General features: G+C 62.0%; 49 protein-coding genes and 2 pseudogenes (1 of these 51 running past the window's edge). 10 read left to right on the top strand and 41 right to left on the bottom strand.

Translation table 11 applies throughout. From position 1 onward, the window contains the following. Positions 1-611, bottom strand: partial view of an amino acid permease gene (locus SB822_RS36990; RefSeq protein ID WP_410856906.1) — the 5' end (the start) only. Its footprint begins 832 nt before the window's first position; the window shows 611 of its 1,443 coding nt (coding positions 1-611); it begins with the start codon at positions 609-611; its stop codon lies off the left edge, out of view. 249 nt (positions 612-860) lie between these two features. Here SB822_RS36990 and SB822_RS36985 point away from each other — a divergent pair, with 249 nt between their 5' ends. Beyond that, the gene (locus tag SB822_RS36985) at positions 861-2,303 is read left to right on the top strand and encodes a PLP-dependent aminotransferase family protein (RefSeq protein WP_410856905.1); all 1,443 of its coding nucleotides are present in this window, start codon (positions 861-863) and stop codon (positions 2,301-2,303) included. A 14-nt stretch (positions 2,304-2,317) separates the two neighbouring features. Here the strand turns inward: SB822_RS36985 and SB822_RS36980 are convergent, their stop codons facing one another. The 10 genes from SB822_RS36980 to SB822_RS36935 form a co-directional block, all read right to left on the bottom strand. Continuing rightward, a complete protein-coding gene (locus tag SB822_RS36980) occupies positions 2,318-3,244 on the bottom strand; it encodes a glycosyltransferase family 2 protein (protein WP_410856927.1) in 927 nt (308 codons plus the stop codon). A gap of 414 nt (positions 3,245-3,658) precedes the next feature. After that, on the bottom strand, positions 3,659-4,729 hold the full coding sequence (locus SB822_RS36975) for an MBL fold metallo-hydrolase (RefSeq protein ID WP_035537009.1): 1,071 nt from the start codon (positions 4,727-4,729) through the stop codon (positions 3,659-3,661). Positions 4,730-4,836: 107 nt separating this feature from the next. Next, positions 4,837-5,490: a peroxiredoxin gene (locus tag SB822_RS36970; RefSeq protein ID WP_410856904.1), complete on the bottom strand. Its 654-nt coding sequence runs from the start codon at positions 5,488-5,490 to the stop codon at positions 4,837-4,839. Positions 5,491-5,863: 373 nt separating this feature from the next. Continuing rightward, positions 5,864-6,910 (bottom strand): extracellular solute-binding protein, encoded by a 1,047-nt coding sequence (locus SB822_RS36965; RefSeq protein ID WP_410856903.1) that lies wholly within the window; start codon positions 6,908-6,910, stop codon positions 5,864-5,866. Positions 6,911-6,930: 20 nt separating this feature from the next. Then, positions 6,931-8,058, bottom strand: a complete 1,128-nt coding sequence (locus SB822_RS36960) for an NAD(P)/FAD-dependent oxidoreductase (RefSeq protein ID WP_410856902.1) — start codon at positions 8,056-8,058, stop codon at positions 6,931-6,933. Then, complete coding sequence (locus tag SB822_RS36955; RefSeq protein ID WP_410856901.1) at positions 8,051-9,484, bottom strand: FAD-dependent oxidoreductase; 1,434 nt, start codon at positions 9,482-9,484, stop codon at positions 8,051-8,053. The genes SB822_RS36960 and SB822_RS36955 overlap by 8 nt, the downstream gene beginning before the upstream one ends. Next, positions 9,481-9,777: a (2Fe-2S)-binding protein gene (locus tag SB822_RS36950; RefSeq protein WP_410856900.1), complete on the bottom strand. Its 297-nt coding sequence runs from the start codon at positions 9,775-9,777 to the stop codon at positions 9,481-9,483. Before SB822_RS36950 ends, SB822_RS36955 begins: the two co-directional genes overlap by 4 nt. A 23-nt stretch (positions 9,778-9,800) precedes the next feature. Beyond that, the gene (locus SB822_RS36945; RefSeq protein WP_410856899.1) at positions 9,801-10,595 is read right to left on the bottom strand and encodes an ABC transporter permease; all 795 of its coding nucleotides are present in this window, start codon (positions 10,593-10,595) and stop codon (positions 9,801-9,803) included. A gap of 24 nt (positions 10,596-10,619) precedes the next feature. Continuing rightward, entirely contained in the window at positions 10,620-11,525 is a 906-nt protein-coding gene (locus tag SB822_RS36940) for an ABC transporter permease (protein WP_007744230.1), read from the bottom strand. Beyond that, positions 11,518-12,609 carry an ABC transporter ATP-binding protein gene (locus SB822_RS36935; protein ID WP_410856898.1) on the bottom strand — a complete coding sequence of 364 codons (1,092 nt, stop codon included), beginning with the start codon at positions 12,607-12,609 and terminating at the stop codon, positions 11,518-11,520. The genes SB822_RS36940 and SB822_RS36935 overlap by 8 nt, the downstream gene beginning before the upstream one ends. Before the next feature lie 301 nt (positions 12,610-12,910). On the opposite strand from SB822_RS36935, the gene SB822_RS36930 reads away from it, so the two are divergent. After that, a complete protein-coding gene (locus SB822_RS36930; RefSeq protein WP_009770877.1) occupies positions 12,911-13,756 on the top strand; it encodes an IclR family transcriptional regulator in 846 nt (281 codons plus the stop codon). Positions 13,757-13,764: 8 nt separating this feature from the next. On the opposite strand, the gene SB822_RS36925 is transcribed toward SB822_RS36930, so the two are convergent. Then, positions 13,765-14,490 carry a hypothetical protein gene (locus tag SB822_RS36925; protein ID WP_086914481.1) on the bottom strand — a complete coding sequence of 242 codons (726 nt, stop codon included), beginning with the start codon at positions 14,488-14,490 and terminating at the stop codon, positions 13,765-13,767. Between the two features lie 115 nt (positions 14,491-14,605). Beyond that, positions 14,606-15,054: pseudogene (locus SB822_RS36920) on the bottom strand (Ohr family peroxiredoxin). Positions 15,055-15,354: 300 nt separating this feature from the next. Between SB822_RS36920 and SB822_RS36915 the strand changes: the two are divergent. After that, the gene (locus SB822_RS36915) at positions 15,355-17,094 is read left to right on the top strand and encodes an FAD-dependent oxidoreductase (RefSeq protein ID WP_410856897.1); all 1,740 of its coding nucleotides are present in this window, start codon (positions 15,355-15,357) and stop codon (positions 17,092-17,094) included. Positions 17,095-17,115: 21 nt separating this feature from the next. On the opposite strand, the gene SB822_RS36910 is transcribed toward SB822_RS36915, so the two are convergent. After that, complete coding sequence (locus SB822_RS36910; protein ID WP_410856896.1) at positions 17,116-18,834, bottom strand: pyrrolo-quinoline quinone; 1,719 nt, start codon at positions 18,832-18,834, stop codon at positions 17,116-17,118. A 187-nt stretch (positions 18,835-19,021) separates the two neighbouring features. On the opposite strand from SB822_RS36910, the gene SB822_RS36905 reads away from it, so the two are divergent. Further along, positions 19,022-20,128 (top strand): alpha/beta hydrolase, encoded by a 1,107-nt coding sequence (locus tag SB822_RS36905; protein WP_410856895.1) that lies wholly within the window; start codon positions 19,022-19,024, stop codon positions 20,126-20,128. A 59-nt stretch (positions 20,129-20,187) separates the two neighbouring features. Here the strand turns inward: SB822_RS36905 and SB822_RS36900 are convergent, their stop codons facing one another. From SB822_RS36900 to SB822_RS36875, 6 genes are all read right to left on the bottom strand, one after another. Beyond that, positions 20,188-20,943 carry an SDR family oxidoreductase gene (locus SB822_RS36900; RefSeq protein ID WP_035537005.1) on the bottom strand — a complete coding sequence of 252 codons (756 nt, stop codon included), beginning with the start codon at positions 20,941-20,943 and terminating at the stop codon, positions 20,188-20,190. Positions 20,944-21,150: 207 nt separating this feature from the next. Beyond that, entirely contained in the window at positions 21,151-22,152 is a 1,002-nt protein-coding gene (locus SB822_RS36895) for a LysR family transcriptional regulator (RefSeq protein ID WP_410856894.1), read from the bottom strand. Positions 22,153-22,262: 110 nt separating this feature from the next. Beyond that, on the bottom strand, positions 22,263-22,670 hold the full coding sequence (locus tag SB822_RS36890) for a cupin domain-containing protein (RefSeq protein WP_009770869.1): 408 nt from the start codon (positions 22,668-22,670) through the stop codon (positions 22,263-22,265). A 63-nt stretch (positions 22,671-22,733) separates the two neighbouring features. Then, positions 22,734-23,213, bottom strand: coding sequence for a carboxymuconolactone decarboxylase family protein (locus tag SB822_RS36885; protein ID WP_007733616.1), 480 nt, complete (start codon positions 23,211-23,213; stop codon positions 22,734-22,736). 197 nt (positions 23,214-23,410) lie between these two features. Next, positions 23,411-24,292, bottom strand: a complete 882-nt coding sequence (locus tag SB822_RS36880) for an RNA polymerase sigma-70 factor (RefSeq protein ID WP_114223081.1) — start codon at positions 24,290-24,292, stop codon at positions 23,411-23,413. Positions 24,293-24,433: 141 nt separating this feature from the next. Continuing rightward, positions 24,434-24,922, bottom strand: coding sequence for a DinB family protein (locus SB822_RS36875; protein ID WP_114223080.1), 489 nt, complete (start codon positions 24,920-24,922; stop codon positions 24,434-24,436). Between the two features lie 172 nt (positions 24,923-25,094). Here SB822_RS36875 and SB822_RS36870 point away from each other — a divergent pair, with 172 nt between their 5' ends. Together SB822_RS36870 and SB822_RS36865 are read left to right on the top strand one after the other, a co-directional pair. Continuing rightward, on the top strand, positions 25,095-25,661 hold the full coding sequence (locus tag SB822_RS36870; protein ID WP_410856893.1) for a TetR/AcrR family transcriptional regulator: 567 nt from the start codon (positions 25,095-25,097) through the stop codon (positions 25,659-25,661). A gap of 211 nt (positions 25,662-25,872) precedes the next feature. Then, positions 25,873-27,045, top strand: a complete 1,173-nt coding sequence (locus SB822_RS36865; RefSeq protein ID WP_410856892.1) for a porin — start codon at positions 25,873-25,875, stop codon at positions 27,043-27,045. 24 nt (positions 27,046-27,069) lie between these two features. Here the strand turns inward: SB822_RS36865 and SB822_RS36860 are convergent, their stop codons facing one another. The 8 genes from SB822_RS36860 to SB822_RS36825 form a co-directional block, all read right to left on the bottom strand. Beyond that, positions 27,070-28,230 (bottom strand): porin, encoded by a 1,161-nt coding sequence (locus tag SB822_RS36860; RefSeq protein WP_007733621.1) that lies wholly within the window; start codon positions 28,228-28,230, stop codon positions 27,070-27,072. Positions 28,231-28,538: 308 nt separating this feature from the next. After that, positions 28,539-28,943 carry a response regulator gene (locus tag SB822_RS36855; protein ID WP_086914487.1) on the bottom strand — a complete coding sequence of 135 codons (405 nt, stop codon included), beginning with the start codon at positions 28,941-28,943 and terminating at the stop codon, positions 28,539-28,541. Positions 28,944-29,103: 160 nt separating this feature from the next. Further along, positions 29,104-30,132: an aldo/keto reductase gene (locus SB822_RS36850; RefSeq protein WP_007733625.1), complete on the bottom strand. Its 1,029-nt coding sequence runs from the start codon at positions 30,130-30,132 to the stop codon at positions 29,104-29,106. Between the two features lie 265 nt (positions 30,133-30,397). Continuing rightward, a complete protein-coding gene (locus SB822_RS36845; RefSeq protein WP_007733626.1) occupies positions 30,398-31,315 on the bottom strand; it encodes a sterol desaturase family protein in 918 nt (305 codons plus the stop codon). Positions 31,316-31,605: 290 nt separating this feature from the next. Beyond that, positions 31,606-32,622, bottom strand: a complete 1,017-nt coding sequence (locus SB822_RS36840; protein ID WP_007733628.1) for a VTT domain-containing protein — start codon at positions 32,620-32,622, stop codon at positions 31,606-31,608. Positions 32,623-32,862: 240 nt separating this feature from the next. Next, positions 32,863-33,174, bottom strand: a complete 312-nt coding sequence (locus SB822_RS36835) for a hypothetical protein (protein WP_114223076.1) — start codon at positions 33,172-33,174, stop codon at positions 32,863-32,865. 1 nt (position 33,175) lies between these two features. After that, complete coding sequence (locus SB822_RS36830) at positions 33,176-34,534, bottom strand: acyclic terpene utilization AtuA family protein (protein ID WP_410856891.1); 1,359 nt, start codon at positions 34,532-34,534, stop codon at positions 33,176-33,178. A 24-nt stretch (positions 34,535-34,558) separates the two neighbouring features. Next, entirely contained in the window at positions 34,559-35,863 is a 1,305-nt protein-coding gene (locus SB822_RS36825) for a CitMHS family transporter (protein ID WP_410856890.1), read from the bottom strand. Between the two features lie 100 nt (positions 35,864-35,963). Here SB822_RS36825 and SB822_RS36820 point away from each other — a divergent pair, with 100 nt between their 5' ends. After that, on the top strand, positions 35,964-36,851 hold the full coding sequence (locus SB822_RS36820; protein ID WP_079492197.1) for a LysR family transcriptional regulator: 888 nt from the start codon (positions 35,964-35,966) through the stop codon (positions 36,849-36,851). 215 nt (positions 36,852-37,066) lie between these two features. Continuing rightward, on the top strand, positions 37,067-37,987 hold the full coding sequence (locus tag SB822_RS36815) for a response regulator (RefSeq protein WP_410856889.1): 921 nt from the start codon (positions 37,067-37,069) through the stop codon (positions 37,985-37,987). A gap of 73 nt (positions 37,988-38,060) precedes the next feature. On the opposite strand, the gene SB822_RS36810 is transcribed toward SB822_RS36815, so the two are convergent. The 6 genes from SB822_RS36810 to SB822_RS36785 form a co-directional block, all read right to left on the bottom strand. Further along, the gene (locus tag SB822_RS36810) at positions 38,061-39,698 is read right to left on the bottom strand and encodes a gamma-glutamyltransferase family protein (protein ID WP_410856888.1); all 1,638 of its coding nucleotides are present in this window, start codon (positions 39,696-39,698) and stop codon (positions 38,061-38,063) included. Between the two features lie 81 nt (positions 39,699-39,779). Then, a complete protein-coding gene (locus SB822_RS36805) occupies positions 39,780-40,658 on the bottom strand; it encodes an ABC transporter permease (RefSeq protein WP_410856887.1) in 879 nt (292 codons plus the stop codon). Further along, positions 40,658-41,602 (bottom strand): ABC transporter permease, encoded by a 945-nt coding sequence (locus tag SB822_RS36800; protein ID WP_009770856.1) that lies wholly within the window; start codon positions 41,600-41,602, stop codon positions 40,658-40,660. Before SB822_RS36800 ends, SB822_RS36805 begins: the two co-directional genes overlap by 1 nt. 5 nt (positions 41,603-41,607) lie before the next feature. After that, positions 41,608-43,104 (bottom strand): ABC transporter substrate-binding protein, encoded by a 1,497-nt coding sequence (locus tag SB822_RS36795; RefSeq protein WP_007733728.1) that lies wholly within the window; start codon positions 43,102-43,104, stop codon positions 41,608-41,610. 44 nt (positions 43,105-43,148) lie between these two features. Continuing rightward, positions 43,149-44,252, bottom strand: a complete 1,104-nt coding sequence (locus tag SB822_RS36790; protein ID WP_410856886.1) for an ABC transporter ATP-binding protein — start codon at positions 44,250-44,252, stop codon at positions 43,149-43,151. Then, complete coding sequence (locus SB822_RS36785) at positions 44,249-45,271, bottom strand: ABC transporter ATP-binding protein (protein WP_410856885.1); 1,023 nt, start codon at positions 45,269-45,271, stop codon at positions 44,249-44,251. The genes SB822_RS36790 and SB822_RS36785 overlap by 4 nt, the downstream gene beginning before the upstream one ends. Positions 45,272-45,433: 162 nt before the next feature. On the opposite strand from SB822_RS36785, the gene SB822_RS36780 reads away from it, so the two are divergent. Beyond that, entirely contained in the window at positions 45,434-46,315 is an 882-nt protein-coding gene (locus SB822_RS36780; RefSeq protein WP_007733723.1) for a LysR family transcriptional regulator, read from the top strand. Positions 46,316-46,338: 23 nt separating this feature from the next. Here SB822_RS36780 and SB822_RS36775 read toward each other — a convergent pair whose 3' ends face one another. From SB822_RS36775 to SB822_RS36745, 7 genes and pseudogenes are all read right to left on the bottom strand, one after another. Next, complete coding sequence (locus SB822_RS36775) at positions 46,339-47,292, bottom strand: diguanylate cyclase domain-containing protein (protein ID WP_410856884.1); 954 nt, start codon at positions 47,290-47,292, stop codon at positions 46,339-46,341. Continuing rightward, positions 47,286-51,305, bottom strand: coding sequence for a response regulator (locus tag SB822_RS36770; RefSeq protein WP_410856883.1), 4,020 nt, complete (start codon positions 51,303-51,305; stop codon positions 47,286-47,288). The genes SB822_RS36775 and SB822_RS36770 overlap by 7 nt, the downstream gene beginning before the upstream one ends. A 259-nt stretch (positions 51,306-51,564) precedes the next feature. Continuing rightward, the gene (locus SB822_RS36765) at positions 51,565-52,272 is read right to left on the bottom strand and encodes a hypothetical protein (RefSeq protein ID WP_410856928.1); all 708 of its coding nucleotides are present in this window, start codon (positions 52,270-52,272) and stop codon (positions 51,565-51,567) included. 147 nt (positions 52,273-52,419) lie between these two features. Beyond that, positions 52,420-52,863: pseudogene (locus SB822_RS36760) on the bottom strand (TniQ family protein); the annotation flags it as partial. 226 nt (positions 52,864-53,089) lie between these two features. Beyond that, entirely contained in the window at positions 53,090-54,196 is a 1,107-nt protein-coding gene (locus SB822_RS36755; RefSeq protein ID WP_410856882.1) for an AAA family ATPase, read from the bottom strand. After that, complete coding sequence (locus SB822_RS36750; protein ID WP_410856881.1) at positions 54,174-56,354, bottom strand: hypothetical protein; 2,181 nt, start codon at positions 56,352-56,354, stop codon at positions 54,174-54,176. The genes SB822_RS36755 and SB822_RS36750 overlap by 23 nt, the downstream gene beginning before the upstream one ends. Next, positions 56,338-56,901 carry a hypothetical protein gene (locus SB822_RS36745; RefSeq protein ID WP_410856880.1) on the bottom strand — a complete coding sequence of 188 codons (564 nt, stop codon included), beginning with the start codon at positions 56,899-56,901 and terminating at the stop codon, positions 56,338-56,340. Before SB822_RS36745 ends, SB822_RS36750 begins: the two co-directional genes overlap by 17 nt. Positions 56,902-57,047: 146 nt before the next feature. Here SB822_RS36745 and SB822_RS36740 point away from each other — a divergent pair, with 146 nt between their 5' ends. Next, the gene (locus SB822_RS36740) at positions 57,048-57,248 is read left to right on the top strand and encodes a hypothetical protein (RefSeq protein ID WP_410856879.1); all 201 of its coding nucleotides are present in this window, start codon (positions 57,048-57,050) and stop codon (positions 57,246-57,248) included. The last annotated feature ends 423 nt before the right edge of the window (positions 57,249-57,671 follow it).

Below are 57,671 nucleotides of genomic sequence, written 5' to 3'. Positions count from 1 at the left end.
AACGGCAAAAAGCCCTTCGCCGCCGTCAGATTGCTCCACGCACTGTGCGTATGGCCCAGGCCGAACACCCACGATGCGCCGATCGCGATGAACACGATGATGGCCGCGACCTTGATCGACGCGAACCAGAACTCGAATTCGCCGTACGACTTCACCGACATCAGGTTGATGAAGGTCATCAACGACAGCAGCACCAGCCCGATCATCCACACGGGCGCGGGTATCCAGCGCTGCAGGATCGCCGCACCCGCCACGGCTTCCACGGCGACGACGATCACCCAGAAGTACCAGTAGAGCCAGCCGCTCGTGAAGCCCGCCCAGTCGCCGAGACCAATGCGCGCGTATTCGGTGAACGACCCGACGCCCGGCACGGCGAGCGCCATCTCGCCGAGCATGCGCATCACGAACAACACGACGATGCCCGCCACCAGATACGACAGGCACGCAGCCGGCCCAACCGTGTTGAGCGTCGCGCTGCTGCCCACGAAAAGTCCCGCGCCGATGATGCCGCCGAGCGAAATCATCGTGACGTGCCGCTGACGCAATGCGACGCCAAGACGGGGCGTTGCGCTCTCTTGCGTGTCGCGGGCGTTTGTCCTGCTCTCTGCCATGCGAAATCTCCTTCCAGCTCGATCCTGCGATTCAAAGACCACACAAAACCTGACTCAAATGATCACACAACAGATTTTTGTGTGCAATTAAAAACGTCATTGTGTGGTCCAGGACTTTCCCTGGCGTTGACGGGCGTACTCCTTGCCAGGCTTGAAAACAGTGGCAGAGGTGCATATCTGGTATAAAATCCGGCGAACTGGCACAAACAGGCAGACAAAGCCTGTTTTGTATGGAGACAGGGCGAGACAATGGCTTCCAGCAGAGACAAGGCAGCACGCAACAACGGCGCCGCAACCGAGGTGGACCAGACAAACGGCGATCCGGTCCAGACAAAACGCGCGACCTATATCGAGGTATCGGCGTCGATCGAGGACGAGATTCGCGGCGGGGTCTATCCGCCCGGCAGCCGTCTGCCGCCGCAGCGTCAGCTAGCCACCGAGCTCGGCATCAATGTGTCGACGGTGTCGCGCGCTTATAAGGAATTGCAGCTGCGCGGTCTCGTGATCGGCAGCAAGCGGCGCGGCTCGCTCGTGACGGGCGGCGCGATGCCGCGCGTCGAAACGGCGAGCGCGCCCAATGCCGCACCGGGCGGCGCGATCGATCTGACCGTCAACCGGCCGGCGACGGGCGAGTTCCTGTCGTGCCTCGCGACGACGCTCGCCGATCTGCCGCGCGATCCGCGCTATCCATCGCTACAGGAATATCAGCCGCCGCAAGGCCCCGACTGGGCGCGCGCGGCGGGCGCGAAGTGGATGGCCGGGCCCGGCTTCACGCCGTCGCAGGAGCATCTCGTCGTCACGAGCGGCGCGCAGCATGGGCTCTATGCCGTGCTCAACAGCCTGATCGGCACGGACGGTGTGATCATCGCCGACCGGCTCACGTACTACGGCCTGAAGGCGCTCGCGCCCGTGTTCCAGTTCGAGATCGTCAGCGTGCCGAGCGACCGCGACGGGCTGATCACGGATGAAGTCGAACGCATTTGCAGCCGCGTGCCCGTCAAGGCGATTTTTACGGTGCCGAATCTGCAGAACCCGACGGTGACGACGATGAGCCTGGAGCGGCGCGTGGCGCTCGTCGATATCGCGCGGCGCTACGGCGTGGCGATCATCGAAGACGACGTGTATGGTCCGCTCGTCTCGCAGCGTCTTCCTACGCTCGCAAGTCTGTGCCCGGAGCTGACGTTTCACATCGCCTCGACGTCGAAGATCCTCGCGCCGGGGCTGCGCCTCGGTTATCTGCTGAGTCCGCCCGAGCGTTCCGCGCTCGCCGCCGAAGCGGTGCGCACCACGGCGTGGATGCCCGCGCCGATGTCGATGCTGATTGCGACGATCTGGATCGAAGACGGCACCGCGCGACGCATCATGGATGCGCAACTCGCCGAGATTCGCGTGCGTCACGATCTTGCGCGGCAGATTCTGCCGCAAGAGTGGCTGGAGTCCGACACCGCGTGCATGTTCGTGTGGCTCAAGCTGCCGCCGCCGTGGCGCGCCGACGATTTCGCCGCGAATGCGAAAGCGCGCGGCGTGGTCGTGATGCCATCGTCGGCCTTTGCGGTCGATCGTGCCGAGGTCGAGCACGGCGTGCGGATCAATCTCGCGTGCGCGTCTTCGCGCGAGCAACTGGTGAGCGCGCTGCAAACGCTCGCGCAAGCATTGCGCGATCGCCCGCGTGCGTTGTTCGGCACGATCTGATTGCGCGCCTGGCGCTACAGTTTCGCGGCCTGCTCTGGATCGCCCGATCCCGACACGATGGCGATCAGGCCGAGCAGATTGCCGATCAGGCGTCCCTGACGGTCGAGATGCGGCTCGGGTCTCAATGACTTGAGCGCGTTCATCACAAGCGCCCTGGCGATATAACGCGCCACTTCACTGCGCGACATCTCGCCCTTGCGCCGCAAATAGTTCGGGTTCACGACTTGCGAATAGCCGAACCGCTTCCCCGACACGCGTCCCGATGCCATGCCGAGATGCACGCCGCTCATTTGCGCGCATCGCACGATGGGACCACGGCTCGACAGGCGATACGAAAAGTCCTTGTCTTCGAGCCAGCCATACAGCACGAGCCGTTCGTCGAAGCGCAAGCCGCTCATTGCGCTCATGCGACACGCCATGTTGCAGCCATAGAGAGAAATGCAAGGCGTCAGCGCATGCGGCGCACTCGCCGTTCTTTCCGCATCGGTCACGATGCGGCGGGCGTTATCCCACGTCAGCGGACAGCCTTTCGAACCATCCTGCACTGTTTTTCCCGACACGCCGAGCACGGCCGGATTGGACTCGAACATCCGCACGCATTGTTCGATCCAGTCCCGGCATGGCGCGTAATCGTCGTCGAAGAAGACGACGATGTCGATATCGTCCGGGAGCGCATCGAGCGCGCGATTCCTTTGCGCGGGCAAACCGGCTGATCCGAATACACGCATCACGGGAAATGGCGTCGGGTACTTTTCACCGACGTCGGCTTCATTCGTAGCGGAAAGAATGACGACACAAGGCAACATCGTTTGACGTGCGAGATGTGCAAGCGCGTTGGGTATGGCATCGGGACGCCCTTTCGTCGCGATGACGACCGCGACACGTGACGCATGCACCTCGTTCATCTCGTCGACAGTGCGTCGTTCGATCACGCCCTCCATCATTCCTCCCTGTCGTCGCAACCTTCATGGAACCGCTCGATTAACGCTAGCACGTATGATCAGCGGCAACGGCGCATGGCGAGATCACGCGAGAGGATTGTCTGAAATCTATGAGGTGTTGTCCAAGGGCGGGATCAAATGGCAATGTGCCTGACAACAACATTGATAAGCATAGCGAACCATTTAAATCTACTGATAAGTGCATTCACGTTCGCCAGTTTCTACCGGCTTGAACGATATAAAAAGTACCCCTTACACATTCGCAGAATGTGCATCTTTACAGCGTGCATTCAGTGGGAAGAAGCTACCTGACGATAGTAAGAGACGCAGCGCATCCGCGCATTTCTTTCCGCGTAGCGCACTGTGTTGAAGGGATGTGTCAGACGAAAGAGAGAAATACTTCTGAAATGGCGCCTACAGACTGCCGTTCTCGACGACCCGGCCTTCAGCGCGCCAGCGCAACATGCCGCCCGCGAGATTCGCGACATCCTCGAACCCTGCCTGGCGAAGCATCACGGTCGCCTGCGCCGAACGGCCGCCCGCGCGACAGACGGTGACAATAGGACGTTCCTTGCCGAGTTCCGCCGTGCGTTTCGCCAGGCTGCCGAGCGAAATCAGCTTCGCTTCGGGAATGCGTCCAAGCGGGCCTTCGAATTCGTCGGGCTCACGCACGTCGACGATCTGCACCGATTGCAGATGTTCTTCGAGCCATTGCGGATGAATTTCCCAAATCCCCGCGAACGTGTAGGTCAGCGGCGCCCATTCGGGTTGCGGCTTTAGCGACGGATCGCTGGCCGCGACGCCGCATTTCATGTTCGCGGGAACGGCAACATCGATTTGCCGCGGATGCGCAAGGCCGAGATTCGTCATATAGCCCGCGAAATCGTCTTCGCAAAGCTCGCCGCCCAGCCGTGGATTAAACCGCCGCTCTTCGGCCACGCTCGTCACCGTGAGGCCGCGATAATCATGTGCCGGATACAGCAGGCAGCTTTCGGGCAACGAGAAAAGCTGCTCGTGCACCGCGCGAAACAGCGCATGCGGATTGCCGTTCTGAAAGTCCGTGCGACCTGTGCCGCGAATCAGCAGACAATCGCCCGTGAAGGCCATCGATTCGTCGTCGAGCACGAGACTGATGCAGCCATTCGTATGACCAGGCGTCGCGCGCACACGCAGTTGCCGTGCGCCGAACGCAATCGAATCGCCGTGGCTGACATAGCGGTCCGCGCCCTCCGCGCCGCTCGCCGCCGATATCGCAATCTGGCTGCCTGTGCGCTTGCTCAGCAGCCACGCGCCCGTCACATGATCCGCATGGACGTGCGTGTCGATCGTATAGAGCAGGCGCAGACCAAGTTCGTCGAGCAGCGCGGCATCGCGGCGCGTCTGCTCGAACACGGGGTCGATCAGCACGGCTTCGCGTGTGTCGCCGTCAGCGAGCAGATAGGTGTAGGTAGACGATTGCTGGTCGAACAGTTGTCGGAAGATCAGCACGCTCACGGTCTCTCAACGTGTGTCGGAAAACGTCTTTGATGCGAATAGAAATCACGCCGGCGCGCGCTTCACATCCGCGCGCGCCGGACCATCGCTTCAAGGTCTCACTTAGGTTGCTGCACGTAACGCAGATACGGCTTCAAGGTCTTGAAGCCCTGCGGATACTTCGCTTTGGCAGCTTCATCGGAAACGGATGTCGGAATGATCACGTCCTCGCCCGGTTTCCAGTTCACGGGCGTGGCAACCGTGTGCTTCGCGTTCAGTTGCAGCGAGTCCAGCAAACGCAGCACTTCGTCGAAATTCCGGCCCGTACTCATCGGATAAACGAGCATTGCCTTCACCTTCTTGTCCGGCCCGATCAGGAACACCGAACGCACCGTCGCGTTGTCGACGGCCGTGCGCGGGCCGCCGCTCGCTTCCGGGTGAATCATGTCGTAGAGCTTCGCGACGTTCAGATCGGCGTCGCCGATCATCGGATAATTGATCGCGTTGCCCTGCGTCTCCTCGATGTCCTTCACCCATTTCTGGTGATCGCTTACAGGGTCGATGCTCAGTCCGATGATCTTCGTATTGCGCTTGTCGAACTCCGGCTTGAGTCCCGCCATGTAGCCCAGTTCCGTCGTGCAGACGGGTGTGAAGTCCTTCGGATGCGAGAACAGGATTGCCCAGCTATCGCCGATCCATTCGTGAAAACGAATCGTGCCTTCCGTGGTTTCCGCCGTGAAATCGGGCGCTACTTCTCCTAGTCGAATCGCCATCTTCTTTCTCCGTGGTAACAGGTTCCAACCGGTGCGTCGGATGCCGCCACTGTCGTTGTGACGACGGCCGGCGGGTTATCGGGAATCAGCATAGAGAGCTTCTGACGTTAGCCGCCGGCCATGATGCCGTACGACCTGGCGGGAGCGCAAATAGTTCGCGGCGGCTCCCGATCGGCACCGACGCGAGACGAGCGTGAATGCGCAGCAGGTAACTTTTATAGCGTAGAACAAATTACACGTTTCGTGTGCAGTTTGTCAGCGCGCCGGATTTTTTCGTGCCTGTCTGTACGCCGCGGCACAGACAGAAGGGGCGCGCGAAGTCATAACGCACGGCGGCGAGCGGCACGGCCCGCTCGCCGCACGCATCAGACCATTACTGCTCGACCTGCCGGTTCCAGCGCTGATCCCATTGCGCGCGGTGCGCATTGATCGAATCCCAATCGACGACCGTCACCTTCTTCACCAGATCGTCCAGATTGCCGAGGCTCTTCTGCATCGCGGGCGTCATCGTCGCGTGCTCGTTGGTCGGAATCTGCTTGCCCGCTGCCGCCGCCTTCGATTGCGCCGGCGCGGACAACAGGAACTGCGCGAGCTTTTGCGCAAGCTGCGGATCGGCGTTGTTCTTCACGACGCACAGATCGACGAGCAGCAGCACCGCGCCTTCTTTCGGATTCGCGTAGCCGACGGGAATGCCCTTGTCCTGCAGATCGCCGACAGCCGTCGGCGTCAGCGGGAAGAGACCCGCCTCACCCGTCTGCACCATCTCCGAGAGCTTCGCCGAATTGGGAATGTACTCGACGACATTCGGCCCAACCGTGCTCGACCATTTGCTGAAACCGGGCTCGACGTTCTGATCGTTGCCGCCCATCAAGCGGTTGATCGCGAGAAAGCCGTGCAGGCCGAACGTGCTGCTCGACGCGGACTGAAACACCACTTTGCCCTTGTACTTCGGATTGGCGAAATCCATCCACGATGTTGGCGGCGCCCAACCCTTCTCCGCGAACAGTTTCGTGTTGTAGCCGATACCCGTCATGCCGAGCTGCACGCCCGCGCCGATGTCATCCTTCATGCGCGCGAACGGATACAGCTCTTTCAGCACGGGCGCATCGTCGAGCTTCTGGCACACACCCATGCTGACGGCACGCGCCATCACGCCGTCATCGAGAAACGCGACGTGAATCTGCGGGCTGTTGCGATTGGCGAGCAGCTTCGCCAGCACATCGGACGAAGTGCCCGGCACCACGACCACCTTCACGTTGTTCGCCTTCTCGAAGTCGGGCAGCACCTGGCTCGTGTACGCCTTCTCCATCGGGCCACCGTTCATGCCGATGTATATCGTTTTGGTTTGCGACCAGGCGGGCGCAGTCGCCCCGATCGCGCACACGGCGGCCAGCGCCGCGACCGTGCTTGACAGCTTCATTGTGGGTCTCCTTGACAGGATTAAAGAACAGCGGGGATCGCGCTTCGGTTGAAGCGGCCGATCGCAAACGCATCGAGCGGCGTCGAGGTCTCGCCGTCGATCACGAGGTCGGCCAGCACTTCGCCGACACCGGGCGCAAGCAGAAAGCCGCCGCCCGAAAAACCGAATGCATGCAGCAGGCGCGGCACTTTCTGGCTCGCGCCGATCACGGGATTGCTGTCGGGCGTCTCGCCTTCGACACCGCTCCACGTACGGATCAGCAACGCGTCGCGCAATGCCGGCAGCAGCGCGCACGCGTCGCGCATCACGGCGCGCGTGGTTTGCGTCGATGGTTGTGCGTATTCGCCGTCGCCATGCCCGCGCCCGCCGCCGATCACGCAGTTGCCGCGTTCGACCTGGCGCGCGTACACGCCGCCGCCAACGACGCCGAGGTTGTGCGTCACGAAGCGCGGCAGCGGCTCGGTCACCCACATGTTTGGATAGATCGGCTTCATCGGCACGGCTTCGTTGAAAAAGCCCGCGACCGTGTTCGCCCATGCGCCCGCAGTGTTGATCAGCCAGTCGGCCGTGATGCGCTCGTCGCCCGCGCGAATCTGGAAGCGCGTGCCGTCGTGCGTGATATCGGTGAGCGCGGTTTGCTCGCGCACTATGGCGCCCGCCTGTTGCGCCGCGCGCGCGAAAGCGGGCGACACGAGGCGCGGATTCGCGTGACCGTCGCTCATGCACAGCGAGCCGCCCAGCGCGGCCTCGCCGAGCCACGGATAGCGCTTGCGGAACGCCGCGCCTGCCAGCAGCTCGGTTTCGAGCCCGTGTTCGCGCGCCATCGCGGCCCACGTTTCGAGCACGGCAAAATCGCTTTCGCGCCGCGCCAGACGCAGATGCCCCGACACGACGAGTTCTCCGTCGATGCCGATCAGTTCGGGCAAGCGGTCCCAGACACGCCGTGCGCGCATCGCAAGCGGCATCTGTTCGGCGGGGCGTCCCTGGCATCGCACGCCGCCGTAGTTGACGCCGCTGGCCTGCGCGCCGCAATAGCGCCGCTCGAACAGGCCCACGCGCACACCGCGCCGCGCGAGCGCCAGCGCCGCCGACGAGCCGACCAGCCCGCCGCCCGCGATCACGACCTGATAGTGGACGGCGTCACTCATCGCGTGCCTCCTCGGGAATCGCGGCGACGTCGTCGTCGAACAGCATCGGCGAAATGGGAATGGGCTTGATGGGCGCCTGACTGCGCAACCGCCCGACGCTTTCCACCGGATGCCCCGTTTCCTCGCTCAGCAACGCAATGGCCGCTTCGCCGCACATGCGCCCCTGGCAGCGGCCCATGCCGACACGCGTCAACGCCTTGAGCCGGTTGATCTCGCTTGCCTCGCCGCCGCGAATGCAGCGCCGCAACGTGCCCGCATCGACTTCTTCGCAGCGGCAGACGGTCATGTCGTCGGGCCATTGCTTCGCTGGTTGCGAGGGTGGAGCAAAGGCCGCTTCGATACCTGCGCGAAACACGGCAATGCGTTGCAAGCGGCGCTCTAGGGTCGCGGCATCGAGGCCATCCGTCTGCGCAGGATGCGCAATGCCGAGATCGTCGAGCAGCGCGAGCGCCGCACGTCGGCCCGCGAGTTCAGCCGCATCCGCGCCCGCGATGCCCGCGCCATCGCCCGCGAGGTAGATGCCCGGCACCGAACTGCGCCCTGCCGCGTCGCGCTCGGGCAACCAGCAGCCGTTCAATGGATCGAAGCGAAAGCGGCATCCGGCGAGATCGGCCAGTTGCGTTTCCGGGCGCAAGCCGAAGCCGAGGCCGACTGCATCGCAGGCAATCGTTTCGATGCGCTCGTTCTCGTGCGAGGCTTTGAAGCGAATGCCCGCCACACCCTCGTCGCCGTCGATGCCAACCAGCGTCACGCCACGCTCCACTCTGACGCCACGAGCCTTGAGCCACGCCACGTAATAGACGCCCTTGGCGAATGTCGACGGCTGACTGATGAGCTTCGGCACCGCCGCGACCTGGTTCGACCACGCGCTCGTGTCGAGCACAGCTTCGATCCGCGCGCCTGCCTTCACGTATTGATACGCAACGAGGTACAGCAACGGACCCGTGCCCGCCAGCACGACACGCCGCCCAATCGCGCTTCCCTGCGCCTTCAGCGCAACCTGCGCGCCGCCTAGCGTATAGACGCCCGGCAACGTCCAGCCCGGCACGGGCAGCACGCGATCCGTCGCGCCGCTTGCGACGATCAACTGCGTGAACGCCACGCTCACCTCGCGGCCATTGCGGATCGTGTCCAGCCTGCGGCCTTCGCACGACCATACGAGCGTTTCCGGCCGATAGTCGATATGCGGCAGAAGCGCGCGCATCGTCTCGTGCACGGCATCGGCCTTCTTCGACTCGAAGCCATAGAGCGTCGCCTTGCTGCGAGTGAAGCCCGCATCGGCAGGCGGCTGACGATAAATCTGTCCGCCCCAGCGCGCGTTCTCATCGAGCACGATGGGCCGGATGCCGGCCGCCACCAGCGTCTGCGCCGCGCGAATCCCCGCAGGCCCCGCGCCGACGATCACTACCTGTTGCCCGCTACTCATCGCGCACCCTTCGTCACGATCCGCATGCCTTCTTTCACCAGCGTCGAACACGCGCGAATCCGCGCGCCGCCTTCGCAGCGCACCCAGCAGTCCTGGCACGCGCCGATCATGCAAAAGCCCGCGCGCGGCTCGCCGCTGAATTCGCTGTAACGCACGTGGCGCTGCTGCATCAGGATTGCCGTCAGCACGGTATCGCCCGTCAGCGCGCCGACTTCGACGCCATCGAGAAAGAACGACACCGGCGCGCGTCCGGCTTCGGCCACGCGCAGCAACTGGCTGTTGGAACGGGACATGTGAGCGGGAGAGAAAGAAGCCATCAGTGCTGGCCAATCAGAATCCGGTTGAGACCGTAGACACGGTCGAGCAGCAGCATCGCGCCCGCCGTGATGAAGATGACGAGCGCGGAAACGGAAGCCATCATCGGATCGATCGATTCGGTGGCGTACATGTACATCCGTACCGGCAACGTGACCGTCTGCGGCGACGTGACGAAGATCGACATCGTCAGTTCGTCGAAGCTGTTGATGAACGCGAGCAGCCAGCCGCCCGTGATGCCGGGCACGATCATCGGCAGCGTGATGCGGCGGAACGTGGTCCATGCATCGGCGCCGAGCGACGACGCCGCGTGCTCGATGCTGCGGTCCAGCCCGCTCACCGACGCAAGCACGAGGCGCATCACGAACGGTGTGATCACGACCATGTGCGCAAGAATCAGCCACGCGAAAGAACCCGTCACGCCGATCAGCGCGAAGAAGCGCAGCATCGCAATGCCGAGCACGAGGCCGGGAGTCACCAGCGGCGACAGCAGCAACGCATTAAGAAAATTGCGCCCCGGAAAGCGCGCGCGGCCAATCGCCAGGCCCGCCGGCAATGCCACGACGAGCGACAGCGTCGCCGACGCGAAGGCCAGTTTCAGGCTGTTGAAGAAGGCCGTGATGAAGTCGGGATAGTCGAGAATCGCGCGGAACCAGCGCAACGAGAAACCGTGCGTGGGCAGCGTCAAGGTTTCGTCGGGCGTGAAGGCGACCAGCACGACGATCGCCAGTGGCGCGAGCACGAAAAGGATCACAATGGTGTGGAACGCGAGGGCAATGGGGCCGTTCTTGCGCATGATGTTTCGCCTGTCGGGTTCGCGTCAGCCCATGCTGCGCGTGTAGCGCCGCTCGAGCACGCGGTAGTAGGTGAGCATCACCACCAGGTTCGCGACCAGCAGCAGCACCGCGATCGTCGCGCCGAGCGGCCAGTTCATCGAGCTCAGAAACTGGTCGTAGACGGCCGTTGCCGCGACCTTCAGACGACGTCCGCCGAGCAGGCCGGGAATCGCGAATGCGCTCGCCGAGAGGCCGAACACCATCAGGCTGCCGGACAGAATGCCGGGCACGAGTTGCGGCAACACGATGCGGCGCAGCGTCGTCGCGGGCGAGGCCATTAGTGACAATGCGGCGTTCTCCGTCTGCGGATCGAGCCGTTGCAACGCCGTCCACACGGGAATCACCATGAACGGCAGCATCACGTGTACGAGCGCGATGACGATGGCGAAGGTCGTGTATTCGAGCTTGTACGGTCCGAGGCCGAACAGCGCGAACGCCTGATTCACGAGTCCATTCGTGTTGAGCAGCATGCTCCAGCCGAATGCGCGCACCACCACCGACACCAGCAGCGGCGCGAGAATCACCAGCAGGAAGAGCGAGCGCCACGGGTCGCGCATGCGCGACAACACATACGCTTCGGGCGTGCCGATCGCGACGCACAGTACGGTCGTCAGCAAGGCAATGCCGAAGGTGCGCAGAAAGATCGTGTGGAAATACGATGAGCCGAGCACTTCGACGTAGTTGTGAAAGTCGAATGCCGCGATCGGGCCGCTGGCAGGATCGAAGCGGTAGAACGTCAGCGCGAGCGTCATCGCGAGCGGCACGAGCACGAGTGTCGCGAACAGAATCATCGCGGGCGCGCTCATCAGCCAGAGCGGCACGAAGGCGCGCCACGGCGCGCGCGCCGCGCTTCGGTTCGCGCTTTGCGTGGCGGGCAATGTGCTATCCATGCGCACGCTCCTGGCCGATCAGGCGCAGCGAATCGCTATGCCAGTCGATGCCGACTTTCGCGCCTTCCGAAAACGGCTCGTTGCCTTCGTTCTGGCAGCACACGAGCATTTCGCCGACGCGGCTGTCGAGCCGATAAAGCCATTGGCTGCCGAGAAAGAACCGGCTCGTCACATTGCCCGCAAGACGCCCCTGGTCGGGTGCGCAGAGGCGCAGTTTTTCCGGGCGAATGCATAGCGTGACGGCATCGCCGACGTCGATTGCCTGACCTTGCGCGGCGAGCTGCGTCATGCTGCCCGTCTCCGCGAGATCGTGGCCGAGGTCGATACCGATCGCGTCGCCGTCGCGCGATACGACCTTGCCCGCCAGCATGTTCGCTTTGCCGATGAACTGCGACACGAACAGATTCTCGGGCCGCTCGTACGCGCGATACGGCGTGTCGATCTGTGTGATGCGCCCCGCTTCCATCACGACCACGCGGTCGCTGATCGACAGCGCTTCGGATTGATCGTGCGTGACCATGATCGTCGTCGTGCCGATTTTGCGTTGAATCGAGCGCAGTTCGAACTGCATGTCCTCGCGCAGCTTCGCATCGAGGTTCGACATCGGTTCGTCGAGCAGCAGCACGGGCGGCGCGATCACGATCGCGCGCGCAATGGCGACACGCTGCCTTTGACCGCCCGAGAGTTCGCGCGGAAAGCGATGCGCGAGCGCATCGAGCCGCACCAGCGCCAAGGCTTCACGCACGCGGTCGGCGCGCTCGGCTTTATCGATGCCGCGCATTTCCAGCCCGAAACTGACGTTCTGCGCGACGCTCATATGCGGGAACAGCGCGTAGCTTTGAAAGACGATGCCTAGGCCGCGCCGGCTCGGCTTCATGTGCGTGATGTCGCGGCCGTCGAGCGTGATGCGGCCGCGCGTCGTTTCGATGAAGCCCGCGATCATCTGCAGCGTGGTCGTCTTGCCGCAACCCGACGGGCCGAGCAGCGACACGAATTCGCCCTTTTCCACCGCGAGGTTGATGCCCGTCACGGCATGGAGATCGCCGAACGTCTTCGAAACGTCAGTCAACGTGAGGAACGACATGGTCTGGCCTTTCGGTGCGCGGCACCGGCTGAATCGACTGGTGTCTGTTGAGCCGACTCTAGCTAGCCAAATTCCAGAGCGTCAATGTCAAATTCCAATGAATGATATAAAGATCATGTTTCTTCCATTGAATGGAATATTTGAACGATTTCGTATACATTCTATTCCGCTGCGTGTCGTCAGTGAAAATACTGAATTGCGTGCCCACCTGTGCTTGCACGGGGTTTGGAGACGACAGTTTGTTTTTCAGTAAGAACATCGGCTAGTATTCCGTTCAATGGAATCCGAATCGAGATCGCCAATGAATTCTTCGAAAGAAGCCGACGCTCCCGGCACCGGCATGTTGCAGCGGGCCTTCGCGGTGATCCGCGCGCTAGGAGAAATTCAACCGGAAGGCGGCCGCGTCACGCGCATCGCGAAAGCCGTCGGCCTGACGCAGGCCACCGTGCATCGCATCCTGCATGCGCTGATTGCCGAAGGGGTCGTCGAGCAGGATCAGAGTACGAAGCTTTATCGGCTGAGCGTCGACTTTTTTGCGCTGGCCTCGCAGGCCGGCAATCCGAGCGGCATGCGCGAGCTGTGCCGCCCTGCCTTGCTGCGACTGTGCGCGAGTCTCGGCGACACGATTTTTCTGCTAGTCAAAAGCAGCTTCGATGCCGTATGCCTCGATATGTGCGAAGGCCCGTTTCCGATCCGCTCGTTCACGGGCGATATCGGCGGCCGCGTCGCGCTGGGTGTCGGGCAAGGCAGCCTCGCGATTCTCGCGTTTCTGCCCGAAGCCGAGCGCGAAGAGATCATTCGCTTCAACGTGCCGCGGCTGCGCAGCTATGGCGTGCTCGACGAAGTCTATTTGCGCACGGAAATCGAGCGCGTCCGGCAACTCGGTTACGCGGGGCGCAATAGCGGCGTGCTGGAAGGCATGGCGGGCGTGGCCGTGCCGATCATCGACCGAACGGGCTGCGCGGTGGCGGCGTTGAGCGTCGGCACGCTGTCGGCGCGACTGGGCGAGGACCGTTTGCCGATGGTCGTCGAACTCCTCAAGCGGCAAGCCGATCTGATCGGCCCGCAGGTGAATCCGTTCGATGTCGCAATGCGCCGTCCGATGCACGGCCTTACACGCGCGATGACGACGGAACCGATCGCGTGATGCGCGACTTACATACCGCGCGATAAAGGCGCGGACGCTTTCGCAAGCGGCTGCGCCGCACCCGCTTGAGACATCAGCGAAATAGCGGCTGAATCGGGCATGCCGTTGGCGTCGATGGCGCCTGCTTTCGCGAGCGCTTCGAGATCGCTGTCGACGCCTGCCTGCCCAACCGCGAACGGCGTCGTCAAAAACGCGGGCGCAGTTAGCGTGACGGCATAGTGCCGCTGCAGGTTCGTGACCACCGCCGATTGCGCATTCTGCACGGTAGTCTGGTTCGCAAGCGCCTGCTGGAACTGCGCGCTGCTGGCGAAATTTGCAATCAGACTGGACTCGCTCGTACCGAGTTGCGCGGCGAGGTAGACGAGCATCAGTTCGGTTTCGGGTGTCGTGTTGAACGTGCCGCCAGCGAAGGCCAGCGAATGCAGCGTCGTGCTGCCGGAAGTCACGGTAATCACGCACGGCAACGTCGCATTGAATGCAAGGCTGTAGCGGCCGCCGCCATCCGATAGCGTGGCTCCCGAACCTTGCGTGCAGGCCACGTTGACGTTCGCGCTCGCAAGCGCCTTGCCGGTGGCCGCCGTGCCCGCAAGTGCGAGGTTCTGCGTCGGGTTTACGCCCGTGCAACCGTCGAAGCCGACACACACACTGCCGCCGCACGCCGCAAGCGTGGCGAGTGACGCAGCACACATGGCAGCCACCGTTGGGCGAACGAAGCGGGCGATGCACAGGTTCATGGCCGTCTGCCGTCGAGGAAAGGGCGCAGATTTTTATTCTAGCGCGCCCTTTCCGGCCTGACGTTCCTTATCGGCTCGTCACGCACGCAGACGCATGCGCAACCAGACGCGGTGCTTAGATCACATTAATCGCGACATCGATATTGCCGCGCGTGGCCTTCGAGTACGGACACAGCTCATCCGCGGCGTGCACGACCGCCTCGGCGACGTCGCGCGCCACGCCCGGCATGCTCACGTTGATCCGCGCACCGAGGAAGTACGCGTTGCCCGTCATGCCGAGATCGATTTCGATATCGAGCGCGAGGTCGGACGGGAGCGCGACTTTCTTCGCCTTGGCCGCCAGCCCGATCGCGGTGATCAGACAGGCCGACCACGCGCCCGCGAACAGTTGCTCCGCGGTCGGATGCGGATCGGCGGCCTCGAACACATGCTGCGGATGCGCGTCGTTGCCGGGGCCGACAGCCTGAGGTCGAGCCGTTCTTCGTGGCCGCGCGAAGCGCCAGCGTGCGTGCTTGCCGTCGTGTGCGTCTTGCCCGTGAACAGGACTTTTTCAATTTTGGTCATCGTGAATCCTTGGTCGAAAGTGGATATCGGTTGATATAACTTATGCGATTCAATCGCATGCGATGCATATTGATCGAAGTGCCCTGCGATGTCAATCGCATACGATTTAATCGCTCACACACTTTCGATAGTGACTGGCGAAGCGATGCGGCGGGGTCAAATGAAACAGGTGGAAACGAAACCGCAAAACCGGCCCATCGCACGCAAGAATCGAACGATGGAAGTATGCTTGGCTTACGGGTGGCCAACACTTGCACAACGCCCACGCACCATCCCGTCATGCGCCGGAGGAAGTCCGCGATGAGCAACGAGTCAACGCCGTCAGACGCAGCGCCCGCCCGTGAGCCAGCCACGGACGCGAACCTCTTCGACGGCGATCTCCTCGAAGACCCGAGCGTGCGCGATCATCCGCGGCACCAGCAGATGTTTCCCGTCCTCTCGGAAGCGGAAATCGAACGGATACGGCGCTTCGGCGCGCGGTCACGCTACACGACGGGCGCCCTGCTCTATCGCGCGGGCAGCCTTTGTCCCGGTGTGTTCGTGCTGCTGTCGGGCAAGGTGCGGATAGTCGGGCGCGACGGTCTCGGCCACGAGCGGGTTATTCATACCTACACGCAACGCGGCGAGTTCACGTCGGATGTCACGCAGCTCTCCAACAAGCCAGCCGTCGTCGACGCGCATGTGGTCGAAGATGTCGAAGCGATCCTGCTGCGGCCCGACGAACTGAGCGCGATGATGATCAGCGAAGCCGACCTCGGCGAGAAGATCATGCGCGCGCTGATCCTGCGGCGCGTTCTGGTAATCGAGCGCGGACAGGGCGTCGTGCTGGTCGGGCCATCCAGCAGCGGGCGGCTCGCCACGCTGCAGAACTTCCTGCGCCGCAACGTGTTCCCCAATATGACGCTCGACGCCGACAAGGACGCCGAAGCGATCGCGCTACTAGAACGGCTGACGCCGCAACCCGACGACTTTCCGCTCGTCCTCTGCCCGAACGGCACGGTGCTGCGCAATCCCGACGAAGGACAGCTCGCGTCGTGTCTCGGGCTGATTCCCGAATTCGATCCGGCGCATGTGTACGACGTCGCCATTGTCGGCGCGGGTCCGGCGGGACTGGCGACAGCCGTGTATGCGGCCTCGGAAGGGTTGTCGGTGGCCGCGCTCGATTGCCGCGCGCCCGGTGGCCAGGCGGGCACCAGTTCGCGCATCGAAAACTATCTGGGCTTTCCGACGGGCATCACGGGCCAGGCGCTCGCCGGCCGCGCGTTCGTGCAGGCGCAGAAGTTCGGCGCGCACATCGGCATTCCGTGCGAGGTCCGGGCCCTGTATTGCGACAAGCAGCCGCCCGTCGTCGAACTCACCGACGCCCGGCGCATTACCGCGCGCACCGTCGTGATCGCGAGCGGCGCGGAGTATCGGCGCCCGGATGTCGAGGGGCTGGAGCGCTTCGAAGGCTCCGGCGTCTACTACTGGGCCACGCCGATCGAGGCGCGTCTGTGCCGCAAGGAGCCCGTGCTGCTGATCGGCGGCGGTAATTCGGCGGGACAGGCGGTCGTGTTTCTCGCGTCGCACGTCGAGCATGTGCATATGTTCATACGCGGCGCGAGCCTCGAACACAGCATGTCGCACTATCTGATCGAACGCATTCTGGCGCTGCCGAACGTGACGCTCCACACGCGCATTGAACTGACCGCGCTGCAAGGCGACGCGCGGCTCGAACGCGTGCACTATCGGGGCGCGGGCGGCATCCAAGGCAGCATGCCGACGCATCATCTGTTCGTCTTTATCGGCGCCGAGCCGAACACCGGCTGGCTCAAGACATGCGGCGTGTCGCTCGACGACAAAGACTTCGTTTTGACGGGGCCCGACATTCCCGACGCCGGGCTGCAATCGATGTCGTTGCAGACCAGCGTGCCCGGCGTCTTCGCGATCGGCGACGTGCGCTCGGGGTCGACCAAGCGGGTTGCATCCGCAGTGGGCGAAGGCGCGGCCGTGGTCGCGCAGATCCATCGTCTGCTGGCCGAGGCGCGGGCCGCGTGTTAACAGGCGCGCCACACGGCCGCGCTACTTCAACAATCCGAACACCGCGACGCCATTCGTCGTGCCGACGTACACGCGCCCATGCGCGACCATCGGCGTGATGTATTTGTTGCCCGCGCCGAACGTATCGCGCGAACCGGACTGATTGCTGTTGTACAGCTCCTGCGCAAGATTCGCGGCATTGAACGCATGCAGCGCCGCCACCGATCCATTCTCCGCCGCCCACACGATCGCGTTCTGCGCGCCGTTCGCCGAGATGCTCGGCGTCGTGCCGGGATACGGGAACTTGAACGCGCTTTGCGACGCGGGCGTGGTGGCGAGACGCGCGCCGCTGACCGGGAACGCCTTGAGGTTGTCGCCGACCGCGCCGTAGTACACGACGTTGCCGTAGAACGCCGCCGTCGTGAACACGCCGCCTATCAGTTGACCGTCGATCTCCTGCCAGATCGCGTTGCTGGAGCTATTGAATTTTCCCAGGCTGTCGCGATCGACGACGTAGATCTTCGAGTCCTTGCCCGAGCCGAGCGCGAGATGCCGCGTGACGCCGCTCGCATCGACGAGATCGGGCAACACGATCGCGCCGCCCGAGCCGAGGTCGGCGTCGCGCGCGGATTGCGACACGGTATCGAAGGTGGCGAAATAATCCGCGACGCCGAGATTCGGCGCGGCCCCGAGTTTGACGAACGCATTGCCGAAATTGCCATTCGATGGAAAACCTTGCGCGTTCAACGTGGTGTCGAACGTGCCGTTTGCATCGAGCAGATAGAGCGACGTCCCGTCCGACGCCATCCCGCCGCCGCCCATCCATACCGCGCCACCGCTGCCGTTCGGCGTCAGGTTCAGCGCGCCCGACTGCGCGAGCGTGTCGGCGTTGTAGGCCATCACCCAGCCGGCGTAGACGCCCTGGTCGCAGTGCGAGGTCCACGCCAGATAGACGTTGCCGTTGACCAGCGTCAGCGCCTGCCGCTCCGCGTATTGCTGCGGGTCGAAGACGGTCACACCGTTGCTGCTGTTCGCGCCGCTGCCCGGATAGCTGCCGGCTATTTCCGTGGGGCCGCCGAGCGCTTCGGCGCCTGTGGCGAGATCGATCGCATGCAGGCGCTGGTGAATCGTTCCGCCACCGTCCTTGCTCATCGCCACCGCGTACATCACGCCGTTCGTCCCGCGTCCGCGATCGATGACGGGCGTCGCCGTAATGCCGATCTCAGGGGAAATCTGCGCGCAGTTGCGGGGATCGCTGGTCGTTTCGCCCGCGCCGAGCAGCGAACGCTGCCATAGCTGGGCGTTGCTGTCGGCGTCGAACGCATACACGCTCGCGTGTTCGGTCACGACGTACACAACGTTGTGCGCCGCACCGTTCACCGACACGTTGCTGGCATACAGCGGTTGCGCGTCGACTTTACCGTCGACGGACAGAAAGCCCACCTTGCCGAAGCTCGTGGCGTTGACGTTCGCAGGCGTGAGCGTGGTTTCGGCGAGGTATTGCCCTGTGCGGGCCAGATCGTTGTGGTAGGTGAGCACATCAGTTGCTGCTGCCGCCATGCCGCCCGAACTGCCTGAGCCACCCGACCCGCCCGAACCGCTTGGACTGCCCGAGCCCGAGCCGCCGCTCCCGCCGTTCGTGCTCGCGTTGTTCGACGAGCCGCCCCCGCTGCACGATACGCAAATCGCCGTGACGAGGCACAGGATCGCGATATGCCGCACGCGGCTCAGATTGGAGAACGAACGGTGCCAGCGGTTCATGGGCATCTCCCAGGCGGTCGGGCGACCGCGAAGATTGTCGGCCTTGCAGCGGCGAAAGTCGCATGTCGGCGGATTTCCGGCATCACCACTGAGCAATTCGCATACCGCGACGCGCTCGATTCATGCGACGGAATACGCCGCGTCGCGCGTTAAATACGCACGTACGTCACATCACGAGGCATTCGATATGTTTTCAGAACCGGCACGCCGCTCGTTGCTCGCCGCAGCATGGATCGCTTTGGCATTGACGGCCTCAAACTGCGCGCAGGCCGCCGCAAACACCGCATCGTCGCGACAGAATGCGCCCGTCGCGCATGTCGCCGATCAGACCATGCGTGTCGTTACGCCCGACGGCGACGGCACTTTGCCACTCTACGCCGATCGCAACATCGACGCGGCAGAACCCCACGTCACACGCGTATTCATCATCGTTCACGGCACGCTGCGCAACGCCGACAAGTACTTCGCCACCGGGCAGCAAGTACTCGCCGCTGCCGGTGCGGATGCAACACGAAGCATGATCGTCGCGCCGCAGTTTCTGACGACGCGCGATCTGCGCGCGTCCCAGATGCCTGACAGCACGCTCGCGTGGTCCGAAGCCGGATGGAAAGAAGGCGCGCCCGCGCGCCGCCCCGCGCCGGTGAGTTCCTTCGCGGCGCTCGATGCGCTGCTCGAACACTTCGACGACCGGCAGCGCTATCCCGCGTTATCTTCTGTGACGGTGATCGGGCATTCGGCGGGTGCGCAGGTGGTGCAGCGTTATGCCGTGGCCGGACGTGCCGAGGAAGCGCTGGCGCGCGACGGAATCCGCGTGCGGTACGTGGTCGCGAATCCGTCGAGCTATCTGTACTTCGACGATGAACGTCCCGTGTCGCGCGGTGTTTTCCAGCATGTCGATACGCAGGCGTGTCCACGCGCTGTCGAGTGGAAGTACGGCATGGTCGACCCGCCTCCTTATGTTGCCTCGCAGGACGCGGCGCAAATCGAGGCCCGCTACGCGAAGCGCGATGTCGTGTATCTGCTTGGAATGGATGACGTGGACCCGCGCACGCACTTTATCGACCGCTCCTGCGCGGCGATGGCACAGGGTCCGTTCCGGCTCGCGCGTGGGCTTGCTTACTTCGATTACCTGCAAAGCCGGTATCCCGTCGGGCTGAATCAGCGTGTGGTCGAAGTGCCCGGCGCGGGACACGACGCGCGACGCATGCTGACATCGGACTGCGGGATGGCGGTGCTGTTCGACGGGCGGATGCCGTCGTCATGTCCTGGCGAGAGTGACATGCCGTCGCGGTGACGCAACTCGTGCTCCTCGTGCTCCGATTGGATCACGGCATGCGTCACCGTAAAAACCGCTTATCGCGCGGCTTGCGATTGCGAGAACCACGCGTCGAAGTTCAACGCGCCGAGACGCGGATTCGCGCCGGGTACGAGCGTGTCGTCGTTCAGCTCCGCGCCGAAGTAGCGTGCGCCCGTGTCCGCGACAACCTTGCGCGAATCGTGCGTCGCGTCCAGGAAGCGTTGCACCATGTCAGCAAGCCGCACGCGATCCGGGCCCGCGATCTCGACGATGCCGTTACGCGGCGCTTCGACGGCATAGTCCGCGACGGCCGCTCCGACGTCATCCGATGCGATCGGCTGGAAGTACGCGGGCGACAGGCGGATGGTCTGTCCGTCGCCACCCGACTGCGCGATGCCGCCGAGAAACTCGAAGAACTGCGTCGAGTGAATGATCGTATAAGGCACGCCCGATTCGCGGATCAACTTCTCCTGCGCGATCTTGCCGCGGAAATAGCCGCTTTGCGCAAGCCGGTCCGTACCGACGACCGAGAGTGCCACGTGATGCTGCACACCCGCCGCCTTTTCCGCAGCGAACAGGTTCTTGCCTGCCGTCGTGAAGAATTCGAGCACGGCTGCATCGTCGAATGAAGGCGAGTTGGCGAGATCCACCACGACATTCGCGCCTGCCAATGCTTCGCTAAGCCCCTCGCCCGTGATCGTGTTGACGCCCGATGCAGGTGAAGCGGCAATGACCTCATGACCACGCCCGCGCAGATTCTTGACCACTTTGCTGCCGATCAGTCCCGTGCCGCCTATCACAACGATCTTCATGATTTTCTCCAAGGTCTTGCGCGGCGCACTCGCCGCTTCCGGGCTTTCGAAGCCGGCAGAACGCGTCATTGCCGGTTGCTTGCCGGACTCGCCGTGATGCGCGGCGTCCGTACAGGAAGCATCGTAGGTGTGTGCGCTTCGATGCAGTAGACCTTTGAAGGTATCCATCGTGTTGCCCTGCGGACACCAATCGACAGGTCGCCGCGTTCAGTCGACCGTTGACATCGCATCCATCGTGGTCAGGCAATGCAGGTCGAGCGCTCGCGTGTGCTCCGTCATGTAATCGACAAACACGCGGATGCGCGCCGGAAGATGCTTGCGGCTCAGATAGCAGATGTAGTGGCCGCTATCGTCGGGTGCGTACTGGGTCAGACAGGTAACGAGACGCCCGTCGCCGAGCAGATCGCACACCTGATAACCGGGCAGTTGCGCGATGCCCTGTCCATCCAGCACGGACTGAAGAATCAGATCCGGGTCGTTGAACGTATGCGGCGCATGCAACTGGCGGCGCATCGGCAGGCCGTCGACCTTGAACTCCCATTCCCTCACGCGCCCCGATGCCGTACGCAGGTTGATGCAGCGATGGTCGGCCAGTTCGTCGACATGGCGCGGCAAGCCGTGAGCGGCCGCATACGCGGGCGACGCGCAGACGATCATCTGCATGGGTATCAGTTGACGCGCGACGATCTCGCTGTCTTCCATGCGTCCGTCGCGAAACGACACGTCGATGCGATCGGCCGTGAAGTCGGCGGGACGGTCGTTGAGCAGCAGCTCCAGCGAGATATCCGGGTACTGCGCGTGAAAACCGCGCAACAATGGCGCGACGATCCTGCGCCCGAAGCCCGGCGTCGAGTAGATGCGCAACCGCCCGCGCGGCGGCCCGCTGCGCAGCTCGCGCATCTCTTCGAGCGCCTGAACGATGCGTTCGACGCCCGCCTGACAGTTCTCGAAGAAGAGTTCGCCTTCGCGCGTCAGCGACGTGCTGCGGGTCGTGCGCAGAAAGAGGCGCGTATCCAGCTGGGCCTCCAGCTTCTGCACGTTCCGGCTGACGGACGAGCGGCCGATGCCGAGGCGATCGCCCGCTCTGGCGAAACTGCCTTCGTTGGCAACGGCAAGAAAGGAAACGACGCCGGCGAAACTCGTTGCAAACGTGCTTGCAATCGGATCGTCGGCGCCCGTAACGGAGCGGCGCGGTGCGTAGTCTGACATGGAAGCGCGAAGAGTGGAGGTCCTTATCCAACTAGACGTTTCAGTGCTTCCGTTTGTGACATCGTCCGCCGATTTTCTTTTGCGGCCACGCGTGAGGCCGCTGCCGCGCGTTACTTCTCCGGCACCAGAACGGGTGCGCCCTTGTCCTTCAGCAGCAGCACGAGGAACTTCGCCGGCTTCGTCTGGCTCGCGTTGTGGCCCACCGTGTGGACATCGTTCGGGCCTTCATAGAAGGACTGGCCCGGCGTCAGCGTGACTTCCTTGCCGCCTCTGACCTGCATCACGATCGATCCTTCCAGCACGTAGATGAACCCGTGCGCATGATGCCGATGCACCGGGTCCACGGCGCCAGGCGGATATTCGACCACGATCATCAACGCTTCCTTGCCGGGATAGTCGTCGAGCGGCTTTGTCATGACGGGTGTCACGATGGCCGCCGGCGGCTCGGCGTGGGCCTGGTGGGTCAACGCGCCCGCCATGACGAGCAGGGCTGCGATAGTTCTCTTCGAGCGAAACATGATGCGCTCCTCACATGGACGCGGCCCGCACAGGCCGAGGTTGAACAAGAACGGCGCCCCGGCTCAGGCGAGGTTCGCCTTGTCGAGGCCGAATGCCTTGTCGGACGATCCCGGCACGAACTTGAACGCCACGTTCGCGCGGTTCCAGGCGTTGATGGCCATGACTTCGAACGTCAGGTCCGACAGTTCCTTTTCCGAAAACTGGCCACGCACGCGCTCGTAGATATCGTCGGGCACGCCGTGCTCGGGCAAGGTGGTCAGCACTTCCGTCCACGCGAGCGCGGCACGTTCGCGCGGCGAGAACAGCGTCGACTCGCGCCAGATCGCCACATGGTGGACGCGCAGCGCGCGCTCGCCGTGAATGGTCGCTTCCTTCACGTGCATGTCGAGGCAAAAGCCGCAACCGTTGATCTGCGATGCGCGGATGTTGACGAGATCGCGGATCGGTTCTTCGATCGCGCAGTCTTTCAGCAGGTTGCTGAACTCGATGAACTTCTTCGATAGCTCGGGCGATTGGTGAAAGTAGTTGATACGCTGAGTCATGACTTCTCCTGGCGACGATGACGGACGCATCCGTGCGGGACGGATGCTGTTCGCGGTGGTGAACCGCACGTCGCCATGGTAGGTTCGTGACGCGCGCCGCGGTAGACCTGCGGACGGGCTCACGGTGTTGCCCATCCGGCACCAATCCCGCCATCAGGCGCTGGCGGGCGGAGTCATTGCAGCGACGCGCAGCGCGCTCAGGGTTCGCCGTATGCGGCGGCGATGCGCGCCAGCTTGTCGGGATTGCGTTGAACGTGAATGCTGACGATGCGCTCGCCGTCCGTTTCGAAAGACATCGCCGATTCGAGCTTGCCTTCGATATAGCGCAACAGCGCGCTCTGACCGTTGAGCGTCACGAGCTTGACATGAACCTCGCCCGGAAAACGCCGCAATGCCGCGTAGAAAAGCTGTGCGATGCGCCGGCCGCCCACCATCGGCTTCGGGAAGCTCGTCACCTTGCCGCCGCCGTCGCCGATCAGGGTGGCCTCTTCGGCGAGGAATGCGTTGATGGCGTGGAAGTCCGCGCTCGCGAGCGCCTGCGCAAAGCTCTGCAACAACTGGCGATGCTTCTCGCGCGGCACTGCATAGCGCGGGCGCTCGTCGCGCAGTTGCGCCTTCGCGCGGCTCACCAGCTGACGGCATGCGGACTCCGTCTTGCCGATTGCATCGGCAACCTCGTCATAGTCCGCGTCGAAGACCTCGCGCAGCAGGAACGCGGCGCGCGCTTCGGGCGTGAGCCGTTCGAGCAGCATCAGGAACGCGACGGAAACGTCGTCGGCGCGCTCGGTCATCTCCTCCGGCGTCGCGGGCGAGTCGCTGATCTCAGGCTCGGGCAACCAGATGCCCGTGTAGTGCTCGCGCTGGATCTTCGCGGCACGCAGACGGTCGATGGACATCCGCGTCGTGACGGAGACGAGCCACGCTTCGGTGTTGTCGATGCTCGCGTGGTCGGCTGCATGCCAGCGCAGCCAGACGTCCTGCACGATGTCCTCGGCTTCGGCGACAGAACTGAGCATCCGGTAGGCGATTTTCTGCAGGCGCGGGCGAATCTGGTTGAAGGCGTGGGCGTCGGCGTCCATAGAGTGTGTGTCCTGCCCCTTCGCGGCAAGCGGAAGGGGCGAGGCGTGACAGAGCAGAGATGGCAAAGCTGGAGTTTGCCACGGATGCGCAACGAGGATGGTAGATGGGGCACGGTTGATATGAAGAATCGGGCAGACAACTCAAGCCGCCGCGTCTTCCAGGAAGTCCGTGATCGCATCGCGGCTCGGCGTGAGGCCTCTCAGTTGAAGAAGCGCGCCCGCGTTGCCGCGATGATAGGTGCCATGCAGGCAGACATGCAGAACGATCTCGCCTCGCCGCATGCGCGCGGGCTTTCCGCTGGTGAAGACGAAATCGACAGGCTGTTCGAAGTCGTGCTCCGTCATCGCGTCCACGTATGACGCGTACCAGTCGTCGGCTTCTCTGATGCCGTCTACAAGCGCGCTGAGTTCCGGCATGTTTGCCGATCGCGGCGCCTGAAACGCGTGCGGCACGCCCTGCAGATGATGCTGAAAAATCCTGTCGACCGCATGGATATGGTCGAGGATGCGAAGCATGATCGAGGCGTCTTCTTGGCTTAACTTATCGAAATCGCGGCTCACGACATCGCAGAGTCCGCGATCGGCCCATCGTTTGATTGCAACGAGTTGCGAGTATGACTGACACGCCATGTGACTTCTCCTTTTTCGCGTTGATCCTGGTTGGTTTCGACATTGCGATTCGAATCACAAGATGCATAATACGAGCGACTGCTCGTATTACCTACTCGCATTTGGAGCGCAGAAAATGGCGCGAAAACCACTCACAAAACCAAGAAAGCACGCGTCTCAGCAGCGATCGCGCGTGACGGTTGATGCCTTGATCGAAGCAACCGCTCGCATTCTCGTGAAGGACGGCTTCGACAAGGCCAGCACCAACCGCATCGCCGAAAAGGCGGGAGTGAGCGTCGGCTCGCTGTATCAGTACTTTCCCAGCAAAGAGGCGCTTGTCGCGGCTGTCGTGCAGCGTCACGGCGAGGAACTCATGCAGGTTGTCCGTGAGACGCTGGCTGAAGTCGCCGCGCTACCGATGGAACAGGCAGTGCGCAAGCTCGTGCTCGCCGCGATCGAGGCACACCGTATCGATCCGGAATTGCACCGCGTACTCGCCGAGCAGATTCCGCGCACGGGCGGAACGGAGGAATCGGCGCTATTAGGTGGAGAAACGTATGCACTGTTCAGAGGCTATCTCGATGCTCATCGCGACGAGTTCCGCACAATGGACCTTGGGCTTGCGACGTTCGTGTGCGTGACGTCGATCGAGGCACTAACGCATACGGCCGTCGTGCATCATGCGGATCGTCTCACTGACGAAGCGTTTGGCGCGCTCGTCGACGAGACTACGCGGCTTGTTGTTCGATATCTTCAATAGGTGATCCAGGCCTATCCCGCATTTATCATTTCCGCCGCAGATACGTTTTCTTTAACTGCCGTTGCTTTAGAAAATGCACGGCACGCATTGAAGTGCCAGTCCGCTCTGCCTTACGACAAATTTTTTGCCATCCGTTATATTCCCGTCGACATATCGAACAGAGATCGATCGAGCGATCAATCGCTGAACTCTTTTAATGACTGGAATTGGGATGTTAAAAAGAACTGTTGCCACTGTGGCATTGAGCCTGGTCGGTTCCGTCGCGCACGCGCAAAGCAGCGTGACGCTCTATGGATTGATCGATACGGGCATCACCTATGCGAACCACGTTGCCACGTCTACCGGACACGGCTCTCTCGTCCGATATGCCGACGGCGTCGCGCAAGGCAGCCGCTGGGGCATTCGCGGAAAGGAAGATCTCGGCGGCGGCCTCTCGGCCATCTTCACACTCGAAGGCGGTTTCAATTCCGGCGATGGCACGATCTCGCAAGGCGGCGCGCTATTCGGACGACAAGCCTGGGTCGGATTGAACAAGAACGGCGTTGGCTCGCTGACGTTCGGCCGGCAGTACTCGCTGTCCAGAGACTACATCCACAACTACGCGATGGGCCACGAAACGCCGGCCGGCAACTACGCTTATCACATCAACGATCTGGATCAACTGACCTCGAGCCGCATCAACAACTCGGTCAAGTTCAGCAGCGCGAACTTTAATGGCCTGACGTTCGGCGTGCTCTATGGCTTTTCGAATCAGGCTGGCGCGTTCTCAGGTTCACCCACCACGACCACGGGCACCACGACGACTCAAGGTTCGTCGAGAACATTTAGCGCCGGCGTCAACTACACGCCGGGTCCGTTCGCGATCGGCGCGGCGTACACCGATATCCGCTTTCCCGGCAGCGCGACACCGGCATTCACAGCCAACATCGCGAACATCAATACGGGGCCGCTGCGCGATCTGCGCACCTTCGGCATCGGCAGCAGCTATCTGATTGGGCGCGGCAAGGTATGGGGCAACTGGACGCATACGCAACTCACGCAGATCGCGTCACAAGAATCGACAGTGAACAACTATGAAGTGGGCGGAAAGTATGCGTTCACGAACGCAGTCAGCGGCGGGCTCGGTTACACGTTCTCCGACCTGAGCGGCGAGTTCAGCGGCAAATGGCATCAGCTGAACAGCTTCGTCGACTATGCACTGTCGAAACGAACCGATGTCTATGCACTTGCCATCTATCAGAAGGCATCGGGCAGCAACGTCGTCAACGGCCACGAGGTGCCCGTTCAGGCGGAGATCGGTGCGAGTTCGAGCTTTATCGGCAATTCGGGAACGGGCGCCAATTCGCAGCTTGCCGTGCGCGTTGGCTTGCGGCATCTGTTCTGACGCCCGCTCACTACGTCACACGGATCAGAACGCGTGACGCAGGCCAACCGTCACGGCAACCTGCGTATCCGTCGACGACGGCGACAGCGTGTTGATCATCGCGTGCGAGAGCACCGAACCCGTCGGTGCGCCATGCACGCTCTGATAGACGCCTTCAAGGTAGAAGTCGGTACGCTTACTGAGCGCGTAGTCCGTTTGCAGCATCGCCGTATTCCATCCCGGCGACGAGCCGTTGTACGCGCCGTGCGTGTACGTGTATGCGCCCGACACGCTCAACGCCGGTGTCAGCGCGTATTTCGCGTTCACCTCGTAGTTATCGAGTCGCAACGAACCGGCCAGCGTTCCCGCCGACGAATCGTTCGCACCGAGATAGGTGCCCGTGCCGAACGAGAACACGCCCGCCGCGTTGTCGATCTGCGAATGACTCCACACGAGACCGACCGTCGCCGGGCCAAACGTGTAATTGCCGCCAACCGACCAGATGCGTTGCCGTTCCGCGATGAAGTTCGCGCTCGTATCCGACGAGGTGGTCGCGCCGCTGCCGTTGCCCGCATTGTTGAACTGCAGGTATCCCGCGGCGAGATTCACGGGACCCATCGCATACGACACGCCGAAGCCATACGAGCGGTTGTTCGCGAAGTCGCCTGCCTTGTTGCTGAAGCTATACATCGTTTCGAGCGTGACGCCGCTCCACGTCGGGCTGGTGTACTTGACCGAGTTGTTGATGACGACGGAGTTCGCAGCGAGGTTGTCGTTCTCGAACGGATGCGCGGCCATGCTGCCGCCCCACGTGTTGAACTCGGCTGTCAGCGGACCGACGAGGTCGTTCATCGCGTCGAACTGCCGGCCGAACGTCAAGGTGCCGTACGGATCGCTTTGCAGGCCGACCCACGCCTGCGAACCGAAGGCACTACCCGAAAATGCCTGCGCGCCATTGTTCAGCAAGAAACCCTGCTCGAGCTTGAACACGGCATGCAAGCCGCCGCCGAGATCTTCCGAGCCCTTGAGCCCAAAGACCGTATTCTGCGTCGAGCTGCTCACCATCTGCCAATTGCTGTGGCCCTGCTGGTTATTGGTGTACACCAGGCCGGTGTCGATAAGACCATAGAGCGTCACGCTGCTTTGCGCATGCGCGGAAGCGGTAAAAACACCGAGTGTTGCGAGGGCGAGTAAAGATTTCTTCATGTTGGTTTGGCTCCGTGATGTAGCTGTGAAGAGTTTTTGGCGCGCGATCATAAAAGAACGGACGATGGTTTGGCAACCTCGCACGCGCCAGACTCAGCAGCGTCTTCATCATAGGAGTGTCAAAAATATCCGGCGCTGAACGACGCAGTCGTGCAACGCAAAAGCAACGCATGCCAATGCCGGATTACTTTCAGACAGATAAAAGTGCTTTTGTGATTGGCTGACAAGAAGAGCACAGACGCGTGCTCAAAGGCGAAAAAAGCGTATTGCAAGGCAACCACGCATTGCACGTGATTAGCACAGACTGGCTATCCGTTCTTCGGCGCGGTAGAAATGTTTCGTCTGCGCCGTCCATCGGCGGCACGTTCGAGCAACAGCCGGTCCATTGCCGACAGCAGATCCGTAGGGTCGAGCGGCTTGCGTAAAAAGCCGTCGTAATAGACGAACGCGGGCGGGCTCGGCTCGCCCGATACGAGAATGAACACGATCTCCGCCAGGTTCTGCTCGTGGCGCACGTGATGGCACAGCACGCTGCCCGACATCACCGGCATTCGCCAGTCCGCGACGACGACATCCACATCGCGCTCGCGCAGCATATCCAGCGCGGTGCGCCCATCTTCGGCGAGACAGGTCGCATAGCCATGCGCTTCGCACACGCCCTGCCATGCGTCTAGCGTTTCAACGTCATCATCTACAAGCAGCACTGTTGGCATATCTGGCCTCGCTCATGACCATTCGATGCACTGCGCTCGCGTCCGCTTCGTGACGTTCGAGCGCGCCTGGATACATTGCTGTCGAAGGAAACCGAAAGCCGGCGCCGCGTTCCGTTTCGAACCCGATGATGCACCGGCCCTACGATGCAATCCGCTTGACTTAAACGGGGAACGGATTGCGTTCCGCGAATCCTTCCTGATGCCAGTACGGGTACGCCGGCCGAACCTTGCTCGCTTCATCGAGCTTCGCGACCTGCTCTTGCGTGAGATTCCAGCCCACCGCACCGAGGTTCTGACGCAATTGCTCCTCGTTGCGCGCGCCGATCAGTACCGTCGAAACAGTGGGTCGTTGCAGCAGCCAGTTCAACGCGATCTGCGGAATCGTCTTGCCCGTTTCTTCGGCGATCGCATCCAGTGCATCCACAACGCGATACAGGTATTCCTCGGGCACGGGCGGGCCCATGTCGGCTGTCTTGTGCAAGCGGCTCTGGTCCGGCAGCGGCTGGCCTCGACGGATCTTGCCCGTCAGACGGCCCCAGCCCAGCGGACTCCATACGACCGCGCCCACGCCCTGGTCGATGCCGAGCGGCATCAGTTCCCATTCGTAGTCGCGTCCGATCAGCGAGTAATAGGTCTGGTTCGCCACGTATCGCGGATAACCATAACGGTCCGCGACATCGAGCGACTTCTGCAGATGCCACCCTGAAAAATTCGACACGCCCGTGTAGCGGATCTTGCCCGCGCGCACGAGATCGTTCAACGTGGAGAGCGTTTCTTCCACGGGCGTCTTCGCGTCGAAGCCATGCAACTGGAATAGATCGATATAGTCGGTTTGCAGACGCTTGAGCGCCGCATCGACTGCCTGGATCAGGTGGAAACGCGACGAGCCCACGGCATTCGGATCGTTTTCATCGAAGCGAAACGTGGCCTTCGTCGAGATGATGGTCTTGTCGCGACGCCCTTTCAATGCCTCGCCGAGAATCGATTCCGATGAACCGTTCGAATAGATGTCGGCGGTGTCGAACATCGTGACGCCAGCGTCGAGACAGACATCGATAAGCTTGCGTGCTTCGGCGACATCCGTCGCGCCCCACGCCTGAAAGAATTCGCCTTTGCCGCCGAATGTGCCCGTGCCGAAGCTGAGTACGGGCACCTTGAATCCAGACGCGCCCAGGTGACGATATTCCATGTTGGCCTCATTGATGAATCGGTTGAATGATGCGAACCGCTCGCAAGCTTCGATGCGAGCGCAATGATCAGGTCCATAGACTACCCCATCGGCCCGTCGCGTGCAGGCGTGTTGGCCGACGTCATTCAATTGAAAGAAGAAGCACGCGAATATCCGGAATGAATACTCGCATGCGAATGAGATGAGCAAGCGGAGCGCCTGACCAGAATCACAAAAAGCAAACGGGGCGCGCATCTCACTGCGCGCCCCGCTTCTCACCACTGCCTCAACCGTTGACGGTCTCGACCTCGCTACGCACCGGCTTACTCTTGCTGCGCAATTCTTCCGTCGTTTCGCCGCCGCCATCGGGCAGCCAGCCCGGCGGCTGGATCACGTGATTGATCGCGATCCACACGCTCTTCGCCGTCACGACATCGCGAATCAGCGTGGCCCAATGCTCGAACTCGACGACGAACGGATTGCGTGACGTGGTCGGCGTGACGAGACCGTAGCGGCAGGGTTCTTCGGCGCGTTCTTCGACGTAGGTGCCGAACAGACGGTCGAAGATGATCAGCACGCCGCCGTAGTTCGCATCGAGGTACTCGACGTTCGACGCGTGATGCACACGGTGCGCGGACGGCGTATTGAACACGTATTCGAGCCAGCCGAGCTTCGGCACCCACGTCGTATGCAGCCAGAACTGGTACAGCAGGTTCATGTAGAGCGTCAGCAGCACGACTTCGGGGCGCACGCCGAGGAACACGAGCGGCGTGAAGAACATGGCCGAGCCCGTCAGCTTGCCTGTCACGCCGAGCCGATAGGCAGTGGAAAGCGTCAGCTGGTTCGGCGAGTGATGCACGGCATGCGTCGCCCAGAAGAAGCGCATACGATGCGATGCGCGGTGATACCAGTAGTAGCAGAACTCCTGCCCGATGAAGAGCGCGAACACCATCAGCGCGCTATTGATCGACACAGTGAAGAGGCGATGGTCCCACGCGAGCGCGAAAACCGGCGTTGCGAGCGAGAGCGGCAACAACGCGAGCAGCTTGCGTCCGACCAGGTCGAACAGCGAAATCCAGACTTCGTACCACGCGAACGGAGTCGCGGTGCTGCGGTTTTTTCTGCTGAGCACGACTGCTTCGATCAACGACACGAATACGATGACGGCCGAAGCGTAAAGAGGGAGTTTTCCGAAGTGTTCCATGACGATGCCATAACGGTTGTGGCGGGAGGTATCGTCTGCGGTGGGTCTTGGATCAGTCAGTGCATCGCATCCGATATGCGAACTGTAGTGATGGCCGTCGTTACAGGCTATGCGGAAGTTATTTCACCCTATGTCACGGCGCCCGGCACCTTGTGGGACGGGGCTTTCGGGGGTTTTTTCGAGGCGCGGAAAATGGCCACGGAAGGTCAAAAATTGCAGCGACCGCGGTATTGCGAACGGTCGTGCTACTCAAAGGCAAATCGCTGCAATCACAACGATTCGCCGAAGCCTCAGCCCGCCATCGTCGCGCGAACCGTGTATTCGCCTTCCGGCACGGCGACCGCGAGCCGTTCCAGCGACGTGTAGAAATCGGCGGGCAGCGGTTCGACGGGATAGCCGCGTTTCTCCCACGCATCCAGGCCGCCCTTCAACGCGTGCGCGTGCCGAATGCCCTTGCGATGCAGCTGCTCGATGATGCGCCGCGCCGTCGCCTCGCTCGGACAGACGCAATACACGACGATGGGATGCGCGAGCAGCACGGCGTCCAGCTTGTCCGGCGAGTCGAGATCGAGCGGATAGGCGCCCGCGATCCGGTAAGCCTCTTTTTCGCGCACGCTGCGCGGTCTTGCATCGAAGACCAGCGGCGGCGCGTCCGAGCGCATCATCGTGTCGAGCTGGTCGGGGCTGATACGCCGCTTCGCGAGCAAGCGCCGGAATTGCACGCGCCGAACCCAGCGATACAGCAGCACCGTCACGCAGATCGCGGCGAACGCGTCGAAGATCGTGCCGCCGTTTTGCCGCACCAGCAGCATCGTCTGCACGATCTGGTCATGCAGCGCCGCGCCGCCGAGCAGATACGCGCCCGTCCACAGCGACGCGCCGACTGCATCCCAGAACAGAAACACGCTGGTCGCAATCGCCGTCGTACCGAGCAGCGGCGCGGAAATCAGGCCGAGGCCGGGCAGGAACTTGGCAAGCGTGAGAATCGGCGCGCCGTGCCGCTCGAAGACGCCGCGCGCCGTCCGCAGCGTCGTATCGAGCGACAGCGAAAAGCGCACCAACCCGTTCAGCAGCCGCCGGCCGCGCACGCGTCCGACGAAGAACCACATCGAATCGGCGAGCAGCGTCGCGCCGACGGCCGCGCAAAACACGCCCGCGTACGACACCTGCCCCATCGCCGCCATGGTCCCGGCGAGCATCAGCATCGGCGCGGCCGGCACGGGCACGCCGAGTTGCGTGACCAGCACGCTGAGAAACACGGCCCACGGGCCGAGCGAAGCGGGGATAGCGGTGGGGAAATGCCACACGACAGCGGTCCTTTAAAGCATGGTGCGGGCGGCGTTCTCGTTGAATGGCGCCCGTCGAAACGGCGTTGCGCGTCGCAGATGCTGAAGGCGGAAACGAACCCGGCCAGCAAGCGACGCCCGGCGATTCTAGACGGGATTGCGCGAGGACGTGTTCCTGCCGTACAACGCGCCGCCTGTCCTTCCATGCAAAAAGTAACGGATTTCACGGTCAATTCCGTGAAACCGCTTGCCGATCCCGTGTCAGTCCGGGTCGGGCACCGTCATGCCGAGCAGCGCGGAACTGACCGACTTGCCGTGCGCATCGAGCGCAAGCGAGCGCGTGACGCCGCCGCCGAGCGCATCGCGCAGCACGAAATTGAACGCCGCGAGGCGCGGCAATTCATGGCGAGTCACTTCGCCGTGCACGAAATCGCCGAGCCACGCCTTCACCTGCGCGGCGCTCAGATGGGCGCGCAAATGCTCGTAGTGACGCGGGTCGTGACAGATCACCGACACGTTCAGGGTATTGCCCTTGTCGCCCGTGCGCGAGTGCGCGAGTTCGCGTAGTTGCATGTCAAGCCTCCACGAAAGCGAATGCCGGCTTCACATCGTCGCGCGGCAGCAGAACGGATTGCACTGCGAGCACCTCGCGTGTCGATTTCGTGACACCGCCGCCGCCCGCCGGTCCGTTCGTATAAAGCGTTTCGACTTCGTTGCCGATGCGCAGCGCTTCCTCAGCCGTCGCCGTGCGTCCGGCGACGCGCACGCGCACTTCGTACGGCTCGCCGCGCTCGTCGGCGGCTGTCTCGCCGTAGAGAGAATCGACGCCGATCAGATCGAAGCGCAGTTCGCTCGCGGCCACGCCCGTCAGCGCCAGCCGTTCGCGCACGATGTCGAGCGCGAGCCGCGCGCGCGCGACGGCGCCCGGCCCGCCGTACGAAATCTGCCCTTCGCCGATATAGCCGTCCGCATAAGCAACCGACACCTTCAGCGTGTCCGTGCGCGCCGTGCCCTTGCCGCCCGTCACGCGCACCCGGTCCGCCGCTTCTTCCGCGACTTCGACTTGCGTGAAATCGGCGACCACATCCGGTTGCAGATAGCGGGCCGGGTCATGAATCTCGTAGATCAGCTGCTCCTTGCAGGTCGCCGCGCTGACGCGGCCGCCCGCGTGCGGCACTTTCGTAATGGTGACCGCCCCGTCCGCCGTGACTTCGCCGATCGGGAAACCGAGCCGCGCGAGCTTCGGCACGTCTTTGTAGCCGGGATCGGCGAAATAGCCGCCCGTGATCTGCCCCGCGCATTCGAGCAGATGCCCGACGACAGTCGCCTGGCCGAGCGTCGTCCAGTCGTCCATGCGCCAGCCGAACGCGTGGATCAGCGGCGCCGTGAACAAGGACGGATCGGCGACGCGCCCGGTCAGCACGATATCGGCGCCCGCATCGAGCGCGGCGACGATGGGCGCCGCGCCCAGATAGGCATTCGCCGACACGATGCGCTCGCGATACGCCGCGACGTCATCGCCCGATTCCTCGAAACGGAACTGGCCTTGCAGCACGATATCGAGCACGTCGTCGCCGCTCACCGCCGCGATCTTCAGGCCGCCCAGACCGAGCGACTGCGCGATCTGCGCGGTCTTGCGCGCAGCCGCATGCGGATTGGCCGCGCCCATGTTCGAGATGATCCGCACACCATTGCGCGCGGCAACGGGCAGCACGGCGCGCATGCGCGCTTCGAGCAGCGGATCGTAGCCGAGTTGCGGATCTTTGCGTTTCGCCTGCTGCGCGATCGCGATGGTCCGCTCAGCCAGGCACTCGAACACGAGAAAGTCGAGCTGGCCGTGCTCCGCCAGTTCGACGGCGGGCTCGATACGGTCGCCCGAGTAACCTGCGCCGGCTCCGAGCCTGACACGTCGTTCGTGCTGATTTGCTGTCATTGCCGCACCACCCTCTGCTAAAACTCACAACGAAAAAATACCCAGCACGACGCACGCAATCGTCATCACGATCGACGCGCCGAACAGCAGCGGGAACGTGAACTTCTGATGCTCGGCGAGTTCGATCCCGCACAGGCCGACGACGAGAAACGTTGCGGGCGTCAACGGGCTGACGGGAAAGCCCGTCGTCATCTGGCCGAGCAGCGCCGCCTGGCCGACCTGCACGGACGGCACGCCGAGCTGCCCCGCCACTTCGGCGATCACGGGCAGCACGCCGAAATAGAACGAATCGGGGTCGAAGAGCATGCTGAGCGGCATCGAAAGCAGGCCGAGCACAACGGGAATGTGACCCGCCATGCCGGGCGGCACGAAGCCGACGGCCGACTGCGCCATCGCCTTCAGCATGCCGCTGCCCTGCATGACCCCGGTGAACACGCCGGCCGCGAGCAGAATGCCCGCCATCATCAGCGCGGCGCGCGCGTGGGCATCGATGCGCTTGCGCTGCATGTCGACGTTCGGATAGTTGACCATCAGCGCGATGCACAGGCCGACCATGAACATGATCGCGGGCGGAATCTTCTCGCCCATCACGACCATCGTGCCGAGCACGATCACCGTCAGCACGATGTTGAACCAGAAGTTCTGCGGGCGGCGCAGCGCCTGCTCCTCGGGCGTGAGTTCGCGTTGGGGCATCGGAATCGCGCCAGCCGCGCCCGACACGCCGAGCCGTTTCTCTTCGCGCCGCCCCAGCCAGTACGCCGTGCCGAACACGAACACGAGGCCGATCGCCTGCACGGGAATCAACGGATTGAACAGCGCCGAGACGGGCAGATGCAGCGACGCGGACGCGCGGATCATCGGCCCCGTCCACGGCAGGAAGTTGATGCCCGCCGCCAGCGACACGGCCGCCGCCAGCACGCGCTTGTCCATCTGCAGGCGCTCGTAGAGCGGCAGCATCGCCGGAATCGTGACGAGAAAGCAGACGGCGCCCGAGCCATCCAGATGGATCAGCAGCGCGAGCAGCGTCGTGCCCATCACGATGCGCGTCGGCCGCGTGCCGACCGCCCGCAGAATCCGGTCGATGATGGGATCGAGCGTGCCCGCGTCGGTGATCGTGCCGAAGTACAGGATCGCGAACACGAACATGCCGACCACGGGCGCAAGGTTCTTCAACCCGTCGACGACGAACTTGCTGGTCTGCAGCCCGAAGCCGCCGATCAGCGACGCCGCAATCGGCACGATGATCAGCGCGACGAGCGGCGACATGCGCTTCGAGAGAATGGCGCCGAGCAATACGGCGATAGTGAGGAGCCCCAGTAAAGGCAGCATGTGCGTGTCTCCAAGTCTTGTCTTTTAATGGCTTCGAGCGTAAGTTCTGCGCAGCAATAACACAATTGAAATGATTTGATCGCAGCAATCACAAACTGTTATGGATCTGAATCTCCGCGACATCCGCGCATTCGTCACGGTCGCTAACGCGGGCAATTTCACGCGCGCCGCCGCCCGGCTGCATCTGTCACAGCCGGCGCTCACCGTGCAGATACGGCGGCTCGAAGAGACCGTGGGCGCGCGGCTGTTCGACCGCAATAGCCGCTCGGTCGCGCTCACGCAGACCGGCCGCGAGCTGCTGCCGCTCCTGCAGCGCTCGCTCGACGACATGGAGCGCGTGCTGCGCGACGCCCGCGCGCTCGGCGAGGGATCGAGCGGCACCGTGCGCCTCGCCTGTCTGCCGACGTTCGCGGCGAGCGCGCTGCCCGATCTGATCCAGATGTTCAGGAAGCGCGTGCCGCAGGCGCAGTTCCAGATTCGCGACGTCGTCGCGAGCACGGTGAATGCGCTCGTGCGCAATGAAGAGGCCGATATCGGGCTGACGGGCGGCGATACCTTCGACGCAGCGCTCGAAGTGCTGGTCGAAGGCGCCGACCGGCTCGTGGTGGTGTGCCCGAAAGACCATGCGCTGGCCCGCAAGCGCCGCGTGTCGGTCAGCGATGTCGCTGCATCGCCGCTCGTGCTGACGGCGCAAGGCACGAGCGTTCGCAGCGTCGTCGATGCGGCGCTCGAGCAGGCCGGCTGCGCGCCCGACATCGCCTGCGAGCCGACCTACATGATGACGGCCGTCGCGATGGTGCGCGGCGGGCTCGGCGTGACGATCCTGCCGGCGACGGCCCGCGAGGTGCTGGCCGAGAGGGATCTGGTCGCAAGGCCCATCGACGATCCTTCGTTCGTGCGGCCCATCGCGTTGATCAAAAAGCGTGGCCGCACCTTGCCCCGCGTCGCCGAAGACTTCGTGACACTGATCGCGAAACGCATGAAGTGATCGCCGGAAAAATCCGAACACTTGACATGCCCGCGTCACATGACTGCGTGAGTCGATTGGACGCATTGTGTCATCGCAACCTTACCGGGAAATCGCTATTGCCCGTTTTATGCATCTCCGCCTACTCTTGAGTTCGGCAAGCGGTAGTACCCTGCATCGCAAGCGGCGTCGACGAACGCCGCGTTCGGCATTCATTCCGAGGCGTTACGCATCACATGTCAGCGTACAAGTTCAAGCTCCTGATCGTCGACGACGACGTCGCGACCGTGCGCATCATGAGCGATATGCTTTCCGACTACGGGGAGCGGCGCTTTGCGCTGTCGGGCGAAATGGGCTTGCTGCTTGCGCGGCAATCCACGCCCGACCTGATTCTGCTCGACGCGAGCATGCCCGGCATGACAGGCTTCGACTTCTGCGAAATCCTGAAGGCCGACAGCGAACTCGCGAAAATCCCGGTGATCTTCGTCACGAGCCACGACGCGCCCGCGCTCGAAATCGACGCGTTCCGGCTCGGCGCAGCCGATTACGTGACAAAGCCGCTGAACGCAACCCAATTGCGCGCGCGCGTCGAGACGCAGCTGCGTAGGCGGCTCAAGATCCTGAACCAGTCGGAAAGCTTTCGCGCCGGCCTGTTCCTGCCTCCCACGCTCGGCGCGTTGCCGGACAACATTCTGGTCGTCGACAGCGATCCGGGCCGGTTGAACCGCCTGCAGGACCTGCTGCACGATCTGGGCCGCTGCACGTCGGCGACGACGGGCGCGCAAGGTCTCGAACGCGCGCTGCACAGCCTGCCGACCGTGATCCTCGTGGACGCCGCGTTGCCGGACACGAGCGGCTTACAGCTATGCGCGGCGTTGAAGAAGGAGCCGCGGCTCGAAGGCGTGCCTGTGCTGTTAATGACGGACGGCGCGGCCAGTGACAAGGCCGACTATGAACGCGCGCTGCTGAACGGCCTCGCCGACAGCGTGCTGAATCACGCGCAACCCACCGTGCTCAAGGCGCGCGTGAAGCATGCGATGGCGTCGGTGCATGCGGACCAGAGACGGATCGGCGCGATGCGCGAATACTGGCTCGCCGTGGAGAAAGCCGCACGGCGGGTTGAACGCAAGGACGGCGAAGGGACGGTGCCTGATTAAGCGGAACGGCGGCGAAGGCGCTCTCGCGCCTTTGCCGTCGTTCCACGCTTCACGGCGCGCTGCTGGCGCTCGCTCAGAACCCCGCTGCGAGACCGTCGCGACGGCTGTCGCTCGCGGCGACATAGCCACGATCCGGCTCGTTGCGGTCGAGCTTCCAGATGAACTGGCCGGAGCCGAAATCCATATACGGATCGTCGATCGACTTGATCGTGTGGCCGAGGCCTTCCAGCTCGCGCGCGGTGCTCGGGTCGAGCGTGTGCTCGATGTCGATCGAGAAGTCGCGGTTGACCTTCCAGCGCGGCGCGTCGCACGCGGCCTGCGGCTGCTGGCCGTAGTCGAGCATCCGCACGACAGTCTGCAAATGGCCTTGCGGCTGCATGTCGCCGCCCATCACGCCGAAGCTCATCACCGCTTCCTGCTGGCCATCCACCTGCTGCGTGAGGAACGCCGGGATGATCGTGTGGAACGGCCGCTTGCCGCCTTCGACGACGTTCGGCGACTTCGGGTCCATCGAAAAGCCGCAGCCACGGTTTTGCAGCGAAATGCCCATACCAGGCACGACGCAGCCGGAGCCAAAACCCATGTAATTCGACTGGATGAAGCTGACCATCATGCCGCGCTCGTCCGCCGCCGACATATAGATCGTGCCGCCCGTCTTCGGCATGCCGAAGTCGAACTGCGTCGCGCGCTTCGGGTCGATCAGCTTCGCGCGGGATTTCAGGTAGGCGTCGTCGAGCATCTGCTCGGGCGTCACGTCCATCGAACGCGGATCGGCGACATAGCGGTACACATCCGCGAAGGCGAGCTTCATCGCCTCGATCTGCAAGTGCTGCGATTCGATCCCGTCGAGCTTCAGCGAAGCCACGTCGAACTGTTCGAGGATGCCGAGCGCGATCAACGCGGCGATGCCCTGCCCGTTCGGCGGAATCTCGTGCACCGTGTAGCCGCGATACTCCTTGCCGATCGGCTCGACCCACTCGGGCTGATAGTTACGCAGATCGTCGAATGTCATCGCGCCGCCGTATTCGCGCGCAAACGCCGCGATGCGCTCGGCGATTTCGCCTTCGTAGTAAGCGCGCGGGCTTTTTTCCGCGAGCAGGCGCAAGGTCTTCGCGTGGCCCGGCATCCGGATCAGTTCGCTGACCTCGGGCGCGCGGCCGTGCGGCATGAATGCATCGGCGAAACCCGGCTGGTTCTTCAGTTCGGGCACGGCGGCCGCCCACTTGCGCGCGACGACGCTCGCCACCGCGTGGCCACGCTCGGCGATCTCGATGGCGGGCTCCATCAGGTCCGCGAACGGCAGCGAGCCGAACTTCTTGTGCAGCGCTTCCCAGCCTGCGATCGCGCCCGGCACCGTCACCGTGTCCCAGCCGCGCACCGGCTGCGTGGCGACGCCGTTGTTCTCGCCGTATTTGCGCTTGAAGTAATCGACATTCCACGCGGCGGGCGCGACGCCCGACGCGTTCAGCCCATGCAGCTTTTTGCCGTCCCACACGAGCGCGAACGCATCGCTGCCCAGGCCGTTCGACACCGGCTCGACGACGGTGATCGCCGCAGCCGCCGCGATCGCGGCATCGACGGCATTGCCGCCTTTCCACAGCATGCGCAAGCCGGCTTGCGCGGCAAGCGGCTGCGAAGTCGACACGATGTTGCGCGCAAACACGGGCATGCGCAGCGTGGGATACGGGTTCTGCCAGTTGAAGCTTGTCATGTTGTCACTCTTAGGGTTTTGCCAGTTCAACCGCAGCGCCGTCTTGAGCCACGCCGCTGCGTAAAGAATCAGAGACTCGAATCAGGACTCGCGCGGATCGAGCGCGTCGCGCAGACCGTCGCCGAGCAGGTTGAAGCCGAGCACAGCCAGGAAGATCGCGATGCCGGGAAAGATTGACATCCACGGCGCCTGGCTGACGAAGTCCTTCGCGGTGTTGAGCATCGATCCCCACGACGGCGAGGGCGGCAATTGCCCCAGCCCGAGGAACGACAGGCTCGCTTCGGCGATGATCGCGCTCGCCACCGTGAGGCTCGCCTGCACGATGATGGGCGGCAGCACGTTCGGCAGAATGTAACGCAGAATGATGCGCGCGTGATCGAGACCGATCGCGCGCGCGCCTTCCACGTACTCTTCGGCCTTCACGCTGATCGCCTGGCCGCGCGTGAGGCGGATGAAGCGCGGCATCGCCGAAATCCCGATCGCGGCCATCGCGTTCGTCAGGCTCGGCCCGAGAAACGCGCTCAACGCAATCGCGAGAATCAGGAAGGGAATGGACAGCAGCGCGTCGGCGATGCGCGAGATCACGCCGTCGACGAGCTTGCCGAAGTAGCCCGCGAGAAGCCCAAGCGGCACGCCCAGCACGACTGCTATACCGACCGAAACCACGCCCGCCAGCAGCGACGCGCGCGCGCCGTACAGCAGGCGGCTCAACACGTCGCGGCCGAGTTCGTCGGTGCCGAACCAGTGAGCCGCCGACGGCGCCTGGCGCACGGTCATGAAGCTCGCCTGCACCGGGTCGTACTGCGTGAGCCACGGCGCGAACACGGCCATCACGACGATCAGCGCGACGAGGATTGCGCCGAACACGGCCGCCTTGTTGCGCATGAAGCGCACGAGACCACGGCGCTTGCGGCGCGGCAGCGCGGCCGCTGCGGAACGTGCATCGATTGATGTAGCCATCAACTGCGCCTCAGTCGGGGATTGAGCAGGATATACAGCACGTCGGCGCACAGATTCACGACGATGAACGCCAGCGCCGTGACGAGCACGACACCTTGCACGACGGGGTAATCGCGATTGAACACGGCATCGACGACCAGCTTGCCGAAGCCGGGAATCGTGAACACCTGCTCGGTCAGCACCGCACCCGCCAGCAGTTCGCCGAACAGCAGCGCGAGCACGGTGACGATGGGGATCAACGCATTGCGAAACGCGTGCTTGACGACCACGGCGCCGCGTAACAAGCCCTTCGCGCGCGCGGTGCGGATGTAGTCCGTACGCAGCACGCCGAGCATCGCGCTACGCGTGTGGCGCATCAGTTGCGCGCCGAGCGCCGCACCCAATACGAACGCGGGCATCAGCATCGTCTTGATGCTGAGCCAGAAGTCCTCACCCGGCGACACATAGCCCGACGACGGCAGCAGATGCCAGCGCACCGACACAATGAAGATCAGCATGATGCCGAGCCAGAAGTTCGGTATCGACATGCCCGACAAAGCGAAGATGTTCGCCGCGTAATCGAGCGGCCCGCCGCGGCTCGCCGCCGAAATCACGCCGGCCGGTATGCCGATGCCGATCGCGAGGATCATCGCCATTACCGCGAGCTGGAGCGTGACGGGCAGCTTCTGCGCGATCAGCGAGCGCACGGGCACGTCCGTGCGCAGCGACGAACCCAGGTCGCCGTGCGCGACGTCACGCACCCACAGCGCGTACTGCGTCGGCACGGGCTGATCGAGGTGATACTTGACGCGCAGCGTCGCGATGACCTGCGCGTCCTGATCTTCGCCCGCCATCGCCAGCACCGGGTCGCCCGGCAAAAGCTTTTGCAGGCCGAAGATCAGCACCGACACCAGGATCAGCGTCGGCACGGCCACCAGCATGCGATTCGCGATGATCCGCAGCATGACGCTCAGCCCTTGACCGACACGCCGCGCAGGCGCACCAGACCGTCGGCGGAAGGCGTGAAGCCCTGCACCTTCTTCGACAGCACGAACGGCCACGGTTGCGCGTACAGATAGACGATGGGGTCGTCGTCGGCGAGGATCTTGCCGGCGGCGTCGTAGTCCGTCTTGCGCTCGGCCGAGGTGAGCCGCGTGCGCGCGTTATCGAGCAGCGAGTCGACCTGCTGGTTGCAGTAGTGCGCGTAGTTCAGGTTGCCCGCGCAGGTGTTGAACTGATGCAGGTTGCCGTCCGGGTCGACGCGGCCCGACCAGCCCGTGTACATCGCCTCGAAATCGCCGCTATGTCCGGCGTTCAGCTCGGTCGCGTAGTCGCTCGGGCGCAGCTTCAGCGTGATGCCGGACTCGCTCAGCATGGCCTGAAGCATCTGCGTGATCTGGCTCGCGACCGTGTTATTCGGGTACGCGAACTCGACGGTCGGATGCTCTTGCCCTGCCGCTTTCAGCAACGCCTTCGCCTTGGCGACGTCGCGCTTCGTGGTCGGCAGCGATGCGTTGTAGTACGGGCTCGACTTCGGAATGCCCTGGTTGGCCGGCGAGAAAATGCCCGCGCCGATCACCTGATCGATGGCGTCGCGATCGATCGACAGCTCGAACGCCTGGCGCACGCGCTTGTCCTTCAGCGGATTGTTGCCGCGCGGCCCGTTGTTGATGTTGAAGGTCACGTAGTAGAAGCCGAGGCCCGTCACCGGCTTGAACTGCACGTTCGCGTCGCCCTTGACCGATGCGACATCGGAAGGCGCGAGACGCTCGAGCATATCGAGCGAGCCCGAACGAAGATTCGCCAGACGCACGGTGCTGTCGGGAATCGGCTGGAACACGACGCGCTGGATCGGGTACTTGTCCGCGTCCCAGTAGCCCGCGAACTTCTCCAGCACGACGCGATCGTTCTGCACGCGCTGCACAAATTTGTACGGACCCGAGCACACAGGATGCGAGCCGACGCCAGCGGCATCGGCGAGCGTCTTCGGCGCGAGCATCATGCCTGCGCGGTCGGACAGGGTTGCCAGCAGCGCGGCGTCCGGCTGCTTCAACACGATCTTCACGGTGCTGTCGTCGACCACATCGACGTGATCGATCGACGACAGCTCGCTCTTGCGGTTGCTGGTCGGCAGACTGCTATAGCGGTCGAGATTCGCCTTCACGGCGGCCGCATTGAACGGCTCGTCGTTCTGGAACTTCACGCCCTGCCGCAGCTTGAAGGTCAGGGTCTTGCCGTCGGGACTCGTCGTCCACGACGTGGCGAGCATCGGCACGATCTTCAGGTCCGGCGACACATCGACGAGCGAATTGCACAGCGATGCGAACACGATACGGTCGACGAACTGCACGCTGCGGGCCGGATCGAGCGAGCCGATATCGTCCTGCAAGCCAATGCGGATGGTGCTCTGGGCCATCGCGGCGGAGGCGCCCATTGCGAGCGCGGCGGCAATCAACATTCTTCGCATGCGTTATGTCCTTGTTGCAGTTCGGGTTGCCATCAGAGGTTGTGCTATGGGTTCGCGTTCGCTGTCAGCGCTGCCTGCTTCTCGCGGTAGATCGCAAGGCGCTCGTTCAGCTTCGTGCTGACGCTCGCGGCGAGTGGCGCGCCGCCGCCCGCGTTCTGCACGTCGCGCCAGAAATGACAGGCGACCTGCCGCCCGCCCGGTAGCGTTTCGGCAAGCGGACGCTCCTGCGAACAGCGCGGCTTCGCATGCGGACAGCGCGTATGAAAACGGCAGCCCGGCGGCGGCGCGGTCGGGCTCGGCAGATCGCCTTGCAAGGCGGGCTTCGTGCGCCGCTCATGCGGGCTGCTGGCGGGAATCGCGCGCAACAGCGCCTGCGTGTACGGATGCAGCGGCGCGTCGAACAGTTCGTCGACCTGCGCCAGCTCGACGATTTCGCCGAGATACATCACGGCAACGCGGTCGCTCATGTGCCGGATCACGGCGAGATCGTGCGCGGCCATGACAAGCGTGAGGCCGAGTTCCGCCTTCAGCGATTCAAGCAGATTGATGACCTGCGCCTGCACGGATACATCGAGCGCCGACACTGGCTCGTCGCCGACAATCAGCTTCGGCTCGCCGGCCAGCGCGCGCGCAATGCCGATGCGCTGCCGCTGCCCGCCCGAAAACTCATGCGGATAGCGCTCCGCATACGCGGGCTGCAGGCCGACTTTGCTCAACAGTTGCGCAACGCGCTCGCGGCGCTCATACGCATTGCGAACGAGACCATGAAACGCCACCGGCTCGCCGATGATCTGCCCGATCGTCATGCCCGGATTCAGCGACGCGAACGGGTCCTGAAAAATGATCTGCATCTCGCGGCGCAAGCGGCGCAGCTTCGCGCCTTGCCAGTGCGTGATGTCTTCGCCCTGATAGAGCACACGGCCCTGTGTCGCGTCGATCAGGCGCAGCAGCAGACGGCCGAGCGTCGACTTGCCGCATCCCGATTCGCCGACGATCGCAAATGTCTCGCCCGTCTGCACGGCGAACGACACTTCATTGACGGCATGCACGGTCGGCGTGCGCGCGAACATCTGCCGCTCGCCGCCGAAGCGTTTGGTCAGCGCGCTCGCTTCGAGGATGGGTGTCGCGATGTGCTTCAGGCTCGTCATGTCAGCTCCTTCTGCTGCACCGGCTCGACGAGTTGTTCGACAGGCGCGAGCCAGCATGCGACGCGATGCTCGCCCGAAAGCGTCCGGTCGGGCGGTGCGGCGTCGATGCAGCGCTGCTCCGCGAACGGGCAGCGCGGCGCGAAGCGGCAGCCGCGCGGCATCTGCTCGGGCGAAGGCACCGAGCCGCGAATTGTCGCGAGCGACCCTTCGCGCTTGCCGACGGACGGAATCGCGCCCATCAGGCCGATCGTGTACGGATGCTGCGGATCGTCGAACAGATCGGCGACCGTGCCGTATTCAACGATCCTGCCCGCATACATCACGGCGACATGATCCGCGACTTCGGCGACCACGCCGAGGTCGTGCGTGATCAGCAGCATCGCCGTGCCCGTCTCCGCCTGAAGCGTGCGCACGAGCGACAGCACTTGCGCCTGGATGGTCACGTCGAGCGCGGTGGTCGGCTCGTCGGCGATCAGAAGACGCGGGCTGTTGGCAAGCGCCATCGCGATCATCACGCGCTGGCGCATGCCGCCCGACAGTTGATGGGGGAAAGTGTCGAGCCGCGTTTCGGGGGCGGGAATATGGACGAGGCGCAGCATCTTCAGTGCTTCTTCGCGCGCCTCAGCGCGGCTGACGCCGCGATGCCGCCGGATGCTCTCGCCAATCTGCTCGCCGATCGTATAGGCGGGATTGAGCGAGGTCATCGGCTCCTGGAAGATCATCGACATCCGGTTGCCGCGAATGTCGGTCAGCTCGCGCTCGGACAGCGCGAACAGATCCATGCCTTCGAAATGCGCAGTGCCCGCGACGCGCCGCGCGGGCGGACTCGCGAGCAATCCCATCAGCGCCAGCGACGTGACGCTCTTGCCGCAGCCCGACTCGCCGACCATGCACAGCGTCTCGCCTGCATGAACGGGAAAAGAGACGTTATCGACGACATTGGGCACATCGGGCGCGTTCGAAAACTTCAACGAGAAGCCGCGTACATCGAGAACGGGTTGGCGTTCAGCACCGGTCATGCCTGGGTACTCCGCATCGTGTTGCTCGTCCTTGCAGATCGTCATCGAACGATCATACTGGCGCCCCTCGCACAAAAAATATTAAACTTTCTTTTCGATACTTAAGTTTTTCTCATGAGTCGATCGTAAGATCGATCGTGAATCCCAGATCCGGAACCGCCCATGCCGACGCTTCGCATGTTGAAAACCTTCAAGGCCGTTGCACGCACCGGCTCGTTCTCGGCCGCCGCCGACAAAGTTGCGCTGACGCAGGCCGCCGTCAGCCTGCAGATGCGCGGACTCGAAGAGGCGTTGGGGCGGCAGCTGTTCGATCGCAGAGGGCGACAGATTACGTTGACGCAGCACGGTCAGGCGATCTGGCCAAAGGTCGAGCAGATTCTCGATCTGCTCGCCGAACTGGAGGGCAAACCGGCTGACGCGATGGAAGGGCCTGTCACGATCGGCGCGGTGGTGTCGGTGATTGGTGCGCTATCGCTGGCCGTCGCGCGGCTGAAGGCAGCTCATCCTCGGCTCGACGTGCGGCTGCTGTCGGCGCGCTCGGACGAACTGGCAAACATGGTGGAAGTAGGCGAAGTGGACGTCGCCGCCGTAGTCGCGCGCGCAGACGAGAGGCTGCCCGACACGCTCAAATGGACCAAGCTCTATACGGAGCCGATGATGCTGGTGGTGAGCCGCGACGTCGCCGACAACGATCCGCAGCGCATCCTGCGCAGCCACGGCTTTCTGCGTTTCGACCGGCGCGTGCGCACCGGCCAGGTCGTCGAACAGGCGCTGGAGAAAGCGGGCTTGATGGTCAACGAGTATCTCGAACTCAATTCGATCGAAACGATCGTCGCGCTGGTGCGCGAGAAGGTCGGCGTCGCGGTGCTGCCGCTGCTGATACGCGGTAACTGGCTGAACGACCCGTTATTGCGCGTGATCCCGATTTCCAGCCCGCCGACGCTGCGCACGGTCGGCATGGTGCAACGCGCGTCGGACGACCGCAAGGCGCTGATGCGCGAGATCGTCGATACGCTGCAAGCGATGCCGCGCGAAAGAGCGTGACGCGCAGCTAAAAGGCGGAACGCCTAACCTTCCATCATCCGCATCGGCGAAGCGACGCGGCCGCGGCCTGCGTGTTTCGCTTCATAGAGCTGGCGGTCGGCGGCATCGATCAGCTCGGTGGGCTGCGAGTCATCAGTCGGCATCAGCGTCGCGACACCCGCCGAGATCGTGACCGTCTCCGCGCAGCCCGAATCGAGATGCTCGAGCTTGAGCGCGCGCACGGCCTCTTCCATGCGCATCGCGAGACGTGTCGCCGCTTCGAGCGGCGTGTTCGGCAGCAGGCAGGCGAACTCCTCGCCGCCATAGCGGCCGACGGTGTCGTAAGGTCGGCGCAGCGTTTCCGTCAGCCGTTTAGCGACGGTTTGCAGACAGCGGTCGCCCGCCTGATGTCCGTAACGGTCGTTGTAACGCTTGAAGTAATCGACATCGACCATCACCAGCGACAGCGGCGCCGATTCGCGCAGGCAGTGCCGCCAGCTCGCGTCGAAATCCTCCTCGAATTTGCGCCGGTTGCCGACGCCCGTCAGTCCGTCGACGAGCGCGATCGAGCGCAGCACGTCGCCCTGCATTTTCAACGACAGATGTGCGCGCACCCGCGCGCGCACGATGGCCGGCTTGACCGGTTTCGTGATGAAGTCGACGGCACCGAGCGACAGGCCGTACTCTTCGTCGGCTTCGTTGGTCTGCGCGGTGACGAAGATGATGGGAATCGTGTGCGTCAGCGGATCGGCCTTCAGGCGACGGCATACTTCGTGGCCGTCCATGCCGTCCATCACGACATCGAGCAGGATCACGTCAGGCATCACCTTGTGGCACAGCTCGATGGTCTGCGCGCCGCTGGTCGCCATGAACACGTCGCAGTCGTCCTTGAAGAGGGCATGCAGCGCGCGAACGTTTATGGGCTGATCGTCAGCGATGAGCACCTTCGGACGCCGCGTAAAGGTGTGGGCCCAGTCTCCGGGGATGTGTTCTAGCATGTCAGGTTATCCAGCATCTCACGGGTGCTCGCGGCAGCCGTGACGAAATCGAGCGCTTCGATCTCGGCGAGCAGCCGGTCGAAGCGCGGCTGCAACGCCGACGGCACATGCGGCGCGAGCGTTTCGGCGAGATCGAGCGCTTCCAGATTGGACGACTCCAGCCGTTCGAGCAAACGGCCAAGCCGCTCGCGATATTCGTCCGTCTGCATCTGCACGGCGCCCGCCGCTTGCGCGCTCTGCTTGCTGCCGAACACGACACGCAACCGCGCAACGCTATCGAGCAGCAAACGTTCGAGGCTGTCCACATCGACGTGCGAGACGGATGCCGCTGCTTGGCCCTCGTCCGCGTCGTCCGCTTCGATCACGCGATGTTCGAGCGCCGCCGCGGTATCGGCGAGCGCCGTGGCGCCCATCGTTCCCGCGCTGCCCTTGATCGCATGCAGCAGCGCCGCGCTGCGTCCCGTGCCGCCCTGCTCCGCTTCGTCGCGCAAGCCGTCGAGATGCCGCTCCATTTCGCTCACGAACACGCCGAGCGCCTTGCGGATCAGGTCTTCACTGCCGCCAAAACGCCCGACGATCGATTCCTTTCGTTCGAGCAATTCGCTCGCCACGGGTTCATCGCCGGCGTGTGAGATCGCCGTAGACTCCGGCGCCGCACTTGCTCGCGTATGGGCCAGCAATGCGTTGACCAGTTGCGCGACGTCGATCGGCTTGCCGACATGGTCGTTCATGCCCGCCGCGAGACACGCGTCGCGGTCCGCGCGTGTCGCGTTCGCCGTCATCGCGATGATCGGCAGCGACGCGAAGCGGCCGTGCGAGCGAATGAGCCGCGTCGCTTCGAGACCGTCGACATCCGGCATCTGCATGTCCATCAACACCGCGTCGAACACGCGCGTGCCCGTCAGCACCTTCTCGACGCCTTCGAGCCCGCTTTCGGCGAGCGCCACCTGCGCACCCTCGCGGCTCAACAAGCCTTCAGCCACTTCGCGGTTCAGCGGATTGTCTTCGACGACCAGCAGCGTGAGGCCAGCCAGCCGTCCGGCGCCCGCAGGCGCTTGCGCCGAGGTTCGTTTCGTGTGGGTCGCCTTCTGGCCCGTCAGCACGCGCTGCACGGTCTGCGCAAGCTGCTTCGGCGTGACGGGCTTCGTAACGAAGGCATCGAACGGCATGTCGTCGGATTCCTGCGCGGCGGCGAGCACTTCCTGGCCGTACGCGGTGATCATCACGATAGCGGGCGTGCTGCGGCCCGCGCGCGCTTCGTCGATCCGCCGCGCCGCCGCCAGACCGTCGAGATCGGGCATGCGCCAATCGAGCAGGATCACGTCGTAGCCTTCGTTCTCGCGCTCCGCGGCGCTCGTCAGCTTGACGGCCGAAATGCCGCCCGGCACCACGTCTGCTTCCCAGCCAAGCGCGCGCGCCGTGCGCGACAGCACTTCGCGTGCGATGCCGTTATCGTCGGCGACGAGCACGCGCAAGCGCCGGTCGCGCGGCTGATAAAGATCGAAGTGGTCCACGGGCACAACGTCGCTGACGCCGAGATTGATGTCGAACCAGAAACGGCTGCCCTTGCCGAATTCGCTCGCTACTTCGAGCTTGCCGCCCATCAGTTCGACGAGCCGCTGGCTGATCGCCAGGCCAAGCCCGGTGCCACCGAAACGGCGCGTGGTCGATACTTCGGCCTGGCTGAAGCCTTCAAAAATCTGCGTGAGCTGCGTCTCGCTGATGCCGATGCCGCTGTCCGTCACCGCGATGCGCACGCGCACGCCGCTATCGAGCCGCGACAGCAGCGTAAAGCTGACGACCACCTGCCCTTTGATCGTGAACTTGAGCGCGTTGCCCGCGAGGTTCACGAGCACCTGTTGCAGCCGCAAGCTGTCGCCGATCACGACGGGCGGCAGGTCGGGGCTGATATCGAACAGGACTTCGACCTCCTTGTCGTACTGGTTGCCCGACAGCACGACGCCGAGATCCTGCATCAGCGGCTCGATTTCGAACGTATGCGTGTCGAGTTGGAGCTTGCCGGCTTCGATCTTCGAGTAATCGAGAATGTCGTTGAGCAAGCCGAGCAGCGACTTCGCCGCCGTTTCGGCCTTGACGACATAGCCGCCCTGCCGCTCGTTGAGTCCCGTCGATTGCACGAGATCGAGCATGCCGAGCACCGCGTTCAACGGTGTGCGGATTTCGTGGCTCATGTTCGCGAGGAACGCCGACTTCGCTTCATTCGCCGCGTCGGCCTGCTGCTTCGCGTCGCGCAGCCGAAGCTCGATATTGCGCGGCTCGGTGACGTCGTGATTCACGCCCGTCATGCCGACCGGTTTGCCCGATACGTCGCGCTGCACGGTGAAGGTGGTCTGGATATGGCGGATTTCGCCGTCGGGCAGCACGATCCGGTAAAGCGGCAGATGGATGTGCTTCGCCGTGATCTCGCCGGCAAACGCAGCTTCCAGTTTTTCGACGGCGGGCGCGCGGTCTTCTTCGTACACGCGCGACAGCCAGTGCTCGAAGCGCAGACCTTCGGCAGGTGTCGACGCGTAGCCGAAAATCTCGAACATGCGGGTGTTCCAACGCAGCGCGTCGCTCGCAAACTCCCACGACCAGATACCCAGCTCGGCGATATCGGCGGCCAGCAGCAACTGGTCGCGCGCTTCCGACAACTCAGCGCGCTCGCGAATCTGCTCGGACATATCCGTGATCACGCAGACGAAACGGCGCTCGCCGCCCGTCACCATTGTCCCCGTCGACACATGGATGGGGAACTCGCTGCCGTCCTTGCGCAAGCCGGCCAGCTCGCATTCGCTGGCGATCTCGCGTGCGTCCTTGTCGACGTTCTCGGCGAACTGCGACGCATAGCGGGTGAACAGCTCGTTGACCGTGGCCGACACGAGTACGCGCACATCCTTGCCGGCGATCTCGCGTTCCGTATAGCCGAAGGCCTTCTCGCCCGCCGGGTTGAGCGTCAGGATCACGCCCGAGCGGTCGAGCGTGATGATGGGATTGACGGCTGTGTCGAGAATCGCGCGCGTCGTTTCGAGACTCGCGGCCAGCTTGCGCTCGATGCGCGTGCGCGCGTTCGCGTTGCGCACCAGCCGCCAGCCGAATACGGCGAGCATCAGCACGAGCACGGTCGTGCCCGCCGCATGCCATAACGTGTCCGACCACCATGGCGCGAGGATTTCGTCCTGCGCGAGCGCGGCGGCGACGAAGAGCGGGTACTGGCTCAGATTGCGCACGCTGTTCAGGCGCGTCACGCCGTCCTGCGCCGACTTCGACACGAAGCGGCCCGCTTCGCCCGACTGCTGATGCACCTTGAATAGCATCGTGTCGACGACGTTCTTGCCGATGAAGCGCGTTTCGAACGGACGGCGCACGATCATGATGCCGTTGTCCGCGACGAGCGCGACGGCGCCGTATCGGCCGATATCGAGGCTGTCGTAGAAGCGCGTGAAGAACTCGATGTCGATGGTCGCGAGCGCGACGCCGGCGAACTGGCCGTCCGGACCGTCGATGCGGCGCGACACGGGGACGATCCATTTCCCCGTCGAACGGCTTTTCACGGGCATGCCGATGTGCGGGCCACGGTCGGCGTGCGTGCGGTGATAGACGAAATATTCGCGGTCGGCGTTGTTGAAGGTCGTGACGAGCGTGGGCTGCGAGTTCGCGAGCCATTTGCCGTCGCGGTCGTAGAGATACAGGCCGTTGAGTTGAGGCAGCTCCGCCACGCTCTGCACGAACAGGCGATGCAGCCGGTCGAGCGCGGCAGGGCTCACGCCGTCATGCTCGACGCGCTCCACGACGCCGACCAGCGTGGTGTCGGCCTGCTTGATGGTGTCGTCGGCGTGCTGCGCCATGGCGCGGGCGAGGTTCGCGGCCGCGACGGACATTTCCTCCATCTGGTCCTGACGCGACGTGACGCTGCGCCATACGTCACTGCCGATCAGCAGCGCGCATACGACGACGAGGAACAACGTCACCCGGATGGGAAGCGAGATCCGACTGAAAACACGACTGGCCAAGCGAAGTCTCCGACATGCTTACCGCATCATTTGAAGGTGGCCTACCGGCATTTCTTGCCTGTATTGGCGTAGCAATCGCTGAAAAACGCGCGAAACGACGGCTACGCACGCAAGGACAGTGCCTTGGTGCCTGATGTCGAGACTACCTTGACTTTCCGGTTAACGACAATGGTCTGAGGTTCTTTAAGAAGGCGGGTTTGGGAATTCAAGCGAAAAATGGCGGAATGGTCAGTTTTTTCTTTAAAGCAAGAGACGTCAACTATCGCTTTAATTGTTTGGTAAAGCCCTGTTTTTGATCCAATTTACACCGCATTCTCACGTAAAGCTCTTCGTCCTTGTCCCACCATATGGACAATCCAAAATATTTTTCAATGTTGATTTTGTTGAAGGTCAGTCCAATCTGTTCCAAGTAAACGGCGGCCTCCCGCATAATGCGGCCCTTTGCAAGTAAGCGGCGCCAACCGCTCCTCTTTCGGCGCGCCCGATATCTGGCCGCGACTTCGGCAGCCTCACGAGGGTAATGGCTGCGGAACCATTCTTCGGATACGCCCGCTCGTGACACCAAGTTCGCCAAACTCAAAGAAGGATCAGACAACATCAATTCCGCCACTTCGCCTTGCGAAAGATCCCTCGGTTTCCTCGGTGACCAGCGCTCCTGAATCTTATATCTCTCCTTCGGCGACACCACTGCTGGTGTGGTCTTGCCACGGAGTATGTCGAGTGCGTTGACTCCCGTCGAACTCGACAATGCTAGCAAGAACTGCAGACCGAAACGTCTTCCAGATTCGAACCCGTAGTGAAAGCTCCGATCATTTATCCCGAAAAACCGTGCGGTGGCGTTCAGGCTCCCCCAGCGCGAAATAGCAATTCTCCGCATTGCCGCTTTCATCACGCCCGGATCAAAGCACTCGCCACGCGTCGCAGCCGACACAAGCTCACCTACCTGATTTGCGACCCAATCCTGCATGTTAGTTGCGCGTCGTACCGATCTATTCGAACACTTGAAGCCAATTGATCCACAACGACGACATACACCCGGAACATAGCAGCGATCCACGACAGGCACCCAGCGATCTGCCGCGTATCCGCATTCCGAACTGATGAGTTGGACGTGATGTACAGGGCACGCTTCGACCGGCGCGATGCACCAAATGATCGGATACCAAGCGTTAGGAAAAGGGTGCTCCATCACGCAAATTGGACAGTGACGGTTCATCGTCACATCTACGCATCTTAAAAAATTAATCGAGTGGTCAAAGGCACTCAGGGTACACAATGCCGCTTCCGGGCGCCCCGTAGCTTCGGCAACGAGTGAAACTGTGCGACTACTAAACAGCGAAGATCGGAGAGACTCTGGCGTATCAAACAAAAATGGGTGCTCAGAGGGACGAAGAGTCTTGCTAAGATATTTCATCAAGGCCGCATAGGTTACCGTATGAGCAACCGCAAGACGGTGCAGCAAACTATCAAGGCACTCGCACTGACTTGTACCAATGCCGTTAGGTAGCAATGGATACAGTAATGTCCGGATGATTGACGGCTCAACTAGAACTGACATCTTAGCCCCTTCGTTGAACACTATTACTCGCTCTAGCTGCTTAGCAGTCGAGCATTTTGCGAAATCAGGTACGACCTAATCCAGCTCCGCTGGCTTTCCAAATTTCCAATCAGACATTTTGTTTCCATCATTTATATATCAACAGCTTCAGCATATAATAAATCCCACGAAATAAGTAACCCCACTTCTAAAGATATCACTTGAAATATCCATCAATTCAACGACCTCACGGAGTCATCAGATTAATCATCGTATCGATCATACCATCTGGCAGTGCGACCTTTCCGTATCCCATTTCAGCTAGCTTTTTTTCACCTGCCTCAACCTCTTTTCGTATAGCATTGATGGCAATTGCATCCTTTAGAGAACGCTTGACAAACGATTTCTCCCACCTACCACCATTTTTCAATTGCAATTCTAATGCATTTATCATAAATTCCTTTAACAATCCAAATATTCCAAGCGTTGCATCTAGTAAAATTTCGCGCGCGGCATAAAAATCCGGACAATAATCTAATGGCCAACGAGCCTGTAATTTCCGAATCCCATTGCCAAAATTATCAATATCTTCTTTATTCTTAATTACATTGCCATTATTATCAACCATCTCTGCATGATACCTATCAAAATACACGAGTCCGCCTCGCCGCGCGACCTGTCCATATGAAGCCACCAAACTTAAAAGATCATAGCCTCCAATAAGTAGAAGTTGGCACGAGGCTGCATCCGCTAAACTCTTGAATGCATCCATCACAGTGTCAGGGTCACCGATTCGCAGGAAATGTAATACCTCATCAAATGCAAGAAGTAGAGTTCCGCGGTTTCTTAACATGCTTATTACCGCTTCACGTAACGAATCCAACGCCCCCTTTGATGATGATTGGACGGTTTTCAGCCGCCCATCTCGAATATATGATGCTCGCTTTATGTCGATAAGCGGTTCGTGCCCCCCAACCAGAACCCGACGATAGACGCCACTCCACGAGATAGTGCGTGGGCCAAGAGCTGGCGCCTTGATCATAATAAAGGGGATTTTCCCTGTGTCAGATGATCTGAATTCGGCCCCCAAGAAGTACTCGCTGAAGGAGGCTTTCCCCGCGCCAGTCGGTCCTATCAAAATAATGATTCGCTCCTCCTTGAAATCACCTAGGCGACGTTTGACCATCTTCTCTACATAATTCAATTTCGTATGAGTGACTTGAAGCGAGAAAAAATAGCGTAACTTTTCCTTAGCGCTCAACGCGTACACTTGCTCCCTACTCAAACGCGCATATCGAATGCGATCCTCGAACGATATTTCACGGGCGAGCTTAGAGAAATCCTGTGCGTCCATCTGGTTCACTCCATGTATCTTCGGACGGGCTCTTCGTCAGTGGCGAGACATCGAGCGCATCCCGTACCTCCGATGCAGAAGAAGTGCGAAAGATCGCCGCGCGCCTATCTACGCCTATTGCCGGAGGCACTCTCAATTCAACAGGAATCGTTCGCGCCATCGTCATATTCAATCGACCGTATACGAAGCCAATAACTTGACGTTGCTGCGCCAGTTTCTCATCAAATACCAACCGATCCGAAGATGCCACCATTCGCCGTACTTGCTTGACCGTGTTTCTCGCGCGTCGCGCTGCCAACTGGTTAAAGCGGGCAGCAGTGCGCATAGCCTGCGCGACTTCACAACGCTGTCGTCCACAGTATGGCTCAACGCTACGCCTGATCGCAGTCAGCCACTTTTTACCTGTATTAACGTAAATAACGTTTGTACACCATTCCTCGACACGAACCTCCAAACGCTGCCCACCCAGACTCGACATGTCAGAGTGCCAGTAGTAATCCCCAGTTTCCCAGATACCTCTATGGGGATGAACCTTATGCCTGTGTTGTGGTGGGTAACTGCTAGTTAGCAAGAGAAGATTTTCGTCAAACGCGACTGTCAGGTGCTCGCGAGAGCCTGACTCTTGCAGACGGATACTCTCAAACTCCAGCGGCGTCATCCCAAGCCGCGGATGCACTACGGTTGGCCTCGTCTGAAAAAGATAGAACTCAAGCGCTTCATAGAGGCTCTCAAATTTCCACCTTCGCCGCTCATTGGGGAGTTGCACTAGCGAAATTGCTCGTGGCTGCTTGAGTAGAATCGAACTACCCTCTAAGCCGTTGATAAACTCATCTTCTGTGACACCGAAAAGGCTCTCTATCGGTCCACCACCACGCGGCTTGTTCGTCGCACGGTAGCGCACGTCGATACCTAGCATGTCGCAGAAAGATTTGAAAGCGCCACTCTTGAACTCTGCGGCGCCGTCGACCACAACGATTCTCGGGAGGCGATTCCAGCGACGAACATAGTCGCGCAGGATCATCAACGCAGCTAATTGTGACGGGGCCCTCATGTCGAGATACATCGCACGCGCGACCGGAACGTGTCCATCACGTCCACAGGTTAGCCAAGGCTTGCCCCAATCCTCATTGTACGGGCCGTCAACGAAGAGGTTTATCTGGGTGTGGTCGATGTAGAGCAACTCGTGGGGGAAGAGACCGTGTACCGGCTCACGGATGTCGAGGTAGAGGGGAATGTCTGCCGCTTGATACTCTGCTCGTATGCCTCCGCGAGTCCTTCGGTTGCCGTATTTTTCGACCCTTAGAAGAAATGTAGGAAGCGACATCGGAAGAACAGTCTCAACTTCACACCGGGCGACGTAATGCCTGAACGCCTTATTCGCGCTAGGCGCATCGGGTCCGTTATAGTAAGTCTCTATTTCTTGCTTCGCGAGTTGCTCTGTATCAGGTGGCAGACGCGGGGCACGGCTTCCTTTGTCTGAATCTCGCCCCCCCAGTGCAACGAATGCGTCCAACAGCGTCGGCGCGTTCTTTACAATACGGACGGCACGGCGCGTGGTCGACGCCGATCCAGCGGCAGTCCCGGAAAGGACGGCCTTCAGCTTCATGGTTGCCTTTTCCATCTCCGACCGGCTCATGTCACTGATTTGATGCCTTTTTTGTCTCTCGACTAACGCCGCTCGCTCTGCCGGTGATGCCTGTTGGGCGTATAGCAATTCAGCCTCTTCGGCCGGCAACGTCATCTGATGCCCATCAGCGCTGAAAAAGAGATACTCTGCACGCTCTCCTCTTGTTGAGAGGATTACTTCCCATTCCCTCCCTCCGTATTGCATTCGGCTGCCCAACTTGAGGATGCCGATTCCTGGCAAAGGCAACGGGAAAGCAAGAGGCTGATCTGATGCATCCCAGAGTAACCGATACGCTTTCTCCGTTTCTGCATCCGCGAAAAGATAAAGATTATCGAGATCACCAATTCGAGTAGCGAAGAGGTCGACCGAGAATATGTCCTGCACAATTGCAGACATAATCACGTCTGCCGAAATCCTATGCTTCTCTAATAACTCACGATACGATACGGGCCCGTCCTGAAGGATGTTTCGCAAAGTCTGCCGTGTGTCCGACTCGAGCAACGGCGCGCGCTCATCAAAATACGCGTCCAAATAACGCAATTCGTGGGATATCACGACTTGTTCGCAACACATGGTGTAAGCCGATCCTGGCGCTTAGCGTTTCCAATTCTCGATCGTGCCAACAATCATGCTCATCGCGGTAGATGCGCCCAACTTTCACCCAGCGCTCGCAATCTCTTTTCACGGCTGCAAGCAGGTGACATTCCTCACGCCAGTCTTCTAGGAAGGGTTCATCGGCAAGTACTAGATAGTTGACGGTATGCTGATTGCGATTGACGACACGATTATGTTCGTCGTGAGTGTCCACCGTGAACGTATGGACATTGGCATAGTACTCCAACACGCTATTGTCGTACTCGTGCCACTTCGCAGCGCTGCCATTCAATGTCCGGCTTGTCGTTGGAATCGCACATCCGCCCATTTTACGGGATTGCACTCGCACGATTGACGCGCCGGGGCCGCGCCTTGTGACTTCGACGCCCGGGCCTCGCTCACGCGCACAGCGCATAAGCACGCGAGCTTCGCTAGTTAGTGAATGAGATGCGAGATACGCTTCGAATTCGTGATCACTTAGCATTCTAGAATTCGTTTGGAAATTAATAATGCCCAAAACCGCGACCGAATAATCAGAACGCAGATTTCATTTTAATACTTTTTATCATACAAATGAAACACCACAATATCGCCCAATCGATACCCTACACAACCTGAATTTAGACTTTAGTGCAAATCGGTACAATTTCAACAAAACTTTGGCCCAGTTATTCTAGTTATCTTGGTTATTCTGGTTATTCTGGTTATTCTGGTTATTCTGGTTATTCTGGTTATCCTGGTTATCCTGGTTATCCTGGTTATCCTGGTTATCCTGGTTATCCTGGTTATCCTGGTTATCCTGGTTATTCTGGTTATCTACTTGGTGATTGAGCGAGACTCACGACCGGGGCCGCACCAATGGGTGACATACAAGACTAACGAAATACGGCGGGATCAGGCCGTGATAAGGCGCGGGTTATCGCGGCAACGGACGCATCGTCATCAAAGCTAGTCAGCGAAAAAGCAACAGCCGAGAAACGCCGCCGTTCGCAATGCAGGCAGTAAACTGTAGGCGTGCATGTCGCTTTCGTCGCCGCCGCCATGACAAGGCCCATGCAGCAGCAAACGGCCTCCTTTCCGGACCATGTGACTTTGTAGCCGGGACCGCCGCAGCGCGCACGCAAGTCTGACGGAGACCTTGTTTGTCGATGCGCGAGAACATCCATGATTGGAAACCGCGTAATGAGCACGTCCCTGACTAAGGCACTCGCAGCGGCCCGGCAACGCGGAAGAGATCGCGCGATTGCTGTGTTC

It is taken from the genome of Paraburkholderia sp. SIMBA_054 (assembly GCF_046534875.1).
Taxonomy (GTDB): domain Bacteria; phylum Pseudomonadota; class Gammaproteobacteria; order Burkholderiales; family Burkholderiaceae; genus Paraburkholderia; species Paraburkholderia hospita.
The sequence above is the reverse complement of the archived record's forward strand: the minus strand, read 5'-3'. Positions and strand labels throughout refer to the sequence as shown.

What these genes read in the sequence shown, in the direction of transcription:
- SB822_RS36985 (WP_410856905.1), top strand. Translation starts at nt 861, where the DNA reads ATGGCTTCCAGCAGAGACAAGGCAGCACGCAACAACGGCGCCGCAACC.
- SB822_RS36980 (WP_410856927.1), bottom strand. Translation starts at nt 3,244, where the DNA reads ATGGAGGGCGTGATCGAACGACGCACTGTCGACGAGATGAACGAGGTG.
- SB822_RS36970 (WP_410856904.1), bottom strand. Translation starts at nt 5,490, where the DNA reads ATGGCGATTCGACTAGGAGAAGTAGCGCCCGATTTCACGGCGGAAACC.
- SB822_RS36965 (WP_410856903.1), bottom strand. Translation starts at nt 6,910, where the DNA reads ATGAAGCTGTCAAGCACGGTCGCGGCGCTGGCCGCCGTGTGCGCGATC.
- SB822_RS36960 (WP_410856902.1), bottom strand. Translation starts at nt 8,058, where the DNA reads ATGAGTGACGCCGTCCACTATCAGGTCGTGATCGCGGGCGGCGGGCTG.
- SB822_RS36955 (WP_410856901.1), bottom strand. Translation starts at nt 9,484, where the DNA reads ATGAGTAGCGGGCAACAGGTAGTGATCGTCGGCGCGGGGCCTGCGGGG.
- SB822_RS36950 (WP_410856900.1), bottom strand. Translation starts at nt 9,777, where the DNA reads ATGTCCCGTTCCAACAGCCAGTTGCTGCGCGTGGCCGAAGCCGGACGC.
- SB822_RS36945 (WP_410856899.1), bottom strand. Translation starts at nt 10,595, where the DNA reads ATGCGCAAGAACGGCCCCATTGCCCTCGCGTTCCACACCATTGTGATC.
- SB822_RS36940 (WP_007744230.1), bottom strand. Translation starts at nt 11,525, where the DNA reads ATGGATAGCACATTGCCCGCCACGCAAAGCGCGAACCGAAGCGCGGCG.
- SB822_RS36935 (WP_410856898.1), bottom strand. Translation starts at nt 12,609, where the DNA reads ATGTCGTTCCTCACGTTGACTGACGTTTCGAAGACGTTCGGCGATCTC.
- SB822_RS36930 (WP_009770877.1), top strand. Translation starts at nt 12,911, where the DNA reads ATGAATTCTTCGAAAGAAGCCGACGCTCCCGGCACCGGCATGTTGCAG.
- SB822_RS36925 (WP_086914481.1), bottom strand. Translation starts at nt 14,490, where the DNA reads ATGAACCTGTGCATCGCCCGCTTCGTTCGCCCAACGGTGGCTGCCATG.
- SB822_RS36915 (WP_410856897.1), top strand. Translation starts at nt 15,355, where the DNA reads ATGAGCAACGAGTCAACGCCGTCAGACGCAGCGCCCGCCCGTGAGCCA.
- SB822_RS36910 (WP_410856896.1), bottom strand. Translation starts at nt 18,834, where the DNA reads ATGAACCGCTGGCACCGTTCGTTCTCCAATCTGAGCCGCGTGCGGCAT.
- SB822_RS36905 (WP_410856895.1), top strand. Translation starts at nt 19,022, where the DNA reads ATGTTTTCAGAACCGGCACGCCGCTCGTTGCTCGCCGCAGCATGGATC.
- SB822_RS36900 (WP_035537005.1), bottom strand. Translation starts at nt 20,943, where the DNA reads ATGAAGATCGTTGTGATAGGCGGCACGGGACTGATCGGCAGCAAAGTG.
- SB822_RS36895 (WP_410856894.1), bottom strand. Translation starts at nt 22,152, where the DNA reads ATGTCAGACTACGCACCGCGCCGCTCCGTTACGGGCGCCGACGATCCG.
- SB822_RS36890 (WP_009770869.1), bottom strand. Translation starts at nt 22,670, where the DNA reads ATGTTTCGCTCGAAGAGAACTATCGCAGCCCTGCTCGTCATGGCGGGC.
- SB822_RS36885 (WP_007733616.1), bottom strand. Translation starts at nt 23,213, where the DNA reads ATGACTCAGCGTATCAACTACTTTCACCAATCGCCCGAGCTATCGAAG.
- SB822_RS36880 (WP_114223081.1), bottom strand. Translation starts at nt 24,292, where the DNA reads ATGGACGCCGACGCCCACGCCTTCAACCAGATTCGCCCGCGCCTGCAG.
- SB822_RS36875 (WP_114223080.1), bottom strand. Translation starts at nt 24,922, where the DNA reads ATGGCGTGTCAGTCATACTCGCAACTCGTTGCAATCAAACGATGGGCC.
- SB822_RS36865 (WP_410856892.1), top strand. Translation starts at nt 25,873, where the DNA reads ATGTTAAAAAGAACTGTTGCCACTGTGGCATTGAGCCTGGTCGGTTCC.
- SB822_RS36860 (WP_007733621.1), bottom strand. Translation starts at nt 28,230, where the DNA reads ATGAAGAAATCTTTACTCGCCCTCGCAACACTCGGTGTTTTTACCGCT.
- SB822_RS36855 (WP_086914487.1), bottom strand. Translation starts at nt 28,943, where the DNA reads ATGCCAACAGTGCTGCTTGTAGATGATGACGTTGAAACGCTAGACGCA.
- SB822_RS36850 (WP_007733625.1), bottom strand. Translation starts at nt 30,132, where the DNA reads ATGGAATATCGTCACCTGGGCGCGTCTGGATTCAAGGTGCCCGTACTC.
- SB822_RS36845 (WP_007733626.1), bottom strand. Translation starts at nt 31,315, where the DNA reads ATGGAACACTTCGGAAAACTCCCTCTTTACGCTTCGGCCGTCATCGTA.
- SB822_RS36835 (WP_114223076.1), bottom strand. Translation starts at nt 33,174, where the DNA reads ATGCAACTACGCGAACTCGCGCACTCGCGCACGGGCGACAAGGGCAAT.
- SB822_RS36830 (WP_410856891.1), bottom strand. Translation starts at nt 34,534, where the DNA reads ATGACAGCAAATCAGCACGAACGACGTGTCAGGCTCGGAGCCGGCGCA.
- SB822_RS36825 (WP_410856890.1), bottom strand. Translation starts at nt 35,863, where the DNA reads ATGCTGCCTTTACTGGGGCTCCTCACTATCGCCGTATTGCTCGGCGCC.
- SB822_RS36820 (WP_079492197.1), top strand. Translation starts at nt 35,964, where the DNA reads ATGGATCTGAATCTCCGCGACATCCGCGCATTCGTCACGGTCGCTAAC.
- SB822_RS36815 (WP_410856889.1), top strand. Translation starts at nt 37,067, where the DNA reads ATGTCAGCGTACAAGTTCAAGCTCCTGATCGTCGACGACGACGTCGCG.
- SB822_RS36810 (WP_410856888.1), bottom strand. Translation starts at nt 39,698, where the DNA reads ATGACAAGCTTCAACTGGCAGAACCCGTATCCCACGCTGCGCATGCCC.
- SB822_RS36805 (WP_410856887.1), bottom strand. Translation starts at nt 40,658, where the DNA reads ATGGCTACATCAATCGATGCACGTTCCGCAGCGGCCGCGCTGCCGCGC.
- SB822_RS36800 (WP_009770856.1), bottom strand. Translation starts at nt 41,602, where the DNA reads ATGCTGCGGATCATCGCGAATCGCATGCTGGTGGCCGTGCCGACGCTG.
- SB822_RS36795 (WP_007733728.1), bottom strand. Translation starts at nt 43,104, where the DNA reads ATGCGAAGAATGTTGATTGCCGCCGCGCTCGCAATGGGCGCCTCCGCC.
- SB822_RS36790 (WP_410856886.1), bottom strand. Translation starts at nt 44,252, where the DNA reads ATGACGAGCCTGAAGCACATCGCGACACCCATCCTCGAAGCGAGCGCG.
- SB822_RS36785 (WP_410856885.1), bottom strand. Translation starts at nt 45,271, where the DNA reads ATGACCGGTGCTGAACGCCAACCCGTTCTCGATGTACGCGGCTTCTCG.
- SB822_RS36780 (WP_007733723.1), top strand. Translation starts at nt 45,434, where the DNA reads ATGCCGACGCTTCGCATGTTGAAAACCTTCAAGGCCGTTGCACGCACC.
- SB822_RS36775 (WP_410856884.1), bottom strand. Translation starts at nt 47,292, where the DNA reads ATGCTAGAACACATCCCCGGAGACTGGGCCCACACCTTTACGCGGCGT.
- SB822_RS36765 (WP_410856928.1), bottom strand. Translation starts at nt 52,272, where the DNA reads ATGCAGGATTGGGTCGCAAATCAGGTAGGTGAGCTTGTGTCGGCTGCG.
- SB822_RS36755 (WP_410856882.1), bottom strand. Translation starts at nt 54,196, where the DNA reads ATGGACGCACAGGATTTCTCTAAGCTCGCCCGTGAAATATCGTTCGAG.
- SB822_RS36745 (WP_410856880.1), bottom strand. Translation starts at nt 56,901, where the DNA reads ATGCTAAGTGATCACGAATTCGAAGCGTATCTCGCATCTCATTCACTA.